The 57,108-nt window shown below is 69.6% G+C and carries 49 protein-coding genes (2 of these 49 cut by a window edge); 25 read left to right on the top strand and 24 right to left on the bottom strand.

Going from position 1 to position 57,108, the window contains the following annotated elements; all coding sequences use genetic code 11:
* The 5 genes from EJ913_RS06105 to EJ913_RS06085 form a co-directional block, all read left to right on the top strand.
* Positions 1-562, top strand: partial view of a YqaJ viral recombinase family protein gene (locus EJ913_RS06105; protein WP_126995818.1) — the 3' portion only. Its footprint begins 401 nt before the window's first position; the window shows 562 of its 963 coding nt (coding positions 402-963); its start codon lies off the left edge, out of view; its stop codon occupies positions 560-562.
* Positions 550-1,365, top strand: a complete 816-nt coding sequence (locus tag EJ913_RS06100; protein WP_238519087.1) for a hypothetical protein — start codon at positions 550-552, stop codon at positions 1,363-1,365. Before EJ913_RS06105 ends, EJ913_RS06100 begins: the two co-directional genes overlap by 13 nt.
* Before the next feature lie 29 nt (positions 1,366-1,394).
* The gene (locus tag EJ913_RS06095) at positions 1,395-1,736 is read left to right on the top strand and encodes a hypothetical protein (RefSeq protein ID WP_244939260.1); all 342 of its coding nucleotides are present in this window, start codon (positions 1,395-1,397) and stop codon (positions 1,734-1,736) included.
* 36 nt (positions 1,737-1,772) lie between these two features.
* Positions 1,773-2,048: a hypothetical protein gene (locus EJ913_RS06090; protein WP_126995816.1), complete on the top strand. Its 276-nt coding sequence runs from the start codon at positions 1,773-1,775 to the stop codon at positions 2,046-2,048.
* A 124-nt stretch (positions 2,049-2,172) separates the two neighbouring features.
* Positions 2,173-2,805, top strand: a complete 633-nt coding sequence (locus EJ913_RS06085) for a LysE family translocator (RefSeq protein ID WP_126995814.1) — start codon at positions 2,173-2,175, stop codon at positions 2,803-2,805.
* 109 nt (positions 2,806-2,914) lie between these two features.
* Here the strand turns inward: EJ913_RS06085 and EJ913_RS06080 are convergent, their stop codons facing one another.
* A complete protein-coding gene (locus tag EJ913_RS06080; protein WP_126995812.1) occupies positions 2,915-5,284 on the bottom strand; it encodes a Tex family protein in 2,370 nt (789 codons plus the stop codon).
* A gap of 409 nt (positions 5,285-5,693) precedes the next feature.
* Here EJ913_RS06080 and hyfB point away from each other — a divergent pair, with 409 nt between their 5' ends.
* The 6 genes from hyfB to EJ913_RS06050 are packed head-to-tail and all read left to right on the top strand — an operon-like array spanning position 5,694 to position 12,841.
* Positions 5,694-7,685, top strand: coding sequence for a hydrogenase 4 subunit B (hyfB, locus tag EJ913_RS06075; protein WP_126995810.1), 1,992 nt, complete (start codon positions 5,694-5,696; stop codon positions 7,683-7,685).
* Positions 7,682-8,626 (top strand): respiratory chain complex I subunit 1 family protein, encoded by a 945-nt coding sequence (locus EJ913_RS06070; RefSeq protein ID WP_185909695.1) that lies wholly within the window; start codon positions 7,682-7,684, stop codon positions 8,624-8,626. Before hyfB ends, EJ913_RS06070 begins: the two co-directional genes overlap by 4 nt.
* A gap of 5 nt (positions 8,627-8,631) precedes the next feature.
* Entirely contained in the window at positions 8,632-9,291 is a 660-nt protein-coding gene (locus tag EJ913_RS06065; protein WP_126995808.1) for a hydrogenase-4 component E, read from the top strand.
* Positions 9,288-10,739, top strand: a complete 1,452-nt coding sequence (locus tag EJ913_RS06060; RefSeq protein WP_126995806.1) for a hydrogenase 4 subunit F — start codon at positions 9,288-9,290, stop codon at positions 10,737-10,739. The genes EJ913_RS06065 and EJ913_RS06060 overlap by 4 nt, the downstream gene beginning before the upstream one ends.
* A 10-nt stretch (positions 10,740-10,749) precedes the next feature.
* On the top strand, positions 10,750-12,303 hold the full coding sequence (locus EJ913_RS06055; protein WP_126995804.1) for a hydrogenase large subunit: 1,554 nt from the start codon (positions 10,750-10,752) through the stop codon (positions 12,301-12,303).
* Positions 12,304-12,316: 13 nt separating this feature from the next.
* The gene (locus tag EJ913_RS06050) at positions 12,317-12,841 is read left to right on the top strand and encodes an NADH-quinone oxidoreductase subunit B family protein (RefSeq protein ID WP_126995802.1); all 525 of its coding nucleotides are present in this window, start codon (positions 12,317-12,319) and stop codon (positions 12,839-12,841) included.
* 10 nt (positions 12,842-12,851) lie between these two features.
* Here EJ913_RS06050 and EJ913_RS06045 read toward each other — a convergent pair whose 3' ends face one another.
* From EJ913_RS06045 to EJ913_RS06035, 3 genes are read right to left on the bottom strand one after another with little or no spacing between them, the layout of a single operon-like run.
* A complete protein-coding gene (locus EJ913_RS06045; RefSeq protein ID WP_126995800.1) occupies positions 12,852-13,304 on the bottom strand; it encodes a periplasmic heavy metal sensor in 453 nt (150 codons plus the stop codon).
* Complete coding sequence (locus EJ913_RS06040; protein ID WP_126995798.1) at positions 13,301-13,732, bottom strand: hypothetical protein; 432 nt, start codon at positions 13,730-13,732, stop codon at positions 13,301-13,303. The genes EJ913_RS06045 and EJ913_RS06040 overlap by 4 nt, the downstream gene beginning before the upstream one ends.
* Complete coding sequence (locus EJ913_RS06035; protein ID WP_238519077.1) at positions 13,729-14,265, bottom strand: sigma-70 family RNA polymerase sigma factor; 537 nt, start codon at positions 14,263-14,265, stop codon at positions 13,729-13,731. The genes EJ913_RS06040 and EJ913_RS06035 overlap by 4 nt, the downstream gene beginning before the upstream one ends.
* A 310-nt stretch (positions 14,266-14,575) precedes the next feature.
* Between EJ913_RS06035 and EJ913_RS06030 the strand changes: the two genes are divergently transcribed.
* The 9 genes from EJ913_RS06030 to EJ913_RS05990 all read left to right on the top strand — a co-directional run bounded on the left by EJ913_RS06030 (position 14,576) and on the right by EJ913_RS05990 (position 26,363).
* The gene (locus EJ913_RS06030; protein ID WP_126995794.1) at positions 14,576-14,809 is read left to right on the top strand and encodes a hypothetical protein; all 234 of its coding nucleotides are present in this window, start codon (positions 14,576-14,578) and stop codon (positions 14,807-14,809) included.
* 158 nt (positions 14,810-14,967) lie between these two features.
* Entirely contained in the window at positions 14,968-15,999 is a 1,032-nt protein-coding gene (locus EJ913_RS06025) for an amino acid ABC transporter substrate-binding protein (protein ID WP_126995792.1), read from the top strand.
* 79 nt (positions 16,000-16,078) lie between these two features.
* Entirely contained in the window at positions 16,079-17,236 is a 1,158-nt protein-coding gene (locus tag EJ913_RS06020; protein WP_126995791.1) for an amino acid ABC transporter permease, read from the top strand.
* Positions 17,233-18,405, top strand: a complete 1,173-nt coding sequence (locus EJ913_RS06015; RefSeq protein ID WP_126995789.1) for an amino acid ABC transporter permease — start codon at positions 17,233-17,235, stop codon at positions 18,403-18,405. The genes EJ913_RS06020 and EJ913_RS06015 overlap by 4 nt, the downstream gene beginning before the upstream one ends.
* 23 nt (positions 18,406-18,428) lie before the next feature.
* Complete coding sequence (locus EJ913_RS06010; protein WP_126995787.1) at positions 18,429-19,184, top strand: amino acid ABC transporter ATP-binding protein; 756 nt, start codon at positions 18,429-18,431, stop codon at positions 19,182-19,184.
* Between the two features lie 31 nt (positions 19,185-19,215).
* On the top strand, positions 19,216-19,923 hold the full coding sequence (locus EJ913_RS06005; RefSeq protein WP_126995785.1) for a response regulator: 708 nt from the start codon (positions 19,216-19,218) through the stop codon (positions 19,921-19,923).
* Between the two features lie 401 nt (positions 19,924-20,324).
* Positions 20,325-22,526: a methyl-accepting chemotaxis protein gene (locus EJ913_RS06000; protein ID WP_126995783.1), complete on the top strand. Its 2,202-nt coding sequence runs from the start codon at positions 20,325-20,327 to the stop codon at positions 22,524-22,526.
* 55 nt (positions 22,527-22,581) lie between these two features.
* Positions 22,582-23,637: an amino acid ABC transporter substrate-binding protein gene (locus tag EJ913_RS05995; RefSeq protein WP_244939259.1), complete on the top strand. Its 1,056-nt coding sequence runs from the start codon at positions 22,582-22,584 to the stop codon at positions 23,635-23,637.
* A 32-nt stretch (positions 23,638-23,669) separates the two neighbouring features.
* Positions 23,670-26,363 (top strand): O-linked N-acetylglucosamine transferase family protein, encoded by a 2,694-nt coding sequence (locus tag EJ913_RS05990; protein WP_126995781.1) that lies wholly within the window; start codon positions 23,670-23,672, stop codon positions 26,361-26,363.
* A 21-nt stretch (positions 26,364-26,384) separates the two neighbouring features.
* On the opposite strand, the gene EJ913_RS05985 is transcribed toward EJ913_RS05990, so the two are convergent.
* The 5 genes from EJ913_RS05985 to EJ913_RS05965 form a co-directional block, all read right to left on the bottom strand.
* Positions 26,385-26,909 (bottom strand): pyridoxamine 5'-phosphate oxidase family protein, encoded by a 525-nt coding sequence (locus EJ913_RS05985; protein ID WP_126995779.1) that lies wholly within the window; start codon positions 26,907-26,909, stop codon positions 26,385-26,387.
* Between the two features lie 36 nt (positions 26,910-26,945).
* On the bottom strand, positions 26,946-27,569 hold the full coding sequence (locus tag EJ913_RS05980) for a histidine phosphatase family protein (protein ID WP_126995777.1): 624 nt from the start codon (positions 27,567-27,569) through the stop codon (positions 26,946-26,948).
* Positions 27,566-28,363 carry an adenosylcobinamide-GDP ribazoletransferase gene (cobS, locus tag EJ913_RS05975; RefSeq protein WP_126995775.1) on the bottom strand — a complete coding sequence of 266 codons (798 nt, stop codon included), beginning with the start codon at positions 28,361-28,363 and terminating at the stop codon, positions 27,566-27,568. The genes EJ913_RS05980 and cobS overlap by 4 nt, the downstream gene beginning before the upstream one ends.
* Positions 28,364-28,435: 72 nt before the next feature.
* The gene (locus EJ913_RS05970; protein ID WP_126995773.1) at positions 28,436-28,639 is read right to left on the bottom strand and encodes a hypothetical protein; all 204 of its coding nucleotides are present in this window, start codon (positions 28,637-28,639) and stop codon (positions 28,436-28,438) included.
* 48 nt (positions 28,640-28,687) lie between these two features.
* A complete protein-coding gene (locus tag EJ913_RS05965; RefSeq protein ID WP_126995771.1) occupies positions 28,688-29,230 on the bottom strand; it encodes a hypothetical protein in 543 nt (180 codons plus the stop codon).
* 205 nt (positions 29,231-29,435) lie between these two features.
* Here EJ913_RS05965 and EJ913_RS32090 point away from each other — a divergent pair, with 205 nt between their 5' ends.
* A complete protein-coding gene (locus tag EJ913_RS32090; RefSeq protein ID WP_211098885.1) occupies positions 29,436-30,971 on the top strand; it encodes a tetratricopeptide repeat protein in 1,536 nt (511 codons plus the stop codon).
* Here EJ913_RS32090 and EJ913_RS05955 read toward each other — a convergent pair.
* Positions 30,958-32,235, bottom strand: coding sequence for a tetratricopeptide repeat protein (locus EJ913_RS05955; RefSeq protein WP_126995769.1), 1,278 nt, complete (start codon positions 32,233-32,235; stop codon positions 30,958-30,960). The genes EJ913_RS32090 and EJ913_RS05955 overlap by 14 nt on opposite strands.
* A gap of 137 nt (positions 32,236-32,372) precedes the next feature.
* Between EJ913_RS05955 and EJ913_RS05950 the strand changes: the two genes are divergently transcribed.
* From EJ913_RS05950 to EJ913_RS05940, 3 genes are all read left to right on the top strand, one after another.
* Positions 32,373-35,894 (top strand): tetratricopeptide repeat protein, encoded by a 3,522-nt coding sequence (locus EJ913_RS05950; protein ID WP_280531373.1) that lies wholly within the window; start codon positions 32,373-32,375, stop codon positions 35,892-35,894.
* 11 nt (positions 35,895-35,905) lie between these two features.
* Positions 35,906-38,188 carry a tetratricopeptide repeat protein gene (locus tag EJ913_RS05945; protein ID WP_126995765.1) on the top strand — a complete coding sequence of 761 codons (2,283 nt, stop codon included), beginning with the start codon at positions 35,906-35,908 and terminating at the stop codon, positions 38,186-38,188.
* A 111-nt stretch (positions 38,189-38,299) separates the two neighbouring features.
* Entirely contained in the window at positions 38,300-38,476 is a 177-nt protein-coding gene (locus EJ913_RS05940) for a YdcH family protein (protein WP_126995763.1), read from the top strand.
* A gap of 78 nt (positions 38,477-38,554) precedes the next feature.
* Here EJ913_RS05940 and EJ913_RS05935 read toward each other — a convergent pair whose 3' ends face one another.
* From EJ913_RS05935 to EJ913_RS05880, 12 genes are all read right to left on the bottom strand, one after another.
* Entirely contained in the window at positions 38,555-44,443 is a 5,889-nt protein-coding gene (locus tag EJ913_RS05935; RefSeq protein ID WP_126995977.1) for a tetratricopeptide repeat protein, read from the bottom strand.
* A 43-nt stretch (positions 44,444-44,486) separates the two neighbouring features.
* On the bottom strand, positions 44,487-44,894 hold the full coding sequence (locus EJ913_RS05930) for a flagellar biosynthesis repressor FlbT (protein WP_126995761.1): 408 nt from the start codon (positions 44,892-44,894) through the stop codon (positions 44,487-44,489).
* A gap of 129 nt (positions 44,895-45,023) precedes the next feature.
* Positions 45,024-46,889: a flagellin N-terminal helical domain-containing protein gene (locus tag EJ913_RS05925; RefSeq protein WP_126995759.1), complete on the bottom strand. Its 1,866-nt coding sequence runs from the start codon at positions 46,887-46,889 to the stop codon at positions 45,024-45,026.
* Between the two features lie 174 nt (positions 46,890-47,063).
* Positions 47,064-48,146 carry a 3-oxoacyl-ACP synthase III family protein gene (locus EJ913_RS05920; RefSeq protein ID WP_126995757.1) on the bottom strand — a complete coding sequence of 361 codons (1,083 nt, stop codon included), beginning with the start codon at positions 48,144-48,146 and terminating at the stop codon, positions 47,064-47,066.
* Between the two features lie 32 nt (positions 48,147-48,178).
* On the bottom strand, positions 48,179-48,949 hold the full coding sequence (locus tag EJ913_RS05915) for an SDR family NAD(P)-dependent oxidoreductase (RefSeq protein WP_126995755.1): 771 nt from the start codon (positions 48,947-48,949) through the stop codon (positions 48,179-48,181).
* Entirely contained in the window at positions 48,946-49,911 is a 966-nt protein-coding gene (locus EJ913_RS05910) for an AMP-binding protein (protein WP_244939267.1), read from the bottom strand. Before EJ913_RS05910 ends, EJ913_RS05915 begins: the two co-directional genes overlap by 4 nt.
* A 203-nt stretch (positions 49,912-50,114) precedes the next feature.
* Complete coding sequence (locus EJ913_RS05905; protein WP_126995751.1) at positions 50,115-50,363, bottom strand: phosphopantetheine-binding protein; 249 nt, start codon at positions 50,361-50,363, stop codon at positions 50,115-50,117.
* Positions 50,360-51,199: an alpha/beta fold hydrolase gene (locus tag EJ913_RS05900; protein WP_126995749.1), complete on the bottom strand. Its 840-nt coding sequence runs from the start codon at positions 51,197-51,199 to the stop codon at positions 50,360-50,362. Before EJ913_RS05900 ends, EJ913_RS05905 begins: the two co-directional genes overlap by 4 nt.
* 1 nt (position 51,200) lies before the next feature.
* Entirely contained in the window at positions 51,201-51,434 is a 234-nt protein-coding gene (locus EJ913_RS05895) for a phosphopantetheine-binding protein (protein ID WP_126995747.1), read from the bottom strand.
* 31 nt (positions 51,435-51,465) lie between these two features.
* A complete protein-coding gene (locus EJ913_RS05890; protein ID WP_126995745.1) occupies positions 51,466-52,242 on the bottom strand; it encodes a cytidylyltransferase domain-containing protein in 777 nt (258 codons plus the stop codon).
* On the bottom strand, positions 52,239-53,309 hold the full coding sequence (gene pseI, locus EJ913_RS05885; protein WP_126995743.1) for a pseudaminic acid synthase: 1,071 nt from the start codon (positions 53,307-53,309) through the stop codon (positions 52,239-52,241). Before pseI ends, EJ913_RS05890 begins: the two co-directional genes overlap by 4 nt.
* A 79-nt stretch (positions 53,310-53,388) precedes the next feature.
* Complete coding sequence (locus tag EJ913_RS05880) at positions 53,389-54,966, bottom strand: glycosyltransferase (protein ID WP_126995741.1); 1,578 nt, start codon at positions 54,964-54,966, stop codon at positions 53,389-53,391.
* A 159-nt stretch (positions 54,967-55,125) separates the two neighbouring features.
* On the opposite strand from EJ913_RS05880, the gene EJ913_RS05875 reads away from it, so the two are divergent.
* Positions 55,126-55,344 carry a hypothetical protein gene (locus EJ913_RS05875; protein WP_126995739.1) on the top strand — a complete coding sequence of 73 codons (219 nt, stop codon included), beginning with the start codon at positions 55,126-55,128 and terminating at the stop codon, positions 55,342-55,344.
* 24 nt (positions 55,345-55,368) lie between these two features.
* Here EJ913_RS05875 and EJ913_RS05870 read toward each other — a convergent pair whose 3' ends face one another.
* Positions 55,369-56,664 (bottom strand): pentapeptide repeat-containing protein, encoded by a 1,296-nt coding sequence (locus tag EJ913_RS05870; protein WP_126995737.1) that lies wholly within the window; start codon positions 56,662-56,664, stop codon positions 55,369-55,371.
* Positions 56,665-56,760: 96 nt separating this feature from the next.
* A protein-coding gene (locus EJ913_RS05865; protein ID WP_126995735.1) for an ATP-binding response regulator crosses the window boundary here: on the bottom strand, positions 56,761-57,108 show its 3' end. 1,824 nt of this gene lie beyond the right edge of the window; 348 of the gene's 2,172 nt are visible here — the last part of the coding sequence; its start codon lies off the right edge, out of view — the gene reads right to left on this strand; its stop codon occupies positions 56,761-56,763.

The raw sequence follows: 57,108 nt of genomic DNA, 5'->3' as shown, positions 1-57,108 counted from the left end.
GGTGATGGGGCTGGAGCGCGGGCTGCTGTCGATCCTGCGCCCGACCGGCCACGCGATGGTCTCGGTCCCGCGACGGGCCGACGACGTGGAGCATCTGATCGAGACGCTGGAGGCCTTCTGGTGGCACGTCGTCAACGACGTGGAACCGAGCGACCCGCTGCCGGTTGAGGGTCCGTCCTACGAGACCCGCCGCGTCCTCGACATGAGCCGCCACAACCGGTTCCGGGCGCTCGCCGAGGCTCTGCTCGACCGGCGCGCCGCGACGCTGGAGGCCAGGGAAGCCGAGGCGTCGATCAAGGCGCTGATGCCCGACGACGCCCGCGTGGCCTTCGTCGGCGCCGACGAGCCGGGGCGGGGGCTGTATCTGACGCGCGACCGCGACGGGCGGCTGAGCCTGCGCTACGGCGCGCCGCCGCGCCGCGCGCTGGGCGACGCGCAGCACTGGGCGCCCTCCGCTGACCCGAGCCTGGAGGCCGTCCTGACCGAGGGCTGGACCGCCGGCTGGGGTGAGGGGAGTGCCAACACGACTGGACAAGAAGGACGCGACCAATGGGACGCATGAGCAAGACCGACACCGTCGTCGCCGAGAACCCGACCGCCGAAACGCCGACCCAGAAGCCGGCCCAAAACCCGGCCGCGCCCCGCGTCGAAGCGTCCGATCCGCAACGCATCGACAGCCTGTTCATCTGGAACCGTCTGAAGCGCACCGACCCGAAGGCGACCAAGCCCTTCACCCGGCCCGGCGGCTTCCGCGGCACGCAGATCGACCCGACGTGGCGTCTTCAGATGATGACCGAGCTGTTCGGCCCGGTCGGCAAGGGCTGGGGCTACGAGCAGATGGACTGGACCATCGCGGAGCGGATGATCTTCATCTGCGCCCGCGTCTGGTACGTCGATCCGGAGACGAAGGAGAAGTGCTTCACCGGCCCGCAATGGGGCGGCACCGAGATGGTGCGCCGCCGCAACGGAGTGGAGATGCCGGACGACGAGTGCTTCAAGATGTCGATGACCGACGCGGTCGGCAAATGCCTGCTGCAGCTTGGTCTGGCCGCCGACGTCTATCTTGGCCAGTTCGACGACAGCAAGTACCGCGAGGAATCGGAGGCGTTCTACGCCGCCAAGTCCAACCCGGACCTGCAGCCCGCCGCCATCGAGGGCTTCGAGGAGGAGGTCAAGCGCCGCCTCAACGCCTGCCTCGACTTGGACGATCTGGAGGAGGTCTGGCGGGCCGGCGTCGGCTCGCGCCTGCGCGAGATCGGCGGGGTGGACCGCGCCGCCCAGCACCGCATCACCGGCCTGTTCGCCCAGAAGAAGGCCGAAATACTCAAGCGCGAGGAGGATGACGGGCGGGAGGAAGCCGCCTGACTTCTGTCCTTCTCCAGGGAGAACGGCCGATGACACCACACACCCACTCCCCCAGCGGCCTGTTCCGCATGAGCGTCTGGGAGAGCGAGTTCGAGCGGACCAACGCCCAGCTTCCGCGCTGGTACTGGAACCGCGAGCAGCGCCGCCGCCGCTACGCGCGCTGGGTCGAGGCGGAGGCGGAGACGCTGGCGATGCGGCTGTCGGGGCTGCTGCGTCCCGACACCCCCGACGAAACCGCCGGTCCGGCCCGCGTTCTGGTCGAGTCGCTCGCGCGTGACATCGACTGGGCGCGGCGGTTGGAAGAGGACGAATTCGACGACGAACAGTTTGACGGCGAGACGCATCCCGGCCCGCTGCAGCACGCGGCGTGAGCGGAGCGTTTCGCCCGACCAGAAAGGACGACAGCCATGATGATCGAGGAGGTCCAGGCGCATCTGCGCGCCGCTCAATCCCAGATCGGGCGCGAGGGCCGCTTCGCGCTCACCCTCAGCCTGGACGGGCGTGAGGAATGCTACATCACCCATTGGTTCCGGCCCGATCCCCACGCCTTCGAGGACTGCAAGGCGGTGGGGTCCGGGACGATCACGGAATGCCTCGCGGCGCTCGACCGCTACGTCGCCTCCAACCGGACGGCGGCTGGGCGCTCGCGCGCCGAGGCTCCGGCGCTGATGGCGGCCGAATGACATCCCCGTAACCGGTCCGGCCATCGGCTCTATGCCCCTCGTTCCCCCCGCGAACGAGGGGCTTTTTTTGACCGGACGCCCCGGTTGCATTACTCTGCGCTCGACACAGCCGGTGGGGTGCTGCATGGATCCGGTCTTCGCCTTGTTGGGAATTCTCGGCGCTCTGGCGGCCGGCGCCGTCAGTCCGGGGCCGAGCTTCGTGCTCGTCGCCCGGACGGCGGTCGCGGTGTCACGCGGCGCCGGTCTGGCCGCTGCGTTTGGCATGGGCGTCGGCGGGGTGTTCTTCGCTGCTCTGGCCCTGCTGGGGCTCCAGGCGCTGCTGATGCAAGTCGCGTGGGCCTACGCGCTGCTGAAATTGGCTGGTGGACTGTATCTGGTCTGTCTGGCGATCCGCCTCTGGCGTGGCGCCTCGGCGCCGCTGGCGATGGGTGGAATGATAGCACCGGCGGGCCTGCTCAAGCCCTTTGCGTTCGGGTTGCTGACCCAGCTCAGCAACCCGAAGACCGCCATCGTGTATGGCAGCATTTTCGCCGCCCTGCTTCCGGCCGATCCGCCGGGTTGGCTTCTGGCCGTCCTGCCGCCGTCGATTTTCCTGATCGAGGCGAGTTGGTACGCGGTCGTGGCGGTGGCGTTCTCGGCGGGGCGGCCGCGCGCGGCCTATCTGCGGTCAAAGAGTTGGATCGACCGGATTGCGGCCTCGGCCATGGGGGCGTTGGGGGTTCGGTTGATGGTCGACACCGCTGTGCCCCCTCCCTAACCCTCCCCCGCCTTCGGCGGGAGAGGGAACTCCGCTGAACGCCGACAAGTCTCCGGCCCCCTCTCCCGCGCCAGCGGGGGAGGGATGGGGAGGGGGCACAGCGGTGCGACTACTTCTTCTTCCCCGTCTGCGCCCGCGCGAACGCCTCTGCGAAGGCGCTGTTGATCGGCTCCGCAGCCTTGGGCTTGGGCGGAGCCTTCGGGGCGGGCGAGGGCGGCGGACGGCGGTCGCCTTGCGGACGGTTGCCCATCCCCGGACGCTGGTTGCCGGGGCCGCGCTCGCCGGCCGGGCCTTGTCCCGGCGCCGGGCGCGGCGCCGCATCCGTCAGGCGCATGGTCAGGGCGATGCGCTTGCGCGGGATGTCGACCTCCAGCACCTTGACCTTCACCACGTCGCCGGCCTTCACGACCGTGTGCGGATCCTTCACGAAGCTGGAGGACAGCTGCGAGATGTGGACAAGCCCATCCTGGTGGACGCCGATGTCGACGAAGGCGCCGAAGGCGGTGATGTTGGTGGCGACGCCCTCCAGAATCATGCCGACTTCAAGGTGCTTCAGTTCCTCCACGCCGTCCTTGAAGGTCGCGGTCTTGAACTCGGGGCGCGGGTCGCGGCCGGGCTTTTCCAGCTCCTTGACGATGTCCTCGACGGTCGGCAGGCCGAAACGTTCGTCGGTGAACGCCTCGGCGTCGAGGCCGCGCAGGAAGCGGGCGTCGCCGATCAGGCTGCCGAGATCGCGGCCGGTCGTCTTCAGGATGCGCTGGACCACCGGATAGGCTTCCGGGTGGACCGCCGAGCCGTCAAGCGGGTTGTCGCCCGCGCGGATGCGCAGGAAGCCGGCGGCCTGCTCGAAGGTCTTCGGTCCCAACCGCGCCACGTCGAGCAACTGCTTGCGCGAACGGAAGGCGCCGTTGCGGTCGCGGTGCTCGACGATGTTGCGGGCGATGGTCTCGTTCAGCCCCGACACGCGGGTCAGCAGCGGGACCGAGGCGGTGTTGAGGTCCACGCCCACGGCGTTCACGCAATCCTCGACCACGGCGTCCAGCGAGCGCGCCAGTTTGCCGCCGGCCACGTCGTGCTGGTACTGGCCGACGCCGATGGATTTCGGCTCGATCTTCACCAACTCGGCCAGCGGATCCTGGAGCCGCCGGGCGATGGACACGGCGCCGCGCAGGCTGACGTCCAGACCGGGGAACTCCAGCGCCGCCGTTTCCGACGCCGAATAGACCGAGGCGCCGGCCTCGCTGACCACCAGCTTGGTCAGCGACAGTTCCGGGTGGCGCTTCATCAGGTCGGCGGCCAGCTTGTCGGTCTCGCGCGACGCGGTGCCGTTGCCGATGGAGATCAGCTCGGCCTTGTGCCGGTGGGCCAGCGCCGCCAGCACGGCGATGGAGCCGTCCCAGTCGTTGCGCGGCGGGTGCGGGTAGATGATGACCGTCTCCACCAGCTTGCCGGTGGAATCGACCACGGCGACCTTCACGCCGGTGCGGATGCCGGGGTCCAGCCCGATGGTCGTGCGCTGCCCGGCTGGGGCGGCCAGCAGCAGATCGTGCAGGTTGCGGGCGAAGACGCGGATCGCCTCGTCCTCCGACCGTTCGCGCAACGACCCCATCAGGTCGGTCTCGACATGCGGGCCGATCTTCAGCTTCCAGGTCCAGCGCACCACGTCGGACAGCCACTTGTCGGCCGGGCGACCCTGGTCCTTGATGCCGGTGTGGACGGCGATGGTCCGTTCGGCGGGGTGGGGCTGGCCCTCCTCGACCGGCAGGTCCAGGCCGATGTCGAGCACGCCCTGGGCGCGACCCCGGAACAGCGCCAGCGCGCGGTGCGACGGCACCTTCGCCCAAGCCTCCGAGAAGTCGAAGTAATCGGAGAACTTGGCGCCCTCGGCCTTCTTCTCCTCGACCACCTTGGAGGTGACGACGCCCTTCTCGGCCATGGCGGTGCGCAGGCGGCCAACCAGTTCGGCGTCCTCGCCGAAACGCTCGACCAGGATGTGGCGGGCGCCGTCCAGCGCGGCCTTCACGTCGGCGACCGATTTCTCCGGATCGACGAAGGCGGCGGCCTCGGCCTCGGGCGCCTTGGCGGGGGTGGCCAGCAGCGCGTCGGCCAGCGGCTCCAGCCCGGCCTCGCGGGCGATCTGGGCCTTGGTGCGGCGCTTCTGCTTGTAGGGGAGGTAGAGATCCTCCAGCCGGGTCTTGGTGTCGGCCTGCTTGATCTGGCGTTCCAATTCCGCCGTCAGCTTGCCCTGCTCCTGGATCGTGGACAGGATCGTGGCGCGGCGGTCCTCCAGTTCGCGCAAATAGCCCAGCCGTTCCTCCAGATTACGGAGCTGGGTGTCGTCCAGACCGCCGGTCGCTTCCTTGCGGTACCGCGCGATGAAGGGCACGGTGGAGCCCTCGTCGAGCATGGCGACGGCGGAGGCGACCTGGGATTCGCGGACCGACAATTCGTCGGCGATGCGCTGGCTGATGGACAGCATGAGGATGGGGACCGCGCTGGTTATGGAAGCCGGAAGGCCGCTCCTATACCGCGATCGGGGTGGGCCGACCAGTCTCCCGATGGTCAAGGCGTGTCGGGTCGGGATTTTCGCAAAAAGGTGGTAGCAGCACTTTCCCGTGACCCCGTTCACAGCTCGTTAACCATGTTGGCGCTACATCTGTGCGTGCAACTTGGTTGCGTTTCCTCCCGAACCAAACTCAAGGCGGCTCGCTGCATCTGTGGCTGAGCCGCCTTTTTTCTGGGCAACTCCCGCGACCATCGGAGCGGGGCGCGACAGAGTTTTTCCCCTTGCCAAGCTGGGGGGAAACATCCTTACAATCGGTTGGGATTACTCCAACCGGTCTGGGATTTTGGCGTTTCTCCTCGCAGCCATCCTTTTCCTGCTCGTCATGGCGGGACTCGCCGTCGCGGCGCGCCGGAAAAGCTGGGCCGGCACGGCCGTCTATGGCGGGACGGCGGCGGCCTGCGGGGTGATCGCGCTGTGGGCGGCGGTCGCCTTGGCGGGGCGGAGCGCGCCGGTCGCGCTGACCCTGCCGATGGGAATTCCCTGGATCGGGGCGCATCTGCGGGCCGACGGGCTGTCGGCCTTCTTCCTGCTCGTCGTCGGCTTCGGCGGCGTCACCGCCAGCCTGTTCGGCTGGGGTTACGAGCGCGCCCACGCGCACGGCCACGCGGCGGCGTCCGGCCCGGTTCTGCCCTTCTTCCCGCTGTTCCTGGCCGGCATGAGCCTCGTGCTGCTGGCCGACGACGCCTTCACCTTCCTGGTGTCGTGGGAGTTCATGTCGCTGGCCTCCTGGCTGCTGGTGCTGTCCACCCACCGTGAATCGGAAACGCCGGACGCCGCGCGTCTCTACCTCGTCATGGCGAGCGCCGGCACGGCCTGCTTGCTGTTGGCCTTCGGCCTGCTCGCCGGGGGCTTGGGCGATTACCGTTTCGACGCAATCCGCGCCCACGCGCCTCAGGGCGGGGCCGCCGCGCTGACCGTCCTGCTGGTGATGCTGGGCGCCGGATCGAAAGCCGGGTTGGTGCCTCTGCACGTCTGGCTGCCGCTGGCCCACCCGGCCGCGCCCAGCCATGTGTCGGCGCTGATGTCCGGCGTGATGACCAAGGTGGCGGTCTACGCCCTGGTCCGCGTGCTGTTCGACCTGCTGGGCGAGCCGGTCTGGTGGTGGGGTGGGGCGCTGATGGCGGCGGGGTCGGCGACGGCGGTGATGGGCGTGCTTTACGCCCTGATGCAGGACGACGTGAAGCGGCTGCTGGCCTGCTCGACCATCGAGAACATCGGGGTGATCGTCATCGCGCTGGGGCTGGCGCTGGTCTTCAAGGCCAGCCACACGCCGGTCATCGCCGCCCTGGCGCTGAGCGCGGCGCTGCTGCACGTCGTCAACCATTCCCTGTTCAAGAGCCTGCTGTTCTACGTGGCCGGTGCCGTGCTGACCGCGACCGGGTCCCGCGACCTGAACCGGCTGGGCGGGCTGATCCACCGCATGCCGACGACGGCCTTCCTGGCGCTGGTCGGTGCCGCCGCGATCTCGGCGCTGCCGCCGCTGAACGGCTTCGTCGGCGAATGGCTGCTGTTCCAGGCGATCCTCAACGCCCCGGCCCTGCCGGAGTGGTCGCTGAAGATCGGCATCGCCGTGGTCGGGGCGGCGGTGGCGCTCGCGGCGGCCCTGGCGGCGGCCTGCTTCGTGCGGTTCTACGGCATCGCCTTCCTTGGGCGGCCCCGCTCGGCCGAGGCGGAGCGGGCGGGGGAGGTCGGTTCGGCCATGCGGATCGGCATGGTGGTGCCGGCGGTGCTGTGTGTCGTGCTGGGCGTGCTGCCGACGCCGCTGATCCGGCTGTTCGAGCCGGCGGTGCGCGCCATGGTCGACGCCGGGCCGTTCGACGACCGCGCCTACCAGCCCTGGATCTGGCTGTCCCCGACTTCGGCCATCGGCAATTCCTACAACGGGCTGGTGCTGCTGGCGGTGATCGCAGCGCTGTCGGTCGTGCTGGTATTGGTGATCCACCGCCGGGCGTCCGACCGGGTGCGCTGGTCCACCGCCTGGGGCTGCGGCCATGAAGAGCCCGATCCGCTGGCCGTCTCGCAATACAGCGCGTCGAGCTTCGCCCAGCCGATCCGCCGCGTCTTCGGCGGCACGGTGTTCGCCGCCCGCGACCGGGTCGAGATGCCGGAGCCGGGCGACACCCGGCCCGCGCGGCTGACCGTGACCTGGACCGATCCGGCCTGGGCCTTCCTGTTCACGCCGTTGCGGCGCGCGGTCGACTGGCTGACCCGCCAAGCGGACGTGCTGCAATTCCTGACCATCCGCAGCTACCTGACGCTGATGTTCGCGGCGCTGGTCCTGGTGCTGATTCTGGTCGCGGTGGTGCGGCCATGATCGCGGCGGTTTTCCACCAGATTGCGCAAATGGCCTTGGTGCTGGTTCTGGCGCCGCTGTTGACCGGCTGGATCCGGCTGGTCAAGGCGCGGCTGGTCGGGCGGCGGGGGCCGTCGCCGGTGCAGCCCTACCGGGACTTGATGCGGCTGCTGCGCAAGGAGGTCGTGCTCGCCCGCAACGCCTCCTGGCTGTTCCGCTCCGTGCCCTACGTGATGTTCACGGCGATCTGGCTGGCGGCCGGGCTGGTGCCCGTCTTCACCACGCAACTCGCCCTGGCGCCCACCGCCGACCTGATCGCGCTGATCGCGCTGCTGGGGACCGCCCGCTTCTTCCTGGCGCTCGCCGGGATGGACACCGGCACCAGTTTCGGTGGGCTGGGCTCCTCGCGCGAGATGATGATCGCGGCGCTCGCCGAACCGGCCATGCTGATGGTGGTGTTCTCCGTCGCCATCCTGGTCCGCTCCACCTCGCTGGCCGAGATCGCCGGGTTCATGATGTCGGGGGCGGTGGGCTTGCGGGTCTCGCTGGCCTTGGCGCTGATCGCGCTGGTGATGGTCGCCATCGCCGAGAACGCCCGCATCCCCATCGACAACCCGGCCACGCATCTGGAACTGACCATGGTCCACGAGGCGATGGTGCTGGAGTATTCCGGCCGTCATCTGGCGCTGATCGAGGCGGCGGCGATGCTCAAGCTGCTGCTCTACGCGGCGCTGATCGCCTGCGTCTTCGCCCCCTGGGGCATGGCGCCCCCCACCGGGGGCAGCGCCATCGTCGGGCTTCTGGCCTTCCTGGCGAAGCTTGCCCTGGCCGGAGCGGCGCTCGCCCTGTTCGAGACCTCCATCGCCAAGATGCGGGTCTTCCGCGTCGGCGAGTTCCTGGGCGGCGCCCTGCTGCTGAGCCTGCTCGGCGCCATCTTCCTCTACGTGTCGCGCGGGGTGTGAGGGCCATGGATTTCGGCTACGACGCGGCCCATCTCCTCGGCACGCTGGTGCTGCTGACCAGCTTCGCGCTGCTCTACCAGCGCCGGCTGTTCGCGCTGCTCAACGTCTTCACGGTGCAGGCCCTGGCGCTGAGCGCGGCGGCCGCGTGGCAGGGCTACGCCCATGACGAGCCGCACCTTTACATCACGGCGCTGCTGACCCTGACGCTGAAGGCCATCGCCATCCCGGTCGCTCTGCACCGCATCGTCCGGCGACTGAACATCCACCGCACGGTCGAGCCGGCGCTGGGCATCGGTCTGACCATGCTGGCCGGGGTGTCGCTGGTCACCCTGTCGATCCTGCTGGTCCTGCCGGTGACCGAGAACGCGACCGCCCTGACCCGCGAGGATCTGGCGCTGTCCCTTTCGGTGGTGCTGCTAGGCCTGCTGATGATGATCGCGCGGCGCAACGCCGTCAGCCAGGTCGTCGGCTTCATGTCGATCGAGAACGGGCTGATCCTGGCGGCGGTCGGCGTCGCCGGCATGCCGCTGGTGGTGGAGATGTCCATCGCCTTCTCGGTGATGGTCGCCTTCATCATTTTCGGCATCTTCCTGTTCCAGATTCGCGAGCGCTTCGACACGCTCGACCTGCGCCGGATCGAGCGCTTCCGAGGGGAAAGCGATTGACCCCCTTCCTGCCTCTGGTCCTGGGGATCCCGCTGGTCTCGGCCCTGCTGCTGGCGCTGGTGCCGGGCTGGCGGCTGGCCGCCCGGCTGAACGTCGGGGCCAGCGCGCTGACCCTGGCGGCGGCGCTGCCGCTGTTCGCGGCGGAGCCGGCGGCCGGCGTGTTCCTGCTGCTCGACGCCTTCAACGTCACCCTGATCGGGCTGACCGCCTTCGTCGGGCTGACGACCTCGGTGTTCTCCGCCGGCTACATCGGGCACGAGGTCGAGAGCGGCACGCTGAACCCGCTGCGGCTGCGCTTCTACCACGCCATGTACCAGGCCTTCCTGTTCACCATGCTGCTGGCGCTGTCGGCCAACAACCTCGGCGTGCTGTGGGTGGCGGTGGAGGGAGCGACGCTGACCACCGTGCTGATGGTCAGCCTCTACCGCACGGCGGCCAGCATCGAGGCGGCGTGGAAGTACTTCATCCTCTGCGGCGTCGGCATCGCGCTCGCCCTGTTCGGCACCATCCTGATCTATCTGGCGGCGCAGCCGGTGATGGGGCCGGGAATGGCGGCGATGACCTGGACCCTGCTGTTGGAGCACGCCGCCCGGATCGACCCGAACATCCTGAACCTCGCCTTCGTCTTCCTGCTGATCGGCTACGGCACCAAGATCGGTCTGGCGCCGCTGCACGCGTGGCTGCCCGATGCCCACGCGGAGGGGCCGACGCCGATCTCCGCCGTGCTGTCGGGGCTGCTGCTGAACGTGGCGCTCTGCGCGGTGCTGCGCTTCAAGATGCTGCTGGCGGCGAACGGGGCGGCGATGGCGCCGGGACCGCTGATGATCGCCATGGGCCTGATGTCGCTGCTGCTGGCCGGGCTGATGCTGTACCGGCGGCGCGACATCAAGCGCTTCTTCGCCTACAGCTCCATCGAGCACATGGGCATCGTCACCGTCGCCTTCGGGATCGGCGGGCCGCTGGCGAGCTTCGCCGGGCTGCTGCACATGGCGATGCACAGCCTGACCAAATCGGCGATCTTCTACGCCGTCGGGCATGCGGTGCAGGTCACGGGAACCCAGCGCATCGACGGCATCCGCGGGCTGACGGTCAGCCATCCGGCGCTCGGCTGGGGCCTGCTGGCCGGGGTGGTGGCGATCGCCGGGCTGCCGCCCTTCGGCGTGTTCATGAGCGAGTTCCTGCTGATCACCAGCACCTTCGCGCGCCAGCCGCTGCTGGCGCTGGCGCTGTCCGGCGGCATTCTGCTGGCTTTCGGGGCGCTGGTGCTGCGGGTGCAGCAAATATGCTTTGGTGAGCCCAGCGTTGGCGAAGCGGCGGGCGCGGGCAGGCCGATCCACGGCACGCTGGTTCCGCTCTACGCGCATCTGGCGCTGGTGCTGCTGGCCGGGCTGTGGCTGCCGGGACCGCTGGTTGGGTGGTTCCAGACCGTCGCCGCGTTGCTGGGATAGGGGAGGGCGCATGGAAGAGGGCGAGGACACCCTGTTCGGCCTGCTGGCCCGCATCGGCCGTCCGGTGCCGGATCACCGGCCCTGGCCGCGCCACGTCACCGACCGCGCCGGCTGGCTGACCCTGATCGAGAATCTGGGCGTCGCCGACTGGTCGCTGCTGGGCTTGTGGGGCGAGCCGGCGGCGGTCCACGCCGCCTTGCGCGCGGAGGCGGCGGGAGAGGTCGCGGTGATCAGCCTGCCCTGCCCGGAGGGCCGCTTCCCCAGCCTGTCCGCCGTCCGCCCCGCCGCGATCCGGCTGGAGCGCGCGGCCTGCGACCTGTTCGGCCTGACGGCGGAGGGGATCTCCGACGACCGCCCCTGGCTGGATCACGGCCATTGGGGCGTGCGCCATCCGCTGGCCGACGCGCCGGAACAAGGGGCGACGGCGGTACCCTATCCCTTCCTGAAGGCGGAGGGCCACGGCCTGCACCAGATCCCGGTTGGACCGGTGCATGCCGGCATCATCGAGCCCGGCCATTTCCGCTTCACCGCCAACGGCGAGACGGTGGTGCGGCTGGAGGAGCGGCTTGGCTACGTCCACAAGGGCCTCGAGGGGCTGATGCGCGGCAAGACGCCCACCGACGCCGCACGGATCGTCGCCCGGCTGTCCGGCGACAGCACCGTGGCCCATTCCATCGCCTTCGCCCAAGCGGTCGAGGCGGCGCTCGGCGTCGACATCCCGCCGCGCGCGGTCTGGCTGCGCGCCCTGATGGCGGAGTTGGAGCGTGTCGCCAACCATCTCGGCGACATCGGCGCGGTCTGCAACGACGCGGCTTTTTCCTTCCTGCTGGCCGAGCTGGGCCAACTGCGCGAACTGGTGCTGCGCGCGGCCGATTCCTGTTTCGGGCACCGGCTGATGATGGACCGGGTGGTGCCCGGCGGCGTTGCCCTGGACATCGCGGAGACCGGGCCGAAGCGTCTGTTCGACCTGACCGCCGAACTGCGCCGCCGCTTTGCACCGCTGGTCGCGGTCTACGACGGCAAGGCGTCGCTGCAGGACCGCACGCTGTCGACCGGCATCGTCACCACCGGTCTGGCCGCCCGTTTCGGGGCCGGCGGCTTCGTCGGGCGGGCGTCGGGGCGTGGTCTGGACGCCCGCAAGGCGCCGGGCTACGCGCCCTACATCGAGCTTGAGTTCGAGGTTCCGGTCCTGACCGAGGGTGACGTGAACGCCCGCCTGTGGATCCGCATCCGCGAGGTGGAGCAGTCCTTGTCCCTGATCGACCAGATCCTGCGCCGGATGCCGGGTGTCCCGCGCGGTCCGGACGGCATCACGCCGCCGCCGCTGGCGTCCATGCCGGCGGGGCGGGGCGGGGAAGGGATGGCGCTGGTCGAATCCTTTCGGGGCGAGATCCTGACCTGGGTCCGCGTCGACGCGGACGGCACCATCGGGCGCTGCCACCCGCGCGACCCGTCCTGGTTCCAATGGCCGCTGCTGGAAGCCGCCATCGAGGGCAACATCGTCGCGGACTTTCCCTTGTGCAACAAGTCCTTCAACTGTTCCTACTCGGGCCACGATCTGTAAGGGGAGGCTGCCGGTGTTCAAGCACATTCTGCGGTCCCTGACCGGCGGGCCGGTGACGGAGGCGTCGCCCGGTCCGTCCGAAACCGCCCTGGCCGAGTTGGCGGGCCGCGTCGACCGCGCGTCCAAGGCGCGGTTGGGCCGCAGCCTGTCGATCCGACAGGTCGACGCCGGGTCCTGCAACGGGTGCGAGCTGGAAATCCACGCGCTCAACAACCCGGTCTACGATGTGGAGCGTTTCGGGATCCGCTTCGTCGCCTCGCCGCGCCACGCCGACGTGCTGTTGGTGACCGGCCCGGTGACGCGGAACATGGCGGACGCCCTGCGCCGGACCTGGGAAGCGACCCCCGATCCCAAATGGGTGGTGGCCTGCGGCGCCTGCGCCATCGACGGGGGGGTGTTTGCGGGATCCTACGCCTGCGTCGGCGCGGTGGAGGCGGTGCTGCCGGTCGATCTGCGGATTCCCGGCTGCCCGCCCCGCCCGGCCGAGTTGCTGGCCGGGCTTCTGGCTCTTCTGGAGCGGAACGCGACCGCGCCCTGACCTTGGAAGGTCAGGGCACGCGGCTTTCCGACAGGCGGTGGCGCGCCTCCGGGGACAGGCGGCCGAGAGTCGTCACCACACGGTCGTCGATCTCTCCCCGCAGCCGCTCGTCCTCGACGCGATTGGCGTCGATCAGCGCCTTGAGGCGCTCCTGGTCGAAGGGCTTGGCGGCCAATTCGGCCCGCAGGCGCGGGCCGAAGGCGGCGCGCTTCTCGTCCATGCGGGCGAACAATGGCCGGGCCTCGTCCAGCGCGTTGCGCAGGATCGCCGCGTCGGCCGCTGGCAGATGCTTGGAGACGCCGTCGATGAAATGGGCGACCGCCTCCGGTCCCGGCGGCGGCGGGGGAGGGCGCAGCATATGGGCGACGGCGAAGCCGCCGGCCAGCATGTTCACCGCCAGGGAACCGACCAGAAGGAACCACGGCCAACGGCGCCGGGCAGTCGGCGTCGCAGTCGGAATCATCGAGTCTCTCCCAAATAACTGCTGACGATCATCGCGCCGGACAAATCCAGGGAGTTCGTCCGCTGAAAGGGCAGGACGGCCTGATTGTAGGTCAGAAAGCCCAGAACCGCCATCGCCGCCAGGAACCCGGCGGTCGGCGCGGCGCGCAGGGGGGATTTCGCGAGAAACCATGGCACGAACTCCGGCACCGTCCGTTCGGCGAGCCGTTCGAAGATGCGATCGTAGACCCGCTGTTCGCGCTCGTCCGACAGGTCGGGCGCGGTTGCGGCGTTCAGCAGTTGGTCGGTGATCGCCGCGTCGCCCAACTCCCGCCGGGCCTCCTCGCTGTCGTCGAGCAGGGCCAGCGCCTCGGGGGCGACCTGGGGGGGCCAGCGGTCGAGGTTGGCACCATGGACCGCGGCGTAGCGTTTGAACTCTTTGAGTGTCATGGCCGTACGCCGTCCTTCTGACGGATCAGGGGTTGAAGACGTGCGCGTACCACACGGCGCGCACGCACGAGAAGACTTTCCATTGCCGAAACCGAAACTTGCAGAACCTCCGACGCCTCCGCGCACGTCATCTCCTCATGGTAGCAAAGGCTGAGCGCGGCACGCTGCCGTTCCGGCAAGGCGGCGATGGCGGCGTCGACCTCCGCGCCGATGCGGCGCCCGTCGATCAGCGTCTCGGCGCTCCAGGCCGGGTCGACGATCTCCTCGGCGGCATCCAGCGGCGCAAAGCTCCGCCGTCGCCGGTAGTCGATGGACCGGTTCACGACGATGCGGTAGAGCCATGTCGTGAACCGCGTCCCGTCGCCCCGCCAGCGGTCGGCATTCGCCCAGATTTGAAGGAAAGCGTCCTGCACGATCTCCTCCGCGTCGCTGGCGTTGCCGACGACGCGCTGGGCCAAGGCAAGGCTGCGCCGCATGTGCCGGCGCGTCAGAGTTCCGAAGGCTTTTCGGTCTCCAGCGGCGGCATCCGCCATCAAGGACTCATCGGAAACCGTATCGTCTTCCCTAGGCTCCACGCCTTTGTCCGTCCGCTCCAGATTGCTTTCGATAGGTTATACGATACGGGTCCGACAATCCTGCGCGGGCTGCGGCATTTTCTCTGGAACCCGCATTATGCGATATCGCATGAAGATCATTTATTTTCCATAACTGTAATTATGCGCTTTTCATGTCCCTTTGGGGGAGGTGGCTTCCGACCGTTGAACGATCCGGGCCATGGCGGCGTTTACCCTTCACAGAACGAGGCCAAGCCGCCCACCGAACCGCCTTGAGGAACCACCCCCGATGCTGCAACTGAACCCGCCCCTTCCCATGGACACGCCCAAGGGCCCGGCGCTCGCCCATTTCCTGATCGATTACGGGCCGGAGCACGATCTGTGCTGGGTCTGCTTCCAGGACGAGACCGGCGAATGCTGGACGTGGCGCAACCGCGAGATCCGGGCGCCCAAGAACATCACCATGGGCCGCCGGACTTCCGACCATCGCCCGAAGCCCGATCTCCGGGTGGCCGCCGAATGAGGGCCGCCCCCTCCCCTGGCCGATGATCCTATGACCAAGCCGTGCACAACGCTCCTCATTCTGTTCACAAACGCGGAGGAATTTGTTCAAGGCCTTAACCGATGGTCTCCCTCGAACGGTTCGGCGGTCGGATCGTTCGCAGAGCAAGGAGACTTCGGGTGATCAGCAAACTCCAGGCGGCGGCTCTCGCGGCTGTTGTGACTCTTCCGCTCGCCCTGTCGGGCACCGCGCAGGCCGGCGCGACCTTCGACGGCGTGAAGCAGAAGGGCTACGTCCAGTGCGGCGTCAATCTCGGGCTGTACGGCTTCTCGGCCCCCGATGACAAGGGCAAGTGGACCGGCCTGGATGTGGATGTCTGCCGCGCCGTCGCCGCCGCCATGTTCGGCGACGCCGAGAAGGTCAAGTACACCCCGCTGTCGGCCCAGCAGCGCCTGCCCGCCCTCCAGTCGGGCGAAGTCGATCTGCTGTCGCGCAACACCACCCGCACGCTGACCCGCGACACCGCCAACGGCCTGAACTTCGCGCCGACCAACTACTACGACGGCCAGGGCTTCATGGTCTCGGCCAAGCTGGGGCTGAAGAGCGCCAAGCAGTTGAACGGCGCCACCGTCTGCGTCCTGCCCGGCACCACGACCGAGCAGAACGTCGCCGACTTCTTCCGCGCCAACAAGATGAACTTCAAGCCGGTCGTCATCGAGAAGAACGAGGAACTGCACAAGGCGTTCTTCGCCGGCCGTTGCGACGCTCTGACCTCCGACGCCTCGCAGCTCGCCGCCATCCGCGCCGCCGAGACCTCCAACCCCAACGACTTCCTGATCCTGCCGGAGCTGATCTCCAAGGAGCCGCTGTCCCCGGCCATCCGCCAGGGCGACGAGGAATGGACCAACCTCGTGACCTGGGCCTTCTACGCCATGGTCCAGGCCGAGGAGAAGGGCATCACGTCCGAGACGGTCGACGCCGCCATGACCTCCCCCGATCCCGACGTGAAGCGCTTGCTGGGCGTGACCGCCGGCAACGGCAAGGCGCTCGGCGTCGAGGAGAACTGGGCCTACAACATCGTCAAGCAGGTCGGCAACTACGGCCAGAGCTACGAGCGCAACGTCGGCGCCGGCTCCAAGCTGAAGATGCCGCGCGGCCAGAACGCGCTCTACACCGAGGGCGGCATCATGTACGCCCCGCCGCTGAAGTAACGGGCGGTTCCGGAACCGGCGCCGGGAAGCGTTCCGTTCTTCGCTCCCGGCGCCTCCCCTCCCCCGTACGGAGCGTGAGATGTCGAAACTTGTCCAAGCGCTGAACTCCGCGCGCGTGCGGGGCTGGCTGTATCAGGCGTTGTTCCTGTCCGCGACGGTCGCCCTCGGCTGGTATCTGGTTTCCAACACCCTGACCAACCTCGGCACGCGCGGCGTCGCCACCGGCTTCGGCTTCCTGGAGCGCGAGGCCGGCTTCGAGATCGGCGAGAGCCTGATCGCCTACGCCGCCTCCGACACTTATCTCAAGGCGCTGGTCGCCGGCCTGTTGAACACGTTGACCGTGTCGGCCGCCGCCGTGGTGCTGGCCTCGATCCTGGGCGTCGCCATCGGAGTGGCGCGGCTGTCGTCGAACTGGATGGTCGGGCGTTTCGCCGCCGTCTTCGTCGAGACGGTCCGCAACGTGCCGCTGCTGCTGCAACTGGTGGTCTGGTACACGATCATGAACCGGCTGCCCAGCCCGCGCGAGGCGATGGAGGTTCTGCCCCACATCTTCCTCAGCAACCGCGGCCTGAAATTCCCGGTCTTCGTCGAGCACCCCGGCCATGGCTGGGCCTTCCTGGCGCTGATCCTCGGCATCGCCGCCGCCTTAGCCGTCGTCCGCTACGGCCGCCGTCACCGCGAAACCACCGGCAAGCCCTTCCCCACCCTGCCCGTGGCGCTTGCCGCCGTGTCGCTGCCGCCGGTCGCGGTGTTCCTGGTCAGCGGCGCGCCCTTCGCCTTCGACGTTCCGGTGCTGACCGGCTTCAATTTCGAAGGCGGCGCCTCGGTCTCGCCGGAGTTCACGGCGCTGCTGATCGGGCTGTCGGTCTACACCGCCGGCTTCATCGCCGAGATCGTGCGGTCGGGCATCCTCGCCGTGCCGCATGGGCAGACGGAGGCCGGTCTGGCGCTGGGCCTCAGCCCGGCGCACATCCTGCGCCTCGTCATCCTGCCGCAGGCGCTGCGGGTGATCGTGCCGCCGCTGACCAGCCAATACCTGAACCTGACCAAGAACAGCTCGCTGGCCGTCGCCATCGGCTACCCGGATCTGGTCAGCGTCACCAACACCTCGGCCAACCAGACCGGCCAGGTGGTGGAGGCGGTGGCGATGATGATGCTCGTCTATCTGGTCATCAGCCTGCTCATCGCCGGCTTCATGAACTGGTACAACCAAAAATTGGCCCTGGTGACGCGATGAGCAAGGATCTCTCCCCGCCCCCCTCGACCGTCCCGCCCGCCGGCTGGGCCGCCTCCTACGAGGAGGAGCCCTCGCAGGCCTCGACCCCGCCCTCGCCTTACGGTGCGCAAGGTGGGATGACCTCCCTCAAGCCCTTCGGCTGGGCCAAGGACAACCTGTTCAACACCAAGCTGAACACGGTCCTGACGCTGGCCTGCCTCGCCATCCTGTGGTTCGCGGTGCCGCCGGTGGTCAGTTGGGTGCTGCTCGACGCCACATGGCTCGGCACGTCCGAGGAATGCCGCGCCGGGGCCGGGGCCTGCTGGTCGATCATCGTCGTCAAGCACCGGCTGATCTTCTTCGGCACCTACCCCTACGACGAGCAGTGGCGCCCCTTCCTGGCCTGCGCCCTGTTCGTGGCGATGCTGGGCGTCAGCGGCGTCCGCGCCTTCTGGCGGCCCGGTCTCGCCGTCGCCTGGGCGCTGGTGCTGGTCGGCATGGGCGTGCTGATGTGGGGCGGCGTGCTGGGTCTGACCCATGTGCCCAACGACAAGTGGGGCGGGCTGCCGATCACGCTGATGCTGTCGGTGTTCTCGATCACGCTGGCCTTCCCGCTGTCGATCCTGCTGGCGCTCGGCCGCCAGTCGTCGCTGCCGGCGATCCGCACCATCTGCGTCGGCTTCATCGAGTTGATGCGCGGCGTGCCGCTGGTCAGCGTGCTGTTCATGGCCTCGGTGATGTTCCCGCTGTTCCTGCCGGAAGGCGTGACCATCGACAAGCTGCTGCGCGCGCTGGCCGGTCTGACCCTGTTCACCGCCGCCTATCTCGCCGAAGCCGTGCGCGGCGGGTTGCAGGCGATCCCCAAGGGGCAGTACGAGGCGGCCGACGCGCTGGGGCTGGGCTACTGGCAGAAGACTTGGCTGATCATCCTGCCCCAGGCGCTGCGCATCGTGATCCCGCCGATCGTCAACCAGTTCATCTCCTGCTTCAAGGACACCTCGCTGGTCACCATCGTCGGCCTGTACGACCTGCTGACCGCCGCGACGGTGGCGACCACCGACCCCGAATGGCGCCCCTTCTTCGCCGAGGTCTATGTCTTCGCCGGGCTGCTGTTCTGGATCTTCTGCTTCAGCATGTCCCGCTACAGCCAATGGCTGGAGCGCATGGCGAACCGCTACAACCGCCGCTGACCGGCTTCGTGGAGAGCATTGCAATGACCGCCGCAACAAGCGCCAACGCCATCATCGAACTCCGCAAGGTCGGCAAGTGGTACAACAGCTACCACGCCCTGCGGGACGTCAGCCTGACCATCGGCAAGGGCGAGAAGGTCGTCGTCTGCGGCCCCTCGGGCTCGGGCAAGTCGACGATGATCCGCTGCATCAACCGCCTGGAAGCGCACCAGACCGGCCACATCATCGTCAACGGCACCGAGCTGACCGACGACGTGAAGTCGGTGGAGAAGGTCCGCAAGCAGGTCGGGATGGTGTTCCAGAACTTCAACCTGTTCCCGCATCTGAGCGTCCTTCAGAACCTGACCCTCGCGCCGATCTGGGTGCGCGGCATGGCCAAGTCGGAGATCGAGGACATCGCCATGATGTACCTGCGCCGCGTCCGCATCCCGGACCAGGCGCACAAGTTCCCCGGCCAGCTTTCCGGCGGCCAGCAACAGCGCGTCGCCATCGCCCGCGCGCTGTGCATGCGCCCGGAGATCATGCTGTTCGACGAGCCGACCTCGGCGCTCGATCCCGAGATGGTCAAGGAGGTGCTCGACGTCATGATCGAGCTGGCGAACGAGGGCATGACGATGGTTTGCGTCACCCACGAAATGGGCTTCGCCCGGTCGGTCGCGGACTCTATCATCTTCATGGCCGAAGGCTCGATCATCGAGAGCGGGTCACCGGCCGAGTTCTTCGAAAACCCGAAAAGCGAACGCACCCGCCAGTTCCTGGGCCAGATCCTGGAGCATTGAGACCGGCGGGACGGAAGGGACGGACCCGCGCATGGCGGCGACCATTGCCATCACCGACGACGACGCGGTCACGCGCGAGACGCTGAAGTCCTACCTGTCGGACGAGGGCTTCACCGTCCTGCTCGCCAAGAGCGCCGAGGAGTTGAAGGCGCTGCTGGCCGTCGAGTCCGTCGACGTGGTGCTGCTGGACATCCGGCTGCCGCGCCAGGACGGGCTGACCCTGACCCGCGAACTGCGCGCGGCCTCGGAGATCGGCATCATTCTGGTCAGCAGCCGGGGCGAGAAACTGGACCGCATCATCGGGCTGGAAATGGGGGCGGACGACTACATCGCCAAACCCTTCGAGCCGCGCGAGATCCTGGCCCGCGTGCGCAATCTGTTGCGGCGCCTGAAGGCGCCCGGCAGCGCGCGGGACGACCGGCGGCGCAGCTTCTCCGGCTGGACGCTCTACCTCGACCGCATGCGGCTGACCGACCCGCAGGACCGGCCGGTTCGGCTGACCGGGGCCGAGTTCGAGCTTCTGTCCACCTTCGTCTGCAACCCCGGCCGGGTGATGAACCGCGACTATCTGCTGACGGCAACGACCCGGCGCAAGTCGGACGCGACCGACCGCACCATCGACAGTCTGGTGCGCCGGTTGCGCCGCCTGATCGAGCCCGATCCGGCCGACCCGCGCCTGATCGTCACCGTTCACGGCACCGGCTATCTGTTCGCCGGGGATGTGACGCAGGGCGGCTGAGGGTTTTCCTTCCAAGCGGAACCCCGGGCCAACTCCCCCGTCGTGCATCCTTTCGGCGGCCACGCGCTCGGCAAACTGACCACGAAGATGAGCGAAATTTTTTTCGCTCATCTTCGTGGTTTATTTTTGTGCAACGCACAAAGGCATGTGCCCAAGCCCTAAACAGACCAAAACCAGACATTGTTCAGCTTGTCCGGTTTCTCATTCGTAACAGGGCAGTCTTTCTTGGTCTTTTCCAAAAAGCTTCATAAACCTCTGATGTCTCCTGTTTTTGCTTGTCTCAAATGCAAATGAAAAGTCACAGCTCATTCACATATGGACGCTAAATCGTTCAAAGCCTCAAACGATGATGACCGTGTTGCAATCCAACAGTCCGTGCGGCGGCGGCGAGGGGTTCGAACATGAAAACGATCATGAAGCTGGACGAGTCCGGGGCGCGTTACCGGTTCTGGACCCTGCGGCGGGCGATGGTGTCGGTGGTCGGCGTGCTGGTGGCGGCGTTGTTCGCCAGCCAAGCCTGGGTGTCGCAACGCTACACCGATTTTGCGGTGGCGACCTTCGACAGCAGCAGCGCCGCGACCCTCAGCGTGCTGGTCAACGACCGGATCCGTAAGAATTATACGGAGTGGCTGCAAGGCCACGTCAACGAATGGAGCCGCGACGGCTTCCTGGTCGAAAGCGTCAACCAGAAGGAATTCTCCAAGGCGACCCTGGCGCTCAAGAATATCTCGGCCCGCCCCGTCGTCGTGGACCGCGAGGTGAAGCTGGTCTCGGTCGGCGTCTTCGACGCGGAGATGAACCGCGTCGCCGAGACCGGCGGCACGCCCCAGGACAGCGTCGCCTCGGTCCCCGCCCTGTTCGAGGCGCTGAAGAACCGCGACCTCGCCGACAAGCGCCGCCCCTCCTCCCTGCTGTGGCGCAACGCGCAGGGCCAGCCGGTGTTCAGCATGATCATGCCGATCGGCGGCTTCCGCGTGCTGGGCTTTCTGGAGGTGGTGACCGATCCCCTGCCCGGCCTGTCCACGCTGGGCGCGGTGCTGAACGCCGACATCCGCTTCAAGGACACCGCCGGCAACACCCTGTTCGAATCCAAGGGCAACACTCCGGGAGAGGACGCCCAGCTCTCCACCACCACGGTGGCTCTGGGCGGCGACGGCGGCCTGCCCTGGGCGACCGCCGAGATCTCCCGCGACATCGGCGAGTTCGTCGGCAACACCGAACGCCTGCGCAACGAGGCGATCAAGATGGTGGCGCTGTTCGCGCTCGCCGTCTCCATCGCGGCGGCGCTGCTGCTGCGGGTCGCCGTCTTCGCCAATCTGCGCAAGTTCGCCCGCGCCATGGAGCAGATCGCCGCCGGCGACCTGTCCATCGAGATTCCCCGCACCGGCCGCGACGAGCTGGCGGTGATGGGCGGCGCTCTGCGCCACCTGCGCGGCAGCGTCGAGCAAGTCCTCCTGATGAAGCGGATGGTCGACTCCAGCCCGGTGCCGACGGCGCTTCTCCGGGTCGACGGCACGGTCGGCTTCGTCAACCCGGCGGCGCACGCCTTCTGCAAGAGCCACGGCATCGACGAGACCTCCGCCGACTTGCTGGCGCAGGGGCCTGAGTTTGCCCGTGTCTGCACCGACCCGAACCACCCCCCGATCCCCCACCGCACCCTGAAGGTCGGGGAGACGACGGTCGAGGCCCATGTCGACACCGTTCTCGACGACCAGGGCAACGCCATCGGCAAGACCCTGTCCTGGACCGACGTGACCGACCGGGTCCGCTCCGCCGCGCTGGCCCGCCAACTGGTCGAGGACGTGCATCAGGTGGCGTCGGGCGTGGCGCAGCAGTCGGGCCAACTCCGCACGCTGGCCGACACGCTGCGCCAGCAATCGGCCAGCACGCTGGACAGCACGGTCAGCGCCGGCGACTGCGTCGCCCGCAGCAATCGCAGCGCCACCACCTGCAACGGCAGCGCCGAGGCGCTGATGAGCACCATCGGCACCGTCTCCGGCCTCGCCCACGAGGCGGCCGAGGTCGTCGGCACCACCATCGGCGAGTTGACCGCCGCGCGCGGCGTGGTCGAGCAGCTGGGCGAGAACACCGAGCAGATCCGCAAGATCGTCGACGTCATCACCGGCATTGCCCACCAGACCAAGCTGCTGGCGCTGAACGCCACCATCGAGGCGGCGGTGGCCGGCGAGGCCGGGCGCGGCTTCGCGGTGGTCGCGGCGGAGGTCAAGAAGCTGGCCGAGGAGACCGCCAACGCCACGGTGCAGATCGCCAGCTCGGTCGGCGCCATCAACGGCAGCATCCAGAACACGGTCGGCACCTTCGCCCGCATCTCCTCGTCGGTCGAGCGGATCAGCACGGTGCAGGACCTGATCGGCGACGCGGTGGCCAAGCAGAACCTGTCCTCCTCCGACATCAAGAGCCGCGTTGGCGAGATCGCCGCGACCTCCGGGGAGGTCGCGGCGATCATCGACGGCGTCAACACCCAGGCGGCCAAGACCGGCGACATCGCCGGCACCTTGACCGAGACGGCGAACACGCTGGCCGAGGAGGCGGGTTCGCTGCATAGTCTGCTCAGCACGCTGCGCGCCCAGCAGGCGGCCTGACGCCGCCGTCCGGGCGCGGCGCGCGTGCCGCGTCGGGGGTCCGGATGGTCGCTGCATGAGGATGGGGGATTGGGGACGGCGGCTGCGCGCCATGGCGGCGCTCGCCGTTGGGGCGCTGGTGTTCGTCGGCGGACCCGCTGGTTCCGCCCAGGCCGCCGACGGCGACACGCTGGAGCGCATCCGCAGCCGGGGCGCCGTGGTCTGCGGCCTGCGCAGCGGCGTCAGCGGCATTTCCTTCACCGACCCGCAGGGGCATCTCGACGGCTTCCTGGTGGATTTTTGCCGGGCCTACGCCGCCGCGACGCTCGGCAACGCCCAGGCGATCCGCGTCGTCCGCCTGCCCGACAAGCCGCAGGAGTTCGAGGCGGTCGAAAAGCACGAGGTCGATGTGGCGCTGACCACCACGACCTGGACCTTCTCGCGGGACGTGTCTTTCGACATCGAATTTCTTCTGCCTCTGCTCTACGATGGGCAGGGATTCGCCACGCTGGGCGACGGGCCGGTGCCACCGCTGGAGCGGGTCGGCCCCCAGACGGTCTGCGTGAAATCCTCCACCACCACCGAACGCAACCTCCAGGACCACATCCGTCAGGCCGACCGCCCGTGGCGGATCCGCACCTTCAAGACCTTCGACGAGGCGCTGCAAGCCTTCCTCGCCCATGAATGCGGGCTGCTGACCACCGACCGCACGGTTCTGGTCACCTCGCTGGCCGGCTACCGCAAGGCGGGGCTGGGTGTTCACATCTACCCCGACGTGATCTCGCGCGAGCCGCTGACCCCTTACATCGCGCGCGGCGACCGCAACTGGTACGACATCGGCCGCTGGGTGATCCACGCGACCATTCTCGCCGAGGCCAAGGGCGTCAGCGCCGCCGACGTGCTGGCCGGGCGGCTTCCCGACGATTCTGAACTCCATCGCATGCTGGGCCACGCCGGAAACGCCGCCAAGACGCTGGGCCTGCCCGACGACTGGGCGTTGCAGGTGCTGGCGCAGGTCGGGAACTACGGCGAGATCTTCGACCGCAACCTGGGCGAACCCTACGGCATGGAGCGCGGCTTGAACCGCCCCTGGCTGCGCGGTGGAATGCTCTACGCGCCGCCCTTCCGCTGACCCTTTCCCGACCAGCGCCATAGGACCGCAACATGGCCACCATCGCCGAAGCGCTCGCCATCGCCGCCGACCATCATCAGGCGGGCCGCCTCGCCGAGGCCGACGCGCTCTACCGCCGCATCCTGGAGGCCGATCCGGAGAACGCCCCGGCCCTGCATCTGCTCGGCGTGCTGGCCGCCCAATGCAACGCGTTCGAGGCCGCCGCCGAACTGATCGGTCAAGCGATCCGGCAGGATGCGGGAGTCGCCGACTACCACCGGCACCATGCCATGGCGCTCGACCGGCTGGGCCGCACGGAGGAGGCGGCGCGATCCTACGCGGCGGCGGCGGAACTCGCCCCCGGCCACGCCGACACGCTGTTCAACCTGGGCGTCCTGCTCGACCGCCTGGGGCGGCGCGACGAGGCCGCCGACGTCTACGGCCGCGTTCTGACGGGGGCTCCCCGCCATGCCCAGGCCGCCGTCAACCGGGGAATGGCCTTGCGCGCGCAGGGCCGTGTGGAGGAGGCCGTCGACAGCTTCGCGCTGGCCGGCCGCAGCGATCCCGGTTTCGGCATGGCGTGGTACCAGCAATCCCTGGCGCTCGCGGCGTTGGGTCGGACGGCCGACAGCGCGGTGGCCTTGCGTCTGGCGGTGCTGGCCGATCCGTCCCTGACCGGCGCGCATGTCAATCTCGGCAACCTCGCGCAGGCGGCCGGCGACGGTAGCGCGGCGGTCCGTCATTACCGCCACGCGTTGAGGCTCGATCCGGGCCAGACGGGGGCATGGCGCGGATTGGCGCAGCAGCTTCATGGTCAAGGTGCCCTGAGCGCCGCCGCCCACGCCTTCGCCGAGGCCATCCGGCTGGGTGGCGGAGAGCCGTTGCTGTGGGACGCGCTTGGCATTTGCCGGCTGGCGTCGGGCGACGCTCCCGGGGCCGTTCGCGCCTTCCAGGCCTGGACCACGGCCGAACCCGCCGACAGCGAGGCGCAGTTCGCCCTGTCCGTCGCGGCCAAGCGGACCGATCCGGCGGTTGCCGAGCGAGCCTGCGTCCGGACCGCGCGGCTGGCCGCGATGGATCATCGCCCCTGGGTGAACCTCGCCCTCCTGCGCCTCGCCTTGGGGCGTCCGGGCGACGCGCTCGTGCCGCTGCGCATGGTGGCCGCCCTGCGGCCGGAGCTTTTCGAACCGTGGTTCAACCTTGGCCTCTGCCTGCGCGCCCTGGAACGGGGGGGCGAAGGCGTGGACGCGTACCGCCGCGCGTTGCTTCTGCAACCCGACGATATCGGCGCGTCCTTCAACCGCGCCTTCGACCTTCAGGAATTGGGGTGGATCGAGGCGGCCACCGCCGGTCACCACCACACGCTGGTGCTGGATCCGGCGCATCTCGACTCCTTGAGCAACCTCGCCGTCATGATGCGCGTCTCGGGCGGCCATAAGGACATGGCCGCTGCCCATCGCCGCGCCCTGTCGCTGCAGCCGGACAGCGTCGCCGCGCACCGCAGCCTCCTGACCTCGACCCTCTACGATCCCGGCTGGACCGAGGACCGCCGCCACGACGAGCGCCGCCGCTTCGAGGCGCGGCACGCCCGCCCGCTTTACGCGCTGGCGAAGCCGTCAACAAACGATCCCGATCCGAAGCGCCGCCTGCGCGTCGGCTATCTGTCGGCGGATCTGCGCGAGCATCCGGTGGCCCGCAACCTGGAGCCGATCCTTGCCAACCACGACCACGACCGGTTCCACGTCACCGCTTACGCCGGAGTCGACCGTCTCGACCCCATGGGCGAACGCCTGAAGACCCACACCGACCGCTGGCGTCCGATCAACGACCTGGGCGACGCGGAGGTGGCGGATCTCATCCGCGCGGACCGCATCGATGTTCTGGTGAGCGTCGCCGGCGGCTTCGACGCCAACCGGCCGCTGGTGGCGGCCCACCGCCCGGCGCCGGTGCAGATCAGCCTTTACGACGGGGCGAGCAGCGGGCTGTCGGCGGTGGACGCGATCCTGACCGACCGGGTCATGACGCCGCGCAACGGGGCGGAGCGTTTCGCCGAACGCCCGGTCCGCCTGCCGACCCTGTTCGTTTACTCTCCCATCGACGACGCGCCCGATGTGGCGCCCTCGCCGATGCGGACACGAGGAAGCGTCACCTTCGGCAGCTTCAACAACCCGGCCAAGCAGTCCGACGCGGTGCTGGCCCTGTGGGCGCGCGTGCTGAAGGCGGTGCCGGAGTCCCGGCTGGTCCTGAAATACAAGAACCTCTACGCCGCCCCGGCGCTGTCCGGGCGGGTGCGGGACATCCTGGCGGCGGAAGGGGTGGACCCCGCCCGCCTGCTGACGCCCGCCGCCGTGCAGGAGCGCCAGCATCATCTGGCGCTCTACAACGGCGTGGACATCGCGCTGGATCCCTTCCCCTTCTGCGGCGCCACCACCAGCTTCGAGGCCCTGTGGATGGGCGTGCCGGTGGTGACCCTGCCGGGGGACAGCATGATGAGCCGCTGGTCGGCCTCGCTGCTGTCGGCCATCGGGATGACGGAACTGATCGCCCGAACCCCCGACGAGGTCGTCGGCATCGCCGCCGCGCTCGCCGCCGACCCGGCGCGGCTGTCCGCCCTGCGTAGGGATCTGCGCGGCCGGATGGCGGCGGCGTCCTTCATGGACGGGCGCCGCAAGGCCCGGCAGGTCGAGCGGGTCTACCGCGCGCTGTGGCGGCGCTGGTGCGCGACCGGCGCCGCCACGCGCCGCTGACAGCGGCTGGGTCTGGCGTGCTTACTGGAAGGCGATCTTCACGTTCTCGCCGGGGTTGGGCGCCTCGCCGGTGATCTTCGCCTTCACGTAACCATAAGCATAGACCATGGCGCTCGACGGGCTGTCCCAATACTCGGCCTGATCGACGCTGATCTTCAGCAGCGCGATCTCCGGATCGTCCACTCCCTTCGGGAACCACGTCGTCATGATGTCGCGCCACAGGAAGCGGATCTTCTCCTGATCGCGCACCACGGCGCCGACACCGGACAGAGACACGTAATCCTCCTTGTCCGGATCGGCGTAGGCGAGGTTGACGCGCCAGTGCCGGTCGAGTTCCGACACCTTCTGGGAATCGAGGCGGGTAAAGAACCACAGATTGCCGTCCTCGAATCCGGCGTGGGACAGAGTCGCCATCGGACGGGAGTTCAGCCGGCCGTTGTCGTCCAGCGTCGTCATCATCGCGACGCGGACGCCCTTGATCATATCCCAGAGTTTCTCCGCGGCTTCACGGTCGGTGCCTTCAAAGCCGGTGCTGGTGCGGATCATGGTCTGCCTCTCGTTCGGTAACCCTACGGAGTCCGGTCAACGTCCTCCGCCTGAAAAGGTTCCGGGCCGCAGGTTCACGCCGCCGACCGACCAGGAGGTGCCCGCGTGGCAGTCGAGCCGGGTCAGCGACCAGTGATCGACGCGCAGCCGCAACGCCGCGCCGGGCGTCAGATCCAGCGCCAGGGCCAGCGACGCCCGGATCGATCCGCCATGGATCACCGCGATCCGGTCCCCCCCTGCCTCTTCCCCGGTCCACCGGCGCAGGGCGTCGGCCACCCGCTCCATCACCGCCGCGAAGCTCTCGCCGCCGGGGGGCGCGTTGCGGGCCGGATCCCTCCAGAACCGTTCGGCCTCCTCAGGCTGGCGGGCGGCGATCTCGTCGTGCGAGAGCCCTTCCCAGCGTCCGAAATCCTGCTCGGCGAGCGCCGGTTCGGTCAGCGGATCGACCGAAGGACGCAACATTTGCGCCGTCTGCCGGGTTCGCCGCAATGGGCTGGTCAGCCAGACCGCGTCCTCCGGCAGGATCGCAGCCAGGGCCATCGCGGTCGCGCGGTCGCCGGTGTCGGCGTCAGGATCGCCGGAGCCATGAATAAGGCCAAGCGGGTTGGGGACGGGCGCGTGGCGGATCAGCCACCAGCGGGTCGTCATCCGGTCCGTCATGCCCAAGCCGCCACGGCCAGCAGCACGCCGGCGTCCGCCACCTGCTGCACCGCCCCGAACACGTCGCCGGTGTGCCCGCCGATCTGCCGGATCGCCAGTCGGGCCACCAGCCAAGCGGCCCCGGCCGCGGCCGCCACGGCGCACACGGCCATGGTCCAGGGGCCGGCGATCCACAAGGCGGGCAACGCGAGCGCCAGCCCGAGCCCGAGCGCCAGAGCCACCGTCCCCACCCCCGGCCGTCCCTGGGCGGCGGCCAGACCGTCGTTCCGCGCCGGTGGCAGACACCGCGCGACCACCGCCAGCCCGGCCCGCGAAAGGGCGCCCGCCGCCACCAGCGCCGCGACGGCCGCCCCCGGTCCGGTCAGGGCGGCAAGCGCCGATGCACGGATCGCCACCGAAAAAACCAAGGCCAGCACGCCATAGCTGCCGACCCGGCTGTCGCGCATGATCTCCAGCTTGCGCGCCTTGTCGCGGCCCCCGCCGAACCCGTCGGCCACGTCGGCGGCTCCGTCCTCGTGCAGCCCGCCGGTCAACCACACCATCGTCGCCAAGGCCAGCAGCGCCGCCGCCAGAGGCGGCAGATGAACGAATCCCGCCACGACGAAGACCACACCGCCCGCCAGCCCGACCAGGGCACCGACCAGCGGGAACCACGCCATGGCGCGCGCCGCGGCCCCCTCCGCCAGCGGGCCGGCAAGGGGCAGAGGGAGGCGGGTCAGGAACACCACCGCGAGGGCGGCGTCCTGGAGGAAATGGAAGGTGGAATTGGGACGCAAGGCGACGGGATCGGGCATGGCGTCTGACCTACGCCCGAGCGGGGCCGCACCGCAACCGCTTCCTGAACGGAAACCAGCCTTGCGAGCGCGTCAGACGGTTATGTTCAGATTCTGGCCGCGCGTCGGCGTGACGTTGCCGCCGCCGCTGGAATCGCCCTGCAACAAGGTGGCGATGGCGGCCTCCTGCTGTTGGGCGTTCTGGTTCAGGGCCTTCACGCCGAAATCGAATTGCCCCTGGGCCTGACGGAGGCCCACGGCGGCGCCGGCGGTGGATGAAGTGACGTCGAGGCCCATGGCGCAAACCCGTTCAGCGCGATCCAGCCCTTGGAATCGGACTTGGGATCAGATCACCACGTTCACCCGCGCGGTGCCGGTCGAAGCGGCGCGATGCGGAGCGGATGGGGTGAAGTGTGCCACGGGCGCGGCGTTGACGGAAGCGATATGCGCGGCCGCCGCCGGAAGCGAACTCCTCGCGGCCCCTCCCCCACCGTCGCGGCTGGAAACCCCGGAGCCGCCCCCGGAGCCGCCGGTGTCGGGCCTGCCGCCCGATCCACCCACGGTGACCTCAAGCACGGCGGCGCGGGCGGCGTTCTTTTCCTGCTGCTGCGCTTCCTTGTACTGCTTCAGCGCGGCTTCCGTCGGGATTTGCGAAACGGTCTTTCCGTTCGCCGGATCGCGGTATTGCATGACCAGACGCGACGCGTCCACGTCGTAGGAAAAGCCGATGATGGGAAACCGGTTGACGAGCGGTTCGGTGTCGGCGGTGTCGCTGGAAGGCTGGGCGGGAGTCCGGCCCCCGGCCCCCGCTGCGGCGGTGTCCCCGCCGTGGGCCGTCATGAAGGAAAACGGCCGCGAAGCCGTCGATGTGGCGGGGGCCACGTTCATGACCAGCATCATCCATGTCTGGAATTAACTGCTTCTTAAGATGCATAGGTTCCGCAGCATTGTAAAGACTTTCTTTACCCTATATTAGAGATTACTCCAAAAGACGGATTGTCCGTTCCATGACGCGGCAATCCCCGTCACCGGACCGAACGGCTCCGTTTGCGAGCTTGCACAGCCCGGCATGCTTGCTTAAAGCCTTGATGCCATGGCCACCATCACCGAAGCCCTGACGATCGCTCTCGACCTGCACCTTGCGGGCCGTCTCGGCGAGGCGCAGGAACTCTACACCCGCATCCTCGACGTCGATCCCGACCAGCCCGACGCCCTTCATTTCCTCGGCATGCTGGCCGGGCAAGTGGGCCAGGGGGAGGTCGGCTTGCCGCTGATCGCGCGGGCGCTGGAACTGCGGCCCGAAGCCGCCGACATCCATTCCAACCGTGGCAACCTGCTGCGCAGCCTGAACCGGCCGGCCGAGGCCGCCGATTCCTACCGCCGCGCCATCGCCCTTCGCCCCGATTTCGCGGAGGCCTGGACCGACTTCGCCACCGCCTTGCGGAGCCTGGGGGACGGGGATGGCGCCATCGGCGCGCTGGAACGGGCGTTGGGCGCCGCCCCCGCCCTGGACGCGGCGCGCGACCGGCTGGTGCTTCTGTTGCACGAGCGCGGGCGGCTGCGGATCGAATCGGGGCAGGTCACCGGCTCCCTGCCCTTCCTGATGCGGGCATCGGAACTGGCCCCGCTGGACGCCGACATCGCCTTTCTTCTGGGAAACGCCCTGTACGCCGCCGGGTTGCGCGAGGATTCGCTGGGGGCCTACCGGCGGGCGGCGGCGCTGGTGCCGGATTTCCTGTCGGCCGTCTTCAACCTGGGCATCGCGCTGGGCAAGATCGACCGGCTGGAAGAGGCGGCGCAGGCCCTGTCGCACGCCACCCGCATCGATCCGACCCACATCGACGCGCTGGAGAACCTGATCCTCACCCTCTACGCGCTGGACCGCGAGGAGGAGGCGAACACCTGGGCCGGCACGGCGCTGGATTTGAAGGATGCCTTGGCCGTCGCCCACGCGCCTGCCCTGCGGCCGCTGCCGGCGGCTCCCCGCGCGCCGGCGCGGCGGACCCGCGACGTGGTGGCCTTCAGCCTGTGGGGTGCCAGGGAGATCTACACAAAGGGAGCCGTGGAGAACGCCCGGCTGGTCCCACGGATCTATCCCGGCTGGATCTGCCGGATTTATCACGACGATTCGGTTCCCGCCGCAACCCTCGCCGAACTGGCCGGCGCCGGTGCCGAGCTGGTCGCCATGGAGCCGGGAAGCGGGCCTCTGCACGGCCTGTACTGGCGCTTCGCCGCGTCCGACGACCCCACGATCCGCCGCTTCGTCTGCCGGGATTGCGATTCCCGCGTCGGTGCAAAGGAGAAGGCGGCGGTCGACGCCTGGATTGCGTCGGACCGGCCCTTCCACGTCATGCGCGACCACATCCTGCACACCGAACTGATCCTGGCCGGCATGTGGGGAGGCGTCGCCGGTCTGTTGCCGGAGATGCGCGGGCTGGCCGAGCGCTTCGCCCGCACCGACGCCGACCGCTGGCAGGACCAGCGCTTCCTGCGCCGATTCGTCTGGCCGGCGATCCGCGACCGGGTCCTGATCCACGACCGCACCCACCAAGGGCACGGCCTGCCCTTTCCCGACGGGCCGGACGGCCCTTACGAGGGTAGCATCGGCGCGCGGGTCACCCCGGACTGAGAGCCGGCCGGCGGGCCAGGACCACCAGCCCCGCAACCGGCGCGCCGCTTTCCATCCGCAGCGTGTCGCGGTCGAACACGGCGACCTCCAGCCCTGCCGTGGCCAGGGTTGCCCGGACATAGCCCGCGCGGTGGGCGTAGCGGCCATGGGTCGCGACGCGGTGGGGGGCGTCGCCCGCCGCCTCCAGCGCCTCCACCGTGAAGGCCAGCCGCCCGCCGGGCCGCAACGCCCTCGCCGCCGCCGCCAACGCCTCCTCCAGCACGCCGAAATAGCACAGCACGTCCGCCGCGACGATCAGGTCGAAGGCGCTCGGCCGGCCGCTCAGGAAGGCGACCAGCTCGGCCTCCTCCAGCGCGTCGTAGAGTTGGCGCGCGCGGGCGCGCTCCAGCATGCCGCCGGACAGGTCGACGCCGGTCAGGCGGCGGGCCAGCGGGCGCAGCGCCGCCGCGCACAGCCCCGTCCCGCACCCGGCGTCGAGCACGTCGAGACCGCCTTCGGACGACTCCCCATCCGCCGCGACGCGAGCGGCCAGCAACTCCGGCGCGCGGTAGCCGAGTTCGGCGAGCTTGCTGTCGAACTCCTCGGCGAACAGGTCGAAGGTCTGCCGCACATAGGCGTCGGGCGCCCTGGGCTCCGCCCCGTCGCCGGCGATGGCGGCGCCGATGTGGCGGGCGACCGGGTTGCCGGGATGGTCCCGCCGCCACAGACGCGCCAGCCGCGCCGCCGCGTCCACGGCTCCCCGCTCGTGCAACAGGTAGAGCGCCGAGCCGAAATTGTCATGGCCGTCGCCCCAGTCGGGCCGCAGGGTCACCGCGCGGCGGTAGCCGGTCGCCGCCTCCTCCAGCCGGTCGGCGTCGCGCAGCAGGTTGGCCTGGTTGTTCCACGCCTCGGCGTGATCGGGCTGCCGGACCAGCGCCCGTCGGTAGGCGGCTTCGGCCTCGCCCGTCTCCCCGAGTTGCCGCAGGGCCGAGGCGAGGTTGTAGTGCACCAGCGCCGCGTCCAGCCCATGGGCCAGGGCCGCGCGGTAGGCGCCGGCCGCCTCCGCGATGCGGCCCAGCGCGCGCAGGGTGTTGCCGTGGTTGTTGCGGGTGCCGCCCAGCGTCGGATCGGCCTCCAGCGCCGCCCGGTAGGCCGCGTCGGCCTCCGCGTGGCGTCCGGCCGAGGCCAGGGCGTCGGCCTGCCGGGACAGCCGCGCCGCCGGAGAAGACGCCGCGTTCTTTCCACGTGCCCCGCCCCCGCGCAAGGACAAGCGTGATGCGGCCATGGTGGCGTTCCCCTTGCCAGCGATGAAACGATATCGGTGGCATCTTTACCGTGAACGCCCGATCATGGCACTCCCTTTGACGGTGAGGCGCCCATCGGGGCGCGGGCGGACCGGCGGGCTGGAAGATGGAACGGGCGATGGACGACAACACGCTGGCGCAGGCCGTGGCCCATCATCAGGCCGGGCGCTTCCAGGCGGCGGAGGAGGGTTACCGCGCCGTGCTCGCCGCCGACCCGCACCACGCCGACGCTCTGCACCTGCTGGGGGTGGTGGCGCTTCAGACCGGCGGGCATGAGGCCGCGGTCGACCTGATCGGACGCGCCATCGAGCGGGAGCGCGGGGTGGCCGCCTATTGGGACAATTTCGGCAGCGCGCTGGCCGGCGCCGGCCGGCGGACGGACGCGGTCCAGGCCCACCGCAACGCCATCCTCCTGAATCCGGAGAACGCCCAGGCGCGCCACAATCTGGGGAACGCGCTGGCCGCGCTCGACCGCCACGCCCCGGCGGAGCGGATGTTCGCGACGGCCCTGGCCCTGCGGCCCGACTACGCCAAGGCCTGGTACAACCTGGGCAACACGGAGCGCGCGCTGGGGCGGAGCGGCCAAAGCATCGCGGCGCTGTCCCACGCCGTGCGCCTCGTCCCCGGCATGGCCGAGGCGCACAACAACCTGGGCGACGCGCTGGCCTCCGCCGGCCGGCTGGCCGAGGCGGTGGCCCAGCACCGCATGGCGGTGTTTCTCCGCCCCGACGACGCCAAGGCGCATTACAATCTGGGCGCCATCCTGCAACAGCAAGGCGCCTATGAAGGCGCCGAGATCGCCTACCGCGAGGCCTTGAAGCGGCACCCCCGCCACGCCGCCGCCCTGAACAACCTGGGCAGCGTGCTGAAACGCCTCGGCCGTCCCGATCAGGCGGAACTCTGCCACCGCCAAGCGCTGGAGCTTCATCCGGAGTTCGTCGAGGCCCGCTACAACCTCGGCAACGCGCTACAGGCCCAGGCGAAATACAAGGAGGCGGAGGCCTGCTACGAAGAGGCGCTGGCGCAGGAGCCGGATCTTGCCACCGCGTCCTACAACCTGTCCCTGCTGGCCTTGCTGCACGGCGACCTCGAACGCGGCTGGATGGGGTACGAGCGGCGCTTCGCCGCCGGGGAGGTCCACCCGGACCGCCGCATCCCGCTTCCCCTGTGGAGCGGGGAGACGTTGCGCGGACGCCGCCTGCTGGTCTGGCGGGAGCAGGGGGTCGGCGACGAGATCCTGTTCGCCTCCTGCTACCCCGACCTGCTGGCCTGGGGCGGCGGCCGCGTCACCATCGAATGCGATTCCCGGCTGGTCCCGCTGTTCGCGCGCTCCTTCCCCACGGCGACGGTCCGGGCGCAACGCTGCACCGAGGATGGAGCCGAGACCGTCGAGCCGCCCGATTGCGACCTCCAGGTGCCGGCCGGCGGCCTGCCCCACCGCCTGCGCGACGCCTTGGCCACCTTCGAACCGCAGCCCGCGTGGCTGGTGCCCGACCCGTCGCTGGTGGCGGCGTGGCGCAAGCGGCTGGCCGCGCTGGGGCCGGGATTGAAGGTCGGGATCGGCTGGCGCAGCCAGCTGATGACCGAGGAACGCCGCGCCGCCTACACCCGGCTCGACCAGTGGGGCGCGATCCTCGCGGTGCCGGGCATCGACTTCGTCAATCTTCAGTACGACGACTGCGACACCGAGATCCGGCAGGCGGAAGCGCGATTCGGGGTGCGGATCCACCGCTGGGCCGACCTGGACCTGAAGGATGATTTCGACGGCGCGGCGGCGCTGGTCGCCAACCTGGATCTGGTGATCTCCCCGGCGATGTCGGCGGGCGAGCTGGCCGGGGCGCTGGGGGTGCCGGTGTGGCGCTTCGGCGGCCGGGACTGGACCCAGCTGGGCACGGGCGTCCGGCCCTGGTTCCCGTCGATGCGCCTGTTCCAGCCCCGCCCCGGCGAGACGCTGGAGGATGCGCTGGGGCAGATCGCGCGGGCGCTGCGGGCGACCGGCAACGTGGCGCGGGATGCGGTTCGCCCCCCTCGCCCCGACACCGAATCCCTGCTGTCCGGCGCCCTTTCCCACCACCGCGCCGGCCGGCTGGACGAGGCCGAGACCGCTTACCGCGCGGTGATCGAGGCCGACCCGAACCACGCCGACGCCCTGCACCTGCTGGGCCTGCTGTATCACCAATGCGGTCACCAAGCCGACGCCGAACGGTTGATCGCCGACGCGCTGCGCCGCGAACCCGACTTCCCCACCGCCTGGAACCATCTGGGTCTGATCCACGAGGCGGAGGACCGGACCGGGGCCGCCGGTCATGCCTTCACCCGCGCCTTGGCGTTGCGCCCCGATTTTCCGGAGGCGCTGACCCATCTGGGCCTCAACCGGCAGAAGGGGAAACAGGGCGCCGACGCCCAGCGGCTGCACCGCCGCTCCATCGCGCTGGCCCCGGAGAACCCGGCGCCCCACACCAATCTGGGCCATGCCCTTGAGCTGGAGGGGCGCTATCCCGAAGCGACCGCCCATTACCGACGCGCGGTGGCCCTGCGTCCCGACGTGCCGGACGCCCACAACAACCTCGCCACCATGGCCAATCTCGCCGGACGTCCGGAGGACACGGCTCCCCATCTACGGCGCGCCCTGCGGCTGGATCCGGGGTTCGCGCTGGCCGCCTGGAATCTCGGGCTGCTCTCCTTGGCCGACGGCGACATCGCGGCGGGGTGGGCCGGCTACGGGCGGCGCTTCTCCGCCCGCCAGTTGCAGCGCGCCCGCCGCATCCCCCGGCCGGAATGGCGGGGCGAGGCCCTGACCGGCCGGCGCCTGCTGGTGTGGAGCGAGCAAGGCGTCGGCGACGAGATCCTCTTCGCCTCCTGCTTCGACGCGCTGGAGGGGCTGGACGGGCCGGTGACGGTGGAGTGCGACCGGCGGCTGGTCAGCTTGTTCGCCCGCTCCTTCCCCCACGTCGCGGTGCGGGCCGAGAGCGTCGATGCCCAGGGCCGCGAAACGGTCGATCCGCCCGACTGCGACCTCCAGGCCGCCGCCGGCGCCCTGCCCGCCCTTTTCCGCACCAAGCTGGGCGATTTCCCCCGGCGCGCCGCCTGCCTGACGCCGGATCCGGCGCGGGTGGCGCTGTGGCGGGATCGGCTGGCGGCGCTGGGGCCGGGGCTGAGGGTCGGCCTCGCTTGGCGCAGCCAGATCGTCACCGCGCAACGCCAGGGCGCCTACACCACCTTGGCGGATTGGCGGGCGTTGCTCGACCTTCCCGGCGTGGTGACGGTCAACCTGCAATACGGCGATTGCGCCGCCGAACTGGCCGCCGTCGAGCACGCCGGCGTTGGGCGGGCCGGCGTCGGACAGGACGGACGACGCCTGCACCGCTGGGACGACCTGAACCTGAAGGACGATTTCGAGGGGGTGGCCGCGCTGATGGCGAATCTGGACCTCGTCCTCTCGCCAGCCACGGCGGCGGGCGAACTGGCCGGGGCGCTGGGGGTGCCGGTCTGGCGCCTGGGCACGCGGGACTGGACCCAGCTGGGCGCGGGCGTGCGCCCCTGGTTCCCGTCGATGCGGCTGATCCAGCCCCGCCCCGGCGAGGGGCTGGCGGACGCCGTCACCCATGCAATCCGCGCCCTCGCCGCCCTGTCCGTATAAGGCCCCGCCCCATGGCGACCATCGCCGAAGCCCTCTCCATCGCGCTCGACCTGCACCAGACCGGACGCTACGCGGAGGCGGAGGAACTGTACCGACGCATCCTCGACGCCGATCCGGAGAACCCGCAGGCGCTGCACCTGTGCGGGCTGCTGATCGCCCAGCTCGGGCGGCTGGAGGAGGCCGACGGGCTGCTGGGGCGGGCGACCGCCGCCGACCCGCTGGCCGCCGAGCCGCACACCAACCACGGCAAGGTGCTGCGCGCGCTGGGGCGGCCGGACGCCGCCATCCGACGCTTCCGCCACGCCGTCGCCCTGCGCCCGGCGCTGGTGGAGGCGCAGGAGGGACTGGGCCATGCCGAGCGCGAGCGCGGCGACCCCGCCGGGTCTGCGGCCGGCTTCGGCCGGGCGGCGCTGAGCGGGGGAAACGCCGCGACCTTCTATCACTGGGGGGTGGCGCTGGACGCCGCCGGCTGGCCGGACAGGGCGGTGTCGGCGCTGCGCCGCGCCGCCGATCTCGACCCGCTGGCCGGTGCGGTCCCGGCCCGGCTGGCGGCGCTGCTGCATGGGCGGGGGGTGGTCGACGAGGCCATGCGCTGGTACCGGCGGGCGCTGGCCCTGCGCCCCGACCATGGCGAGGCGCTGCACAATCTGGCCGTGACCGCGCGGGACACCGCCCGACACGAGGAGGCCGCGCGGTGGTTCTCCTGGGCCGCCTGTCTCCACCTCGGACGCGCGGACGCGCGGCGGGATCTGTTCGGCGCCCTGCTCGTTCTCGGCAACGCCCGTCGGGCGGAAGGGCGGAAGGAGGCGGCCCTTGAGGCGCTGGACCGCGCGCTGCGTCTCGCCCCCACCGCCCGCGAGGCGCAGGACACGTTTTTCGAGGCGCAGGACGCGCTGGCGCTCACCCTGTTCGAACTCGGCCGCTTCGAGGCGGCACGGGCCGCCTACCGCCGCACCGTCGCACTCGACCCGGCCAGCCTCGCCGGGCACTACAACGGGGCCTTGTCCGCCAAGAACCTGGGCGCCATCGCCGAGGCCATGGTCGGTCTGCGCATCGCCACCCGGCTCAGCGACGCCCCCTGGATTCACAGCGCGCGGCTGACGACGGCCCTGCTGCTGCCCGATCTCGGCAACGACGCGCTGGCCGATGAGATCACCGGCTGGCGCGACCGGTTCGGGAAAACACTGCCCCATCCGGCGCTCGCCGCTCCCGCGATCGGAGGGCGTCCGCTCCGCGTCGGCTACGTGTCGAGCTATCTGCATCCGGGAAACCGGCTGCTCGACCAGATCGGGCCACTGCTGCGGGCGCATGACCGGTCCCGTGCCGTGCCGCTGGTCTATGGCGACGTACCCTACGCGGCCCCGGAGCTGTCCGGCCTGCGCCGCCTCGCCGAGGGCTGGTGCGACACGCGGGGGATGAGCGACGACGCGCTGGCCGAGCGTGTCCGCGCCGACGGGGTCGATGTCTTGGTCTGCCTGATCGGCCACACCGGCGGGCAGCGCATGGGGCTGTTCACGCGCCGCGCGGCGCCGCTCCAGGTCAGCTACCACGGCATGCACGCCACCGGCGTCGACGCGATGGATCTGTGGCTGACCGACCCAGTGCTGCACCCGGAGGACAGCACGGAGATCTTCACCGAGCGGCTGGTGCGCCTGCCCCATTTCTTCCTGTTCGACCCGCCACGCCCCCTGCCGCCAACCCCGCCCCCTTGCGTCACGCGCGGGTGCGTGACCTTCGGCTCCTTCAACCTGGACGCCAAGATCAACGAGCGGGTCGTCGCCCTGTGGTCGGCGGTCCTGCACGCGGTTCCCGGTTCGCGGTTGATGCTGAAGTCAAGGGGAGCCGGGCTGGCCGGGGACGACGGGCGCGCCCGCATGGCCGACGCCTTCGCCCGGCACGGCGTCGGCGGCGACCGGCTGGATCTCGTCCCACCCGTTGCCAGCCATGCGGAGCATCTGCGCCTGCACGAGCGGGTTGACATCGCCCTGGACCCGTTCCCCTATGGCGGGTGCCTGACCAGCGTCGACGCTCTGTCGATGGGGGTGCCGGTGGTGACCCTGGCCGGGGAACGCTTCATCGGCCGGATGACCGCCTCGCTGCTGCACACCCTGGGACGGCCGGGCTGGGTGGCGGCTTCGGAAGAGGACTATGTCGTGAAGGCTAAGACTTTAGCCGAGGATTACCAACAACTCGCAACCATCCGCATGGGTCTGCGCGAAGAGGTGGCAACCTCTCCTTTGTGCGACGCAATGTCACATGCCCGATCGATTGAGGCAGTTTTTCATACGTTCTGACCGCATAAGACGCAAGATTAGGGTTGTTCGGCGGAATGGATCGGTCAACACTGTTGTCACCAGCCCGTCATACTGGGACGGGACACGGTTCGATCAAACGGAGAGCAGAACATGCACACCGATGCTCGTGTTGTTTCCTTGCAAGAAAAGCACTTGCGCCTTGACCGTGCCATCCTTGATGAAGAAAAGAGATCCTGGCCGGATGAGGGCGCGGTCAAGCGCCTCAAGCTTGAAAAGCTGCACATCAAGGAAGAAATCGATCGACTGACGAAAAGCCGGATCAATTGAACTCCCCACATTAAAGCGCTTTAAACAAAGCCGGGCGGAGGCAATCCCTCTTCCCGGCTTTTTTAGCATCCTTATCGATTATGAACGCTGCTGCGACAAGCGGCGCAACACGCCTGCAACCGCCGGCAACAGGTCGGCGACCTGTTCTCCGTCCCGCGTCGGAAACACCCGCATCGACGGGAACCAGGGGCGCACCCCAGTGCCCAGCCCCGTCCAGTCGCCGCGTCGCCCCAGCCGCCAGACCGGCACGCCCAGCGCGCCCGCCAATTCCCCGGTCGAGGTCGCCGGCGCGATCACCAGATCCAGGGCCGACGTCAGCGCCGAGCCGCCGTCCAGATCGTTCCTCAGGTCGAGATCCGCGAAGGCGTGCGGCGCCACACCGAAACGCCGCTGCGCCGCCGCCAGTTCCTCCGCGCAATCACCGTATTGCAGGTTCACGAAGACGACACCGGGCACCGCGAGGACCGGCCCCCAATCCTCCAGCCGGGTGTAGTCGGGCATGCGGTCGGGATCGAGTTGGCCGCTCCGCCACGCGACCCCCACCGCCAGCCCGGAACCCAACGCGGCTACCCGCCGCCGCCAAGCCGCGACCGCCCCGCCGTCGGCGCGCAGGCAGCCGGGCTCGGGGCTGAAATCGGCCAGCGAGCGGCGCAGGAAACGCGGCAGCGACCCGGCGGCGACGTGGCAATCGACACCCTCGGCCGGCGTGTCGGGCTGGCCGGGCGCCGGGCGCACCGTCGCCTGCGGAAAGGAGCGGGCGTACAAGGGAACCAGACGGCGGTCGCATTCGACCACCACATGACCGGCCCGCGCGATCAGGTCGGGCAGGCAGCCAGCGAACATCATCTCATCGCCGATGCCCTGCTCGCGCCAGACCAGGACGCGTCGCCCGGCGGGATCGTCGCCCGTCCAGACCGGCACCCCCGGCAGCCGGGCCGCCCCGCCGACGTCATGCGTGTCGAAACGCCGGTCGTAGCCGTCCCACCCCACCTCCAGCATCCCGCGCATCAGCCGCAGGATCCCGCCATTGAACGCGGCGCCCGGCAGGCCCGGCGACACCGCCAGGGCACGGTCGCACCAGCGCAACGCCGCGTCGAAGCGGCCCAACTCACGCAGCAGCCGGCCACGGTTCGCCATGGCGTCGGCCAAAGCCGGGTCGAGCGCCAACGCCACCTGCCCGTTCCGGTCGGCGGCGTCCAATCGCCCCAGGCGGCGCAACGCCACAGACCGGTTCATCCAGCCCGACACCAGACCGGGCATCCGCGTCAGGGCGTGGCGGTGCGCGGCGTCGGCTTCCGCCGGGCGGCCCAGGCGCGACAGCACCGCCCCGTGATTGTCATGCGCCTCGGCCAGGGCCGGGTCGGCGTGGATGGCCCAGCGATGCGCACGTTCGGCTCGTTCCGGTTCGTGCAGGGCGTCCAGCGCGTTGCCGAGGTTGCTGAGCGCCGCCGGCTCGGCCGGCTGCACCGCCAAGGCGGCCTGGAACGCGGCCATCGCATCCCCCGGACGCCCCAGCGCCAAGCGGACATTTCCCAAACTTATATGCGCCGTCGCATAAAGCGGCGCCACGGCCAGGGCGGCGGCGATGCATGGCTCGCCCTGCGCCGAGCTTCCGGTCTGATGGGCAAGCAACCCCGACAGGTGGAGCGCTACCGGATCCCGTGGGCGCCGGTCGAGCACCCGCCCATACCCCTCGGCCGCCTCTTCCAGGCGCCCGGCGCGGTGGGCGTCGGCGGACGCTTCCAAAAGGCGGTCCACATCCTCGGGCGGCGACGTGGGCGATAGCGATAACGCTGGCTGCGCGCCGGCCATCCGCAACGCCCGCGCGACATGCCTCAGCGCGTCCTCCAGCGTCTCGCCGGGGCGGGGCTGGAACAGCCGCATCGACGGGAACCAGGGGCGCACGCCCGTGCCCAGTTGGGTCCAGTCCCGGCCGCCGAAGCGCCACACCGGCACCCCCAGCGCCCCGGCCAACTCGCCCGCCGACATCGCCGGGGAGATCACCAGATCCAGGTTGGCCGTCAACGCCGCCGCGCCGTCGAAATCGTCCTTCAGGTCCAGGTCGGCCCAGCGGTGGATCCGCACCCCGAACCGCGCTTCCGCGTCGTCCAACTCCTGTGCGCACTCGCCGTACTGGAGATTGACGAACACAACCCCCGGCACCGCGAAGATCGCACCCCATTGGTCCAGGGAGGTGTAGGCGGCGCTGCGCCCTCCGGTCATCAGTTGGCTGCGCCAGCCGATCCCGATTTTCAGCCCTGGCCCCAACACGGCCAGCCGCGCGCGCCACGACGACACCCGCGCCGGATCGGGAACCAGCCAGGATGGACGCTCCGGGAAGCGCTTGAGGTCGGGACGCAGCAGGCGCGGCAGGCTTCCGGCGGCGATCTGCACATCGACGTCGCGCGGTTCCATGGTTTCGGCGCGCACGGTGGTGCCGGGAAAGGAGCGCGCGAACAGAGGCATCAGCCGGCGGTCACACTCGATCACCAGATGCCCTGCCCGCTTCATTGCCTCGCCGTAGCAGGACGCGAACAGGATCTCGTCGCCGACCCCCTGCTCCCGCCACACCAGCAGCCGCGACGCGGCGATGTTCTCGCCCCGCCACGCGCGGGCGGCCAACCGGCGGCGCTGCCCGCGAAACTGCGGGACGCCGAAACGCCATTCATGCTCGCCCCATCCGACGCGAAGCGTGCCCTCCTCCAGCAGCAGCAGCGCCAAGTTGTAATGCGCCTGCGCGTGTTTGGGATCGGCCTCCAGCGCTTGGCGGTAAGCGTCGAGCGCCTCGTCCCGGCGGTTGCTCCGTTGCAGCAGGAAGGCAAGGTTGGCGTGGGCCTCCGCCAACTCCGGGCGCCGCCCGATGGCGGTGCGGTGACAGGCTTCCGCCTCCGCCAACCGGCCGAGGGCGCTCAACGCGTTGCCCCGGTTGGTCCAGGCAATGGCGAGGTCCGGCGCCGACCGCACTGCCCGGCCCAGCGCGCGCTCGGCCTCCGCGAAGCGTTCCAACGCGTGCAGCGCGCCGCCCAGATTGCTGAATGTGTTCGCCGCCGCCGGCTCCAACGCCACCGCCCGGCGGTAGCAGGCCACCGCCACCATCCGGTCTTCCGCCAACTCACCACGGTGGTTGTGGGCAAGGGCCAGATCGGGGCGCAGCCGGATGGCGTGAAGGATGGTCCCCGCCGCCTCGGTGCTCCGGCCCAGGGAGCGCAACAGGGCCGTCCGGTTCACCCAATGCCCGGCCGCATCCGGTTGCGCGGCGATGGCGCGGCGCTGGGCGGCTTCGGCCTCCTCATGGCGCCCAAGCCGTTGCAGCGCCTCGGCCTGTCCGGCATGAGCAGCCGCGTTGGTGGAATCGGCGCGCACCGCCAGTCCGAACAGGATTGCGGCATCCTCGTCATCGCCGCGCCGCGCCGTCAGGACAGCCGCCAGATGCAGGGCGACGCCATCGTCGGGCGCCTGCTCCAGCACCGACCGCGCCAGCCTCTCGGCCGCGGCCGCGTCGCCTTCGCGGTAGAGCGCGATGGCTTCCGCCGTTCGCTTCTCCGCATCCTCACGCAGGCTTGGCGAAACCGGCCGGTCCGGCCGCAAGGCCGCCAACGCCCTGGCCATGGCGACCAGCGCATCCTCCAGCGTCTCGCCGGGGCGGGGCTGGAACAGCCGCATCGACGGGAACCAGGGCCGGACGCCCGTGCCCAGTTGGGTCCAGTCCCGGCCGCCGAAGCGCCACACCGGCACCCCCAGCGCCCCGGCCAGCTCGCCCGCCGACATCGCCGGGGAGATCACCAGATCCAGGTTGGCCGTCAACGCCGCCGCTCCGTCGAAATCGTCCTTCAGGTCCAGGTCGGCCCAACGGTGGATCCGCACCCCGAACCGCGCTTCCGCGTCGTCCAACTCCTGTGCGCACTCGCCGTACTGGAGATTGACAAACACAACCCCTGGCACCGCGAAGATCGCACCCCATTGGTCCAGGGAGGTGTAGGCCGCCTTGCGCTGCGTGGTGACAAGCTGGCTGCGCCAACCGATCCCCACCTTCAGCCCCGATCCCAGCGCCGCCACCCGGTCACGCCACATGGTCACCAGCGCGGGATCCGGCACCAGCCAGGACGATTGTTGGCCGAACGACGTCAATTCGCCACGCAACAGACGCGGCACGTCCCCCGCCGGCACATGCGCGTCCACATCCGGTGGATCGATGGTTTCCCGTCCATCCGCCCCGATCGTCTGCGCCCGGACCGTCGCTTGCGGAAAGGAACGGGCGAACAGAGGAACCAGCCGGCCGTCGCATTCGATCACCAGATGGCCGGCCCGACGGATCAGATCGGGCCAGCAGGACGCGAACAGGATTTCGTCGCCCACCCCCTGCTCCCGCCAGACCATCAGGCGGCGGCCAGCCAGATCCTCGCCGGCCCACAACGGAACGGCGATGGGACGGTCGTTGTAGCCCTTTGCCCGCAAGCGCCACCGGTAATCCTCCCAGCCGGGTGTCAGGTCACCCCGTGTCAGGCGGATCATTCCCCGGTTCAGACGTGCTGGGGCCAGTTCGGAATCCAGGTCGATGGCATGGGACAGGATGGCTTCGGCGGTGTCCGCATCGGCGCCTTCCTGCCACAGCATCATCCCGAGGTTGGCGTGCGCCTCGGCGTTGCGGTTGTCGATGGACAGCGCCTTGCGATGCGCCGCCTCGGCTTCCGTCATCCGGCCCTGCACCTGAAGAACGAGGCCATAGCCGGTCAAGGCCGACGCGTTGCGCGGATCGAGCCGCAAACCGCGCCGGTACAGCCGCTCGGCCCCGGCCATGTCGTCGTCCGCCTCGCGGAGGGCGGCAAGGTTCGCATAGGCTTCCCCATGGTCCGGCTGGGCGGCCACGGCCTTCCGACGCAGGGCTTCGGCGCGGTCCGGCCGCTTCCAGGCTTTCCAAACGTTGCCCAGATTGTTCAACGCCTTGCCGTAATCCGGGCGAAGCCGCAAGGCACGGGCGTAGACGTCCGCCGCCTCCAACCGCCGTCCACCGTCCAGCGCCGTGCCGAGGTTGTTCCAGAGCAGCGCGTCGGCAGGTTGCAGCATCACCGCAAGGCGCAGAACCGGCAACGCCGCCGCGTGCTCACCGAGATCGAGCAGGACCACACCCAGGTTGTTGCAAGCTCCCGGCAGACCGGGCGCAAGCGTCAGCGCTTCCCGGTAGTGGGCCACGGCGGCGTCGAGACGGCCCTGCCCATACAGCGCGTTGCCCAAGGCGAAGCGCAGTTCGGCGTTCTCGGGGAATGCCGCGACCGCCGGCCCCAGCACCGTTTCGGCTTCGGCGTGGCGCCTTTGTTCGGCCAGCAGCGTGGCGAGACGGCTCGCCAGTTCCGCATCCGCCGGCGTGTCGCCGAGAGCGCGCCGGAGGCAGGCTTCGGCGTCGGGGTGCCGCAGGGCGTGCAGGCAGATGGCCAAGTGGTGCCATGCCGCCGCATGCCCCGGATTGACCTTTACCGCCTCGTGAAACCAATGCGCGGCAGGAGCGATGCGGCCGGTCTCCCGGTAGAAGACACCAAGATTGACGCGTGGGCCGGCGTTGCCTGGATCCAACGTGGCGGCGCGTCTGTAGGACATCTCGGCATTCTCCAGGCGCCCGAGCGACTGGAGAACCGTGCCCAGGTTGCCATGGGCTTCGGCATACCCCCCGTTCTGCGCAATGGCGATGGCGAAGGCGTCAATCGCCTCGGCGCTCCGCCCGAGATCGGCCAGCACGCTGCCCAAGCTGTTCTGGGCGACCGGAAACTCCGGCTGGACCGACAGGGCCGCCCGTATCCGCCGCAATCCCAAGGTCGAGTTGCCGGCCTGATGCGCGGCCAATCCCGACAAATGCAGGGCGTCGGCGTGACCAGGCGTGCAGGAGAGCACCCGGTCATAGAGCGCGCAGGCCTTGTCGAGATGGCCGGCGCGATGCTGGCTCAGAGCGGCGTCCAGAAGAGCGGCGGTGTCCATCATGCGTCGCGGGATCCCACCCGGTCCCCTCCGGTCAGTCGCCTCACGATTCCGATTCGGCGGACACGGCGTCGTCGGGCACCTCGACACCGCCCTTGAACATCTTCCGGCAGATTTTCAATGCACGGTAGTAGTTTCGAGCAATGACCAACTGCTCGATCTCACCCAAAGCCTTGACGGCGTCTGGTCGCGCCGCACGCGTCTCTTCGAGGATCGAGGAGAATCTCTGAAGATTCAGCTCCGTATCTTCCGGGAAGATGTAGACGAGCTGAATGACGAAATAGAGCTTTTTCTCGATGCAATCGATCTGCTCTTCTTTCAAAACCTCACGACCGCGCAGGAAATTGGCGGTGTTGTAAAGAAAAAATGAACCCGGACGATCCCCGGCACCAATGACGGCGCCGTTGATGATGACTTTTTCGTTCGGGCGAAGGACGAACTTGAGCGGCATGAGGTACGGACCCGGTGCGTTTCGGTGCCGCGCGACCGGCGGATGCCGGCCGGGCACAACCCAAAAAAGAAACGGGCGGCGGCTTGGAAGCCGCCGCCCGCCGGGTTCATCCTACCCGAACTCCACGCCTTAGAACAGGCGCAGGATCGACTGCTGCGACTGGTTGGCCAGCGAGAGGGCGATGGTGCCGAGCTGCTGCCGGGTCTGCAGCATCAGCAGGTTGGCACCTTCCTCGTTCTGGTCGGCCAGCGTCAGCTTGCTGGCGCCTTCCGTCAGCACGTCGCTGAACTCCTTGGTGAAGTTTTCGCGGGTCGTGATGATGTTCAGGTTGGTGGACAGGCCCTGCGACGCCGAACGGATCGTCGCCTTGGCGTTGTCGAGACCAGCGACCGCCGCGTCGATGTCGGAGCGGTCGGTCCAGTCGTTCTGCGCCTCGTCCAGCTTCAGGCCTTGGCCGCTGGAGGTCAGGTTGAACGCCGACACCGTGATCGAATTGGTGTTCTTCTCGTTCAACTGCACCGTCAGGTCGTTCGACGAGTTGGCGTCGGAGGTCTGCTTGGTGATGAGGTTCGCCGCGCAGTTCGCCGAGGCCGCCAGCTTGACGGTCTTCTGGTCCAGCTCGAAACGCACCGTGCCGCTGTCGAAGCCGAAGGATTGCTCGCCGTTGGACAGCTTGCCCTCGCCACGATTCGCCATGCCGTCGCGGGTGATCTGGGCACCGTTCAGGTTGGTGACCTGGACCTGGATGTCGACCTTCTTCTCGATGGACGAGATGCCGTTGCCCGAGTTGTTGGCCCCTTCCAGCAGCGTGCGGTCGACGGTGAAGGACACCACCGTGCCCGAGGCGAAGCTTTCCGAGATGTGCTTGGTCAACGCGTTGGTCGTGTTGGCCGACAGCGTCACCTCGCGGGCGGCGCCCGAGGAGGTGGCGCCGGTCAGGGTGATGGTGCCGTTCGCGCTGACCGAGATCGTGGCGAGATCCTTGCCCTGCAGACGGCCGCTGGCGCCAAGTGCCGTGCTGATCGACGCGCTGAGCTTCGTGGCGATGTTCGCCTTGCCGTTCTGACCGATCGCCACGTCCGCCGAGGTCGCGGTGTAGCTGAAGGTCTGCCCCTCGACCGTGATCGAGAAGATGTCGCCGGCTTCGATGGTGCCGCTGCCGACCGTGACGGTCGAGACCTGCGCCGTGCCCGAGGTCGCCGCCGTCGTCAGACCGGTCGAGATCGACTGGTTGTTGTCGAAGTAGCTGACCGTCCGGCTTTCCGTGCCGTCCGACACGATGAAGGAACGCTCGCGGCCCGTGGCGCCGCGCACTTCGATCTGCACGTCGGAGAAGTTGCCGGCGGTGGTGGACATCGTGCCCGACAGCTTCAGGCCGGTCAGGCCGTGCGCCGTCTCGGCCTTGGAGATGTCGCTGACCGCACCCTCGACCGAGCCGTCGCCCTTGAAGCGGATCGAGTAGGTGTCGGCCGAGGTCACGTTGGTGACGCGGGCGTTGTCGACGCCCGCGATGGTGTTGACAGCCTGACGCGACGCGCTGGTGCTGTTCATCTCCATCCCGTTGCCGCCGATCAGATTCTTGCCGCCGAAGGAGCTGTCTCCGGCGAGCTTGTCGATCTGCGTGCGCAGGGCGTTGAACTGGCCGGCCAGTGACTTGCGGGTGGCGACCGACGCGGCGTCGGTGCCGAGCGCGGCGTAGGCGGCGGTGGTCAGGCCCTTGGCCTGGTCGATCATGCTGTCGATCGAGGTCAGGCCCTTGTCGGCCGCCTTGATGGTGCTGATCGACTGGCCCATCGCGTCCTTCAGCGACGAAAGGTCGCCGGCGCGCTGGGTCAGGCCCTTGGCCGCGAAGAAGGCGGTCGGACCGTCGAGGGCGGTGTTGATCTTGTTGCCGGTGGAGAGAATGTTCTGCTTTTTCGCAACCTGGTCCTGCACGTTCTGCAACTGCAGAAGGTTCGTGCGCATTGAGGAGCTCAGGGAGACTTCGTTTGCCATAATGGTCACTCCTTTGGAGGATCGTCATCCGTCCGTGCCCCGGCAAAGGGCGGCTGGACGAAGGGGGACTAATTCCCCCGCAAAGGTGGTAAGCAAGAGGTGGGCCAGATCGAAATTGCCGGGTTTCCCCGGTAAACGCTGCCGGGCGGCAAAAAAGAGATAGGAAAATTTTGCCTATCTCTCGGCAGAATTTGCCGGATCGCCGGCAGTCCTTGCCGAGGCGGCAGAATTTGCCGGGTATTTCCTGCCGGGCAGGACAACCGTCGCGCACAGTGTCAGCGGCCCGGCGGACAGCGCCACGCTGCCCCAGGACCAGCCAACGCCGAAGCCCGACAGCAGCAGTCGGCGGCGTTCCGCCATCAGCGGCGCGGCCAGGGCTTCGGTCAGGGCCAGCGGGATCGAGGCCGAACTGGTGTTGCCAAGCCCCGAAAGGGCCAGCACGGTCTGCTCGGGGGTGGCGCCCAGCTTCTGGGCCAGATGGCGGATCATCTGGGCGTTGGCCTGGTGCAGGACGAGGTGATCGACCTCCGCCATGCTCCAGCCCGCGCCGTCCAGTGCGGCGCGAACGCTGGCCGGAACCTCGCGCAGGGTGAAGGCGAAGACCTGGGTTCCGTCCATGAACAGGCGGGCGGGGGTGCCGGGATGGCGCATCGCCCCGCCGGCCGCCGTCAGATAGGGCGCGCCCGCCCCGTCGCTGCCAAGATCGAAGACCATGGGGCCGGCGTCCGCCGCCGTCTCCAGCGCCACGGCGGCGGCACCGTCCCCGAACAGCGGGGCGACGGCGCGGTCGGACGGGTCGATCAGGCGGGAGGTGGTGTCGCCGACGATCAGCAGGGCGCGGTGCCCCGCCGACTTCAGCAAGGCCGAGGCCGTCCACAGCCCATAGACGAAACCCGAGCAGCCCTGCGTCAGGTCGAGCACGGCCGCCCCCTTGCGCAGGCCCAGCCGATGATGCAGCAGCGCGCCGCTGCCGGGCAGCACATGGTCGTGGGTCTGGGTGACCAGCACCAGCAGATCGACCGACGACGGCTCCCACCCCAACCCGTCGAGCAGGCGATGGGCCGCCGCCTCGGCGAGGTCGCTGGTGCACTGGTCCGGATCGACGAGGTGCCGGGCCTCGATGCCGGTCGCCTTGGCGATCCGGGCGGCGGCATCCTCGCCGAAACGCAGGGCGAGATCGGCGACCGTCTCCCGCCGTTCGGGAACGCAGCCGACCACCCCTCGCAGGGCGACGCCGTCGAGAACGCTGGCGACCATGCTTATTCCCCCTCCGTCCGGTCCGACGGGTATCAGCAGCCGATACCGCCGTCCACCGTGATGGTCTGGCCGGTGATGTAGCCGCCACCCTCACCCAGCAGGAACCGCACCACCGGCACCACGTCGGCGACGTCGCCCAGTCGGCCCAGCGGGGTCCGCCGCACGATCTGCTCGCGTTGCCCGGCCGACAGGGCCACCGACATCTCCGTCGTGAGATAGCCGGGGGCGACCGAGTTGACCGTGACGCCCAGCCGCCCGACCTCGCGCGCCAGGGCGCGGGTCAGCCCGTCCAACCCGGCCTTGGAGGCGGAGTAGGCCGCCAGCCCGACATAGCCGCGCTGCCCGATGATGGAGGAGATGTTGACGATCCGCCCGCCGCCCTGCCCCGGCCCTCGCCGCGTCAACTTGGCGCGCAGGAAGGCCCGCGCGGTCTGGATGGCGCCGGTCAGGTTGGTCTGGATCACGTCGGCGGCGTCAATGTCGGGGAAGGTGGCGAGCACCCCCTCCCGCGCGATGCCGGCGTTGTTGACGAGACCCCAGAGCGGCGCGTTTCCACCCCAGGCGACCGCGGCGTCGAAGAAGGCGCGGACGTCGTCGCCGTCGCCGATGCGGCAGGCTTGCCAGAACAGGTCGGGACCGGCCAGTCGTTCCAGCGCGTCGGAGGGCGCGCGGCTGCAGGTGGAGACGCGATAGCCGTCCGCCAGAAGCGCCGCGACCAGCCCGAGGCCGAGGCCCCGGCTGCCGCCGGTGACCACGACGTGGCGCTTGACCGCCGGGGGCGTTGGGGAGGCGGGGTGTGTCATGGCAATCCCTTTCGGCTCTTCTTGCCCGTCGCGCCCAATGGGATATGGGCGGCCAGCGTCAGCACGCGCGGTCGGGCGGCGGGGACAAGGTCGGCGGTGGCGGCGCGCAGCGCGGCGCGCAGAGCCGCCTCGTCGCCCCCCGGCGCCGGCACCACGGTGGCGGTCAGCAGGAAGCCGGTGATCGGGTTGGCGACCGGGACGACCGCCGCGTCGGCCACGCCCGGCACGGCGAGCAGCCGCTGCTCCACCGCTTCCGGCGACACCTTGACGCCGCCGACGTTGACCAGCCCGTCGCGACGGCCGGCGAAGAGCACGCGGTCGCCCGCCACCTCCACAAGGTCGCCGGTGTCGAGCCAGCCATCCCCCGTGCCAGGCGCGGCGAGCATGGCGCGCGGGCTGCGCACCTCCAGCACCCCATCGCGGATTCGCAGGGCGACTCCGTCCCGCCCCTCGGACAGCCATTCGGCCGGGAATCCGGCCCGCCCATCGGCGACGGCGAACAGGGCGCCCGCCTCGGTCGAGGCGTAGATGTGACGCAGCCGCGCCTCCGGAAAGGTCTGCCGCAGCCGGTCGAGCAGGGGCTGGTCCGCCGCCTCGCCGCCCAGCGTGACCGAGCGCAGCGGCGGCACCGCGTCGCCGGCCGCCATCAGAAAGCCGCGCCAGAAGCTGGGCGTTCCGCTGACATGGGTCACGGCGTGCTGCCGGGACGCCCGAACCAGTTCCGCGACCCCGCCGCCGGGGACCGAGACCAGCAGAGCTCCGGCGGCGGCGGCTGTCAGAATCACCTGGAGACCGGCGAAAGCCGCCGGCTCATAGGTCAATAACCAACGCGCGCCAACGTCAGACAACCCTTTAAGACGATCCGACAAGCGGTTGAAATTATGTGTTATTCTCTTCGGAGTTCCGGTGGTGCCCGAGCTTTCCAGTGTCACCGAAAAGCCTGTTCGGGCCGATGGATCCATTGAAGCCTCACCGTGCCGCGCGAGCCGAAGAGGGGTGTCGTCGCGCTGCGCTGCCGCCAGTGCGGCGACCACCGTGGAGACCCGGTTTCCGAAGACCACCCCACCCGCCGGAATCGGCAGCGCGGCCAGTTCGCTCCAGCCGAACGTGCCCTCCCCGTCGATCAGGCGGAAGCCGGGATGGATCCAGGACGGCCGGTCCGCCGTCATGCCGGAACGGCGTAGAGCGCCGCCAGCTCGCCCAAAGTGGTGAAATGGCGGAAGCCGGCCCGGAAGGGATCCTGGCCGGTGCGCTGCTCCAGCACCACCAGCAGCGTCGCCAGATCGAGGGAATCGATGGGCAGGCCACCGTCCAGGAACACGCTGTCGGGGGTCAGCGCCGGCAGGGCCTCGCCCTTGTCGGCGGCGATGCGGCCGAGTTCCTCGGCGATCAGGGCGAGCATGGAATCGGTCATCGGTCGTCCGAGGTGTTGTCGTCGCAGGAGGACAGGAAGGCGCGGATCGCGGCGGTCACCGGGCTGGCGGCCTCCGTGTGGGGCAGATGGCCGCTGTTCTCGAAGATGCGGAACGGCGCGCCGGGCGGAAGCCGCTCGGTCGGCGGCAGCGGGATGATGCGGTCCTCGCGCCCCCACAGGATCTGGATCGGCATAGGATAGCCGCTCCAATCGACCGGCGGGCCGCCGTCGGCGTGGATGGCGAAGGATGCTTCGACGATGCGCTCCAAGGTCGCCCGGCGCGCCGGGTCGGCGCCCTGGGCGTGGAGAACCTCGCCAATCCGGAGGGTCAGCGGCGACGGCCGGGCGAACAGGCGTTCGGCGCAGGCTTGCCCCTCGGCGATGTCGGCCGGCGCGATGGCCCGCCGCAGGAAACCGAGATCGAACGGCGTCCCCAACCCGGCGCTGGCCAGCAGGGTCAGGCTAACGACACGCTCCGGCGCCAGCCGCGCCAGTTCCCGCCCGATGTACCCCCCCATCGAATGCCCGACCACATGAAAGCGGGGCGCTTCAAGAGCCTCGGCGAAGCGGAGCAGCCAGGGTGCGAAGGACAGGACACGCCCGTCCCCGACGTCGAGGGTGGAGCCGCCATGCCCTGGCAGATCGACCGCGAGAACCCGGCGGTCGGCGGCCAGGGCGGAGAGGTTGAATTGCCATGTCAGCCGGTCCCCGGCGAAGCCGTGGAGCAGCAGCACCGGAATCCCGCCCGATCCGACCGACAGATACGCCGCCGGACCGCCCGCGATGTCGGCCACGCCCGCGCGCAGACGCCCCCCGCCCGGTGCCGGACGCGGCATGTCAGGCCGTGACCGCCACGCCGGCCAAGGCCAGCAGGTCGTCCACCGTCTTGGCCTGCGCCAGCTTCTCGCCCTCGACGACGACGTTCATCGTCTCGTCCACCAGGGCGATGAAGCTGATGACCGCCAGGGAATCCCAGCTGTCCAGCGATTCCAGCGTCTCGGCGCCGGTCAGGGTGCCGGGATCCAGTTCCAGCACGTCGTCGAGAGCGAGAAGGAAGTCTTTGCGGTCCATGAACTGTCTCCTAGCGTCTTCGTATCGTCGCTCAATGGAGCGTCTTTTGCCGGACCGAGCGGTTGATGTCCAGCCAATCGGGATGCTCGCGCAGAACCCTGCAACAATCCCGCCAGCCGAATCGGGGGTCGACGGGGTACAGGGCTTCCAGGATGCGGCGGACCAGTTCGTAGTCGGCCGCCTCGTCGACGCACCAGCGGTGCGTTTCGCCCGGATCGGCCTTGCTCGGTTCCGTTCCGGGACGCAGGGCCTCGCCCAGCCGGAAACGCTCCGGCCGGGTGTAGACGTAGGGGGTGACGTGCTCGCGCTCCGCCGGATCGGTGGCGAGGCGGGCGGCCTCGTCCAGCGCGGCGCGGGTCAGGATTTCGGCGTCCAGGCCGCGCGGGTAGCGCGCGCTGTCGATGGACAGGTAATCGAGTGGCGGCGTCTCCCGCCGTCCAGCGAGGAAGGCGGCAACCAGGGCGCCGACCAGATCCGGATCGATCAGCGGGCAATCGGCGGTGACGCGCACCACGAGGTCAGCGCCGGCCATCGCGGCGGCCCCGGCGAAGCGGCCCAGGACGTCGTGCTCGTCGCCTCGGAACACCGCCACGCCCAGGGCGGCGGCACGCTCGGCCAACGGGTCGTCGGCGGCGTTGACGGTGGTCGCCAGCACCACGGCGTCGAGGCCGGGGCTGCGCGACAGCCGCTCCAGGTGATGGGCCAGCAGCGGTTTTCCGGCGGCCTCCAACAGCACCTTGCCCGGCAGGCGGGTCGAGGTCATCCGCGCTTGGGAGATCGCGACGATCCGGGGCCGGGCGGCGGTCATGGCGCGTCGTCCTCCGCCGCCAGCATGTCCCAGCGCAGCGGCGTGCCGCGCGCCAGCGGACGGACGGTGCGCCGGCCGAGCAGCGCCGGGAGATGCTTGGGCTCCAGACCGAAGCCGGGGCGGATCGAGCGGAGATTCGCGGCGGTCAACGGCTCGCCCGCCGCGACGTCGGCGACGACGTAGAGCGAGCGGCGGTAGTTGCGTCCACCGGCCTCGCTCGGCTCCACCCCGTAATGCACGCGGCCGAGCGCCGCCCAGGCGGCGCGCACGGAGTCGGCCATCGCCTTGAACTCGGCGGGTTCCAGTGAGAAGGCGCTGTCGACGCCGCCCTCGGCCCGCGACAGGGTGAAATGCTTTTCGATGATGGTGGCGCCCAGCGCCGTCGCGGCGACCGGCACGGCCACCCCCTGGCTGTGGTCGGACAGGCCGACGGTCACCCCGAACATCTCGGCCAGATGGGGGATGGTGCGGAGGTTGCAGTCCTCCGGCGGCGTCGGATAGCCGCTGACGCAATGCAACAGGGCGAGCGGCGCGGCGTCGCCCACCGCCTCCACCGCCTCGGCCACCTCGCCCAGCGTCGCCAGACCGGTCGAGACGATCAGCGGCTTGCCCGACCGCGCGGCGCGGCGGATCAGGCCATGATCGATCAGCTCGAAGGAAGCGATCTTGAAGGCCGGAGCGTCGAGCCGTTCCAGCAACTCCACCGCCGTGTCGTCGAAGGGCGAGCTGAAGATGGTCAGGCCCAGGGCGCGGGCGCGGGCGAACAGCGGCTCGTGCCATTCCCAGGGCGTGTGGGCCTCGCGATAGAGGTCGTGCAGGGTGCGCCCGGCCCACAAGCCCCCTTCCAGCCGGAAGCCGGGGCCGTCATGGTCGATGGTGATCGTGTCGGCCGTGTAGGTCTGGAGCTTCACCGCGTCGGCGCCGGCCGCCTTCGCGGCGTCGATCAGCGCCAGGGCCCGGTTCAGCTCGCCGTTGTGGTTGCCCGACATCTCCGCGATCAGGTAGGGCGGATGGGCGGGACCGATGGGGCGGCCGTCGATGATGAAGCTGGCGGCGGGGGACGGCACGGATGAGGGCCTTCGCTCTTGCGGATCGTGTCGGGGCGGATCGTGTCGGGAGAGTGTCGCACCGAAGAATGAAGGAAGATTAATTCCCTCGCCCGGCGCGTATCAGGGCGCGGGCCTCCTCGCCATAGGCCAGCAGCCGTTCGGCGCAACGGCGGCGATCGCCGATTTCGGCGAAACGCGCGCGCGCGGCGTCAACGGCCCGGCGGCGCGCGTCCGGATCGGCGAACAGACCGGCGGCGCGGTCGATGTAGGCCGCGCGGTCGGGAACGGTGAAGGCGGGGCCGGCGACGCTCGCCGCGTCGCCCCAGGCGAAGGTGACCACCGGCACCCCCTCGGCCAAGGCGTAGCCCGCCCCGCCCCCGCCGCCCTGCCGGCCCGGGTTGAGGAAGGCGTGGCAGCGGCGGTACAGGGCGCGGATGTCGGCGACATGGCCCAGGCAACGCGTGCGGCCGCCGTTGCGCAAGGACGCCAACCGTCCCGGCAGGGCCGGCGCCCGGCCGGCGAAGGCGACCAGCGCGCCCGGACAGCGGTCGAGAACGTCGTCGACCAAAGCGAGGAAGTCGGGCGTCGCCTCCTCGTCGAGCCGTGTGCCGACCACGGCGAAGACGAAGGGCGCGTCGCCGAAACCGGGATCGCCCATGTCGCCGCGCGTCGGCGGCAGGGTGTAGCCGAAGGTGAAGGGACGGAAGCGGCGCGCGAAGGGCGCGCGGTACAGATCCGGGATCGACACCGTGTAATCCTGCTCGTCGAAGCCCAGCAGGATGTGCGCCAGCGAAATGGTCAGGCCCGAGGTGGTGGGGATGCACACCACCGGCCGCGCGCCGGTTTCCGCGAACAGGTCGGCCACGATGTTGGAGCCGCCGAAGGACACGATCAGGTCCGGGTTGTAGCCGTCGACGGCCTCGACGATGGCGGACAGCTTGGCTTGGGAGAAGGCGCGATCGGTGAAGGACGCGACCTTCACCCGGCGGCCGAACATCTCCATCGCGAAGACGCCGTCGAACTCCTCGACCAGCTCGGCGACCATGGGCGGGATGAACAGGTTCTCCACGCGGGCCGGCAGCAGGTTGGTGTTGATGATCGCCACGTCGAGGCCGAATTCGTCCTGCAGGCGGCTGGCGAAGTCGAAGCAGTCGCGCGTCGGCTGGTGGCGGTCGTTGACGAACTGGTTGGTGACCATCGCCACCCGGCGGATCGGCCCGTCGCCGGGAACGGCAACCGGCGGGGTCAGCGACCAGCGCCGCGCCACCAGACGGACCAGCGCCTCGTGGAAGCGGTAGAGGTCGCAGGCGACGAAGCTTCCGGCCTTGTCCCCCGTTGCCGCGCCCAGGAACAGCTGCCGGGACATGCACCAATAGGAATAATGCATCAGCGCCGGATCGACGCTGTCGCCGCCCAGCAGCAGGTAATGCAGGATCCGCTCGTAGTGGTAGAGATCGCCGGTCAGCATGAACAGCACCGAATGCAGCCGCACCGTGTCGCCGCTGGGCGCATCGCGGTGCAGACGCTCGGCGATGGCGAGGCGGGTGGGACGGTCCACCTCGCGGCGCACCGTTTCGCACAGGGCGGAAAAACGGTTGATCTTGTCCGCGTCGAACTCCCGGTCGACCAGATAGCCCATCAGGGCGGCGTCCCAAGCCTCGACCATGTCCGACATGTTGCACCCTGGGCGTTCGCGCGGGAAACCTTCCTCTCTGTTACGCCTGGAAGACTGCGGTTTCAAGGGGATGCGGCGGGGCGGGACTCATGGAAACCGTTGCAGGCCGGGGCGGATGGCGACACACTGCAAACAACCTTACTTTTATAGGGGATTCTCGTGACAGGATTCGAAAACGCCACCGGCCCGGAGGGCATTGTGATCGGCTTGATCGAGAAGACCGCGCAGGACCTGGACGCGATGTCCGACACGGCGGGCGAGATCGCGCCCGATGTCGGCGATCTGGCGCAGGTGCTGGTCGATGCCCAACGCATCGCCGACCGTGCCTCGCTGGACTTGCGCCGGCTGGCCCGCAAGGTCGCCACCGCCAAGGCGTGACGCCGGGGGCTGGAGTGGGCGCGCCTACAGCTTCAGCCCGGCCACGCCGTCCAGTACGGCGCCCTGGGCCAGCGCGCGCCGCTCCAGCTTGGCGCCGAACAGCTTGGCCGCGCTGAAATCGGTCTTGAACAGGTCGCAGCCGATCAGGTTGGCGAAGGACAGGTCGGCCCCCGACAGGTTGGCGCCGCGCAGGCTCGATCCGCTGAGGTCGGCGTAGCGCAGCCGCGCGCCCGACAGGTCGGCGGGGCGGGACCGGTGTTCGTCGAAGACCAGCGGGCGCAGGTCGGTGTTGCGCAGGTCGGTGTTGTTCAGCTTGGCCCGCTTCAGGTTGACGCCGCGCAGATCGCCCTCGGTCAGGATGGCGCCGCGCAGGTCCGCGTCCTCCAGCACCGCCGCCTGCAACTGGACCCCGGTGAGGTCCAGGCCGTACAGCGTCGCCCCCACCGCCCGCAGCATGGTCAGGCAGGCATGGGCCAGCGACGGCGCGTGGCGCAGGTCGAAGCCCGACAGGTCGAGCGCCGTGCCTTGCGCGCCGCCCGACCCGACCCAGGCGATGTGGTCGGCCAGCAATTCGTCCAGGCTGCGCCCCAGTTCCGCCACCACCCGGCCGACCGGCTTGTCGGTCAGGGCGCCCTCGACGTCGGCGTCGGCCAGTTCGGTCATCGTCATGGTGGCGCCGGTCAGCACCGCTCCGCGCAGGCAGGCGCCGCGCAGGTCGGCGCCCGACAGATCGGCACCCTCCATGTTGGAGCCGGTGAAGTTGGCCCCGCGCATGGTCGCCCGCACCAGCTTGCAGCCGCGCATCACCGCGTCGGTGAAATCGGTGTGGATCGCCATCGCGCCGGACAGCCGGGCGTTCGTCAGGTTGGCGCCCGACAAATCGGCGCCGCTGGCCTCGGCCGGCATCGCCTCGATCTGCACCACGCGCAGATGGCCGGAGCGGTCCTTCTCCGCCAGCGACCCGTCGCGCAGATCGGCGGCGAACAGGTTGGCGCCGATCAGGATCGCGCCCCGCAGGCAGGCGCCACGCAGATCGGCCTTGATCAGGCTGGCCTGTTCCAGATTGGCTTGGCGCAGATCGGTGGCGAACAGCGCCGCGCAATCGAGCTTGGCGCCCGACAGGTTGGCGCCGCGCAGGCAGGCGCCGACGAAGTCGGCGTGGGCCAGATCGCGGCCCGACAGATCAAGACCCGAAAGGTCGCAGAAGGACAGGTTGGCGCGGGCCCCGCCGATCCGCGCGTTGCGGAACATCTCGTGACGTCGCACCGCGATGTCGAGCTGCGTCTGGTCGAGACGGGTGAGGGCGCGGGTCTGGGTCATCGCGAGATCGCTCCTGTCGGACACACAGACTCCCGCTGACATGCTTCAGAAACGGTTAACGCATACGGGTGAACCCTTAATCTTAAGCCACCGTCGCTAGGCAGCCGTCTGCCGGTGCAGCGTCCGCCCGTTGCGATCGGTGATGACCGCCGTCAGGGCGTCGCGCAGCCGGTCGGGCGTGAAGGGCTTGTGCAGCAGCCGGCAGCCGGTCGCCACCGCCTCGCGGATGCGTTCGGGGGCGGTGTCGCCGGTCAGGATCACGCCGGGAATCGGGTGGTCCAGAATCTCGCCGACGCGGGTCACCACCTGCACGCCGGTCAGCCGGCCCGGCAGGCGGAAATCGGTCACGATCAAATCCGGCTTCTCGGCGGCACTCTCCACCAAGGCGACGGCGGCCTCGCCATCGGCGGCCTCCATCACCCGGTGCCCCCAGCTTTCCAGCAG

Origin of the sequence: Azospirillum doebereinerae, assembly GCF_003989665.1 — a bacterium.
GTDB classification, from domain to species: domain Bacteria; phylum Pseudomonadota; class Alphaproteobacteria; order Azospirillales; family Azospirillaceae; genus Azospirillum; species Azospirillum doebereinerae.
This window is presented reverse-complemented; position numbering and strand designations above follow the sequence as displayed.

Excerpts from the sequence above, each read along its gene's own strand:
- EJ913_RS06100 (WP_238519087.1), top strand. The coding sequence starts at position 550 with ATGGGACGCATGAGCAAGACCGACACCGTCGTCGCCGAGAACCCGACC.
- EJ913_RS06095 (WP_244939260.1), top strand. The coding sequence starts at position 1,395 with ATGACACCACACACCCACTCCCCCAGCGGCCTGTTCCGCATGAGCGTC.
- EJ913_RS06090 (WP_126995816.1), top strand. The coding sequence starts at position 1,773 with ATGATGATCGAGGAGGTCCAGGCGCATCTGCGCGCCGCTCAATCCCAG.
- EJ913_RS06085 (WP_126995814.1), top strand. The coding sequence starts at position 2,173 with ATGGATCCGGTCTTCGCCTTGTTGGGAATTCTCGGCGCTCTGGCGGCC.
- EJ913_RS06080 (WP_126995812.1), bottom strand. The coding sequence starts at position 5,284 with ATGCTGTCCATCAGCCAGCGCATCGCCGACGAATTGTCGGTCCGCGAA.
- hyfB (WP_126995810.1), top strand. The coding sequence starts at position 5,694 with ATGGCGGGACTCGCCGTCGCGGCGCGCCGGAAAAGCTGGGCCGGCACG.
- EJ913_RS06070 (WP_185909695.1), top strand. The coding sequence starts at position 7,682 with ATGATCGCGGCGGTTTTCCACCAGATTGCGCAAATGGCCTTGGTGCTG.
- EJ913_RS06065 (WP_126995808.1), top strand. The coding sequence starts at position 8,632 with ATGGATTTCGGCTACGACGCGGCCCATCTCCTCGGCACGCTGGTGCTG.
- EJ913_RS06055 (WP_126995804.1), top strand. The coding sequence starts at position 10,750 with ATGGAAGAGGGCGAGGACACCCTGTTCGGCCTGCTGGCCCGCATCGGC.
- EJ913_RS06045 (WP_126995800.1), bottom strand. The coding sequence starts at position 13,304 with ATGATTCCGACTGCGACGCCGACTGCCCGGCGCCGTTGGCCGTGGTTC.
- EJ913_RS06040 (WP_126995798.1), bottom strand. The coding sequence starts at position 13,732 with ATGACACTCAAAGAGTTCAAACGCTACGCCGCGGTCCATGGTGCCAAC.
- EJ913_RS06035 (WP_238519077.1), bottom strand. The coding sequence starts at position 14,265 with ATGGCGGATGCCGCCGCTGGAGACCGAAAAGCCTTCGGAACTCTGACG.
- EJ913_RS06030 (WP_126995794.1), top strand. The coding sequence starts at position 14,576 with ATGCTGCAACTGAACCCGCCCCTTCCCATGGACACGCCCAAGGGCCCG.
- EJ913_RS06020 (WP_126995791.1), top strand. The coding sequence starts at position 16,079 with ATGTCGAAACTTGTCCAAGCGCTGAACTCCGCGCGCGTGCGGGGCTGG.
- EJ913_RS06015 (WP_126995789.1), top strand. The coding sequence starts at position 17,233 with ATGAGCAAGGATCTCTCCCCGCCCCCCTCGACCGTCCCGCCCGCCGGC.
- EJ913_RS06010 (WP_126995787.1), top strand. The coding sequence starts at position 18,429 with ATGACCGCCGCAACAAGCGCCAACGCCATCATCGAACTCCGCAAGGTC.
- EJ913_RS06005 (WP_126995785.1), top strand. The coding sequence starts at position 19,216 with ATGGCGGCGACCATTGCCATCACCGACGACGACGCGGTCACGCGCGAG.
- EJ913_RS06000 (WP_126995783.1), top strand. The coding sequence starts at position 20,325 with ATGAAAACGATCATGAAGCTGGACGAGTCCGGGGCGCGTTACCGGTTC.
- EJ913_RS05995 (WP_244939259.1), top strand. The coding sequence starts at position 22,582 with ATGAGGATGGGGGATTGGGGACGGCGGCTGCGCGCCATGGCGGCGCTC.
- EJ913_RS05990 (WP_126995781.1), top strand. The coding sequence starts at position 23,670 with ATGGCCACCATCGCCGAAGCGCTCGCCATCGCCGCCGACCATCATCAG.
- EJ913_RS05985 (WP_126995779.1), bottom strand. The coding sequence starts at position 26,909 with ATGATCCGCACCAGCACCGGCTTTGAAGGCACCGACCGTGAAGCCGCG.
- EJ913_RS05980 (WP_126995777.1), bottom strand. The coding sequence starts at position 27,569 with ATGACGGACCGGATGACGACCCGCTGGTGGCTGATCCGCCACGCGCCC.
- cobS (WP_126995775.1), bottom strand. The coding sequence starts at position 28,363 with ATGCCCGATCCCGTCGCCTTGCGTCCCAATTCCACCTTCCATTTCCTC.
- EJ913_RS05970 (WP_126995773.1), bottom strand. The coding sequence starts at position 28,639 with ATGGGCCTCGACGTCACTTCATCCACCGCCGGCGCCGCCGTGGGCCTC.
- EJ913_RS05965 (WP_126995771.1), bottom strand. The coding sequence starts at position 29,230 with ATGAACGTGGCCCCCGCCACATCGACGGCTTCGCGGCCGTTTTCCTTC.
- EJ913_RS32090 (WP_211098885.1), top strand. The coding sequence starts at position 29,436 with ATGGCCACCATCACCGAAGCCCTGACGATCGCTCTCGACCTGCACCTT.
- EJ913_RS05955 (WP_126995769.1), bottom strand. The coding sequence starts at position 32,235 with ATGGCCGCATCACGCTTGTCCTTGCGCGGGGGCGGGGCACGTGGAAAG.
- EJ913_RS05950 (WP_280531373.1), top strand. The coding sequence starts at position 32,373 with ATGGACGACAACACGCTGGCGCAGGCCGTGGCCCATCATCAGGCCGGG.
- EJ913_RS05945 (WP_126995765.1), top strand. The coding sequence starts at position 35,906 with ATGGCGACCATCGCCGAAGCCCTCTCCATCGCGCTCGACCTGCACCAG.
- EJ913_RS05940 (WP_126995763.1), top strand. The coding sequence starts at position 38,300 with ATGCACACCGATGCTCGTGTTGTTTCCTTGCAAGAAAAGCACTTGCGC.
- EJ913_RS05935 (WP_126995977.1), bottom strand. The coding sequence starts at position 44,443 with ATGGACACCGCCGCTCTTCTGGACGCCGCTCTGAGCCAGCATCGCGCC.
- EJ913_RS05930 (WP_126995761.1), bottom strand. The coding sequence starts at position 44,894 with ATGCCGCTCAAGTTCGTCCTTCGCCCGAACGAAAAAGTCATCATCAAC.
- EJ913_RS05925 (WP_126995759.1), bottom strand. The coding sequence starts at position 46,889 with ATGGCAAACGAAGTCTCCCTGAGCTCCTCAATGCGCACGAACCTTCTG.
- EJ913_RS05920 (WP_126995757.1), bottom strand. The coding sequence starts at position 48,146 with ATGGTCGCCAGCGTTCTCGACGGCGTCGCCCTGCGAGGGGTGGTCGGC.
- EJ913_RS05915 (WP_126995755.1), bottom strand. The coding sequence starts at position 48,949 with ATGACACACCCCGCCTCCCCAACGCCCCCGGCGGTCAAGCGCCACGTC.
- EJ913_RS05910 (WP_244939267.1), bottom strand. The coding sequence starts at position 49,911 with ATGGATCCATCGGCCCGAACAGGCTTTTCGGTGACACTGGAAAGCTCG.
- EJ913_RS05905 (WP_126995751.1), bottom strand. The coding sequence starts at position 50,363 with ATGACCGATTCCATGCTCGCCCTGATCGCCGAGGAACTCGGCCGCATC.
- EJ913_RS05900 (WP_126995749.1), bottom strand. The coding sequence starts at position 51,199 with ATGCCGCGTCCGGCACCGGGCGGGGGGCGTCTGCGCGCGGGCGTGGCC.
- EJ913_RS05895 (WP_126995747.1), bottom strand. The coding sequence starts at position 51,434 with ATGGACCGCAAAGACTTCCTTCTCGCTCTCGACGACGTGCTGGAACTG.
- EJ913_RS05890 (WP_126995745.1), bottom strand. The coding sequence starts at position 52,242 with ATGACCGCCGCCCGGCCCCGGATCGTCGCGATCTCCCAAGCGCGGATG.
- EJ913_RS05880 (WP_126995741.1), bottom strand. The coding sequence starts at position 54,966 with ATGTCGGACATGGTCGAGGCTTGGGACGCCGCCCTGATGGGCTATCTG.
- EJ913_RS05870 (WP_126995737.1), bottom strand. The coding sequence starts at position 56,664 with ATGACCCAGACCCGCGCCCTCACCCGTCTCGACCAGACGCAGCTCGAC.